General features: G+C 40.0%; 64 protein-coding genes, 1 pseudogene and 1 other annotated feature (1 of these 66 running past the window's edge). Of the genes and pseudogenes, 6 read left to right on the top strand and 59 right to left on the bottom strand.

Features of this window, described 5'->3' with window-relative positions:
• On the top strand, positions 1-300 hold a 300-nt coding region (locus tag AC25Y6_RS12680), incomplete at its 5' end, for an excalibur calcium-binding domain-containing protein (protein ID WP_488143276.1).
• 137 nt (positions 301-437) lie between these two features.
• On the opposite strand, the gene AC25Y6_RS12685 is transcribed toward AC25Y6_RS12680, so the two are convergent.
• The 3 genes from AC25Y6_RS12685 to AC25Y6_RS12695 all read right to left on the bottom strand — a co-directional run bounded on the left by AC25Y6_RS12685 (position 438) and on the right by AC25Y6_RS12695 (position 2135).
• Positions 438-626, bottom strand: a complete 189-nt coding sequence (locus tag AC25Y6_RS12685) for a hypothetical protein (RefSeq protein WP_488143277.1) — start codon at positions 624-626, stop codon at positions 438-440.
• Between the two features lie 368 nt (positions 627-994).
• Positions 995-1768: an Ltp family lipoprotein gene (locus AC25Y6_RS12690; RefSeq protein ID WP_488143278.1), complete on the bottom strand. Its 774-nt coding sequence runs from the start codon at positions 1766-1768 to the stop codon at positions 995-997.
• A 91-nt stretch (positions 1769-1859) separates the two neighbouring features.
• Positions 1860-2135 carry a hypothetical protein gene (locus AC25Y6_RS12695; RefSeq protein WP_488143279.1) on the bottom strand — a complete coding sequence of 92 codons (276 nt, stop codon included), beginning with the start codon at positions 2133-2135 and terminating at the stop codon, positions 1860-1862.
• A 546-nt stretch (positions 2136-2681) separates the two neighbouring features.
• On the opposite strand from AC25Y6_RS12695, the gene AC25Y6_RS12700 reads away from it, so the two are divergent.
• Positions 2682-2873, top strand: coding sequence for a pPIWI-associating nuclease domain-containing protein (locus AC25Y6_RS12700; protein WP_488143280.1), 192 nt, complete (start codon positions 2682-2684; stop codon positions 2871-2873).
• Positions 2874-3511: 638 nt separating this feature from the next.
• Here the strand turns inward: AC25Y6_RS12700 and AC25Y6_RS12705 are convergent.
• Together AC25Y6_RS12705 and AC25Y6_RS12710 are read right to left on the bottom strand one after the other, a co-directional pair.
• A complete protein-coding gene (locus AC25Y6_RS12705; RefSeq protein WP_488143281.1) occupies positions 3512-4114 on the bottom strand; it encodes a recombinase family protein in 603 nt (200 codons plus the stop codon).
• Positions 4115-4761: 647 nt separating this feature from the next.
• On the bottom strand, positions 4762-5313 hold the full coding sequence (locus tag AC25Y6_RS12710) for a tyrosine-type recombinase/integrase (protein ID WP_488143282.1): 552 nt from the start codon (positions 5311-5313) through the stop codon (positions 4762-4764).
• Positions 5314-5720: 407 nt separating this feature from the next.
• Here AC25Y6_RS12710 and AC25Y6_RS12715 point away from each other — a divergent pair, with 407 nt between their 5' ends.
• Positions 5721-5921 (top strand): hypothetical protein, encoded by a 201-nt coding sequence (locus tag AC25Y6_RS12715; protein WP_482104955.1) that lies wholly within the window; start codon positions 5721-5723, stop codon positions 5919-5921.
• Positions 5922-6507: 586 nt separating this feature from the next.
• On the opposite strand, the gene AC25Y6_RS12720 is transcribed toward AC25Y6_RS12715, so the two are convergent.
• Together AC25Y6_RS12720 and AC25Y6_RS12725 are read right to left on the bottom strand one after the other, a co-directional pair.
• Positions 6508-6780, bottom strand: a complete 273-nt coding sequence (locus AC25Y6_RS12720) for a hypothetical protein (RefSeq protein ID WP_488143283.1) — start codon at positions 6778-6780, stop codon at positions 6508-6510.
• 196 nt (positions 6781-6976) lie between these two features.
• Entirely contained in the window at positions 6977-8521 is a 1545-nt protein-coding gene (locus AC25Y6_RS12725; RefSeq protein WP_488143284.1) for a DEAD/DEAH box helicase family protein, read from the bottom strand.
• A gap of 779 nt (positions 8522-9300) precedes the next feature.
• Between AC25Y6_RS12725 and AC25Y6_RS12730 the strand changes: the two genes are divergently transcribed.
• Positions 9301-10419, top strand: a complete 1119-nt coding sequence (locus tag AC25Y6_RS12730; protein WP_488143285.1) for a hypothetical protein — start codon at positions 9301-9303, stop codon at positions 10417-10419.
• Between the two features lie 229 nt (positions 10420-10648).
• Here AC25Y6_RS12730 and AC25Y6_RS12735 read toward each other — a convergent pair whose 3' ends face one another.
• The 47 genes from AC25Y6_RS12735 to AC25Y6_RS12965 form a co-directional block, all read right to left on the bottom strand.
• A complete protein-coding gene (locus tag AC25Y6_RS12735) occupies positions 10649-11185 on the bottom strand; it encodes a hypothetical protein (RefSeq protein WP_488143286.1) in 537 nt (178 codons plus the stop codon).
• A 453-nt stretch (positions 11186-11638) separates the two neighbouring features.
• Positions 11639-11815 carry a hypothetical protein gene (locus tag AC25Y6_RS12740; RefSeq protein WP_488143287.1) on the bottom strand — a complete coding sequence of 59 codons (177 nt, stop codon included), beginning with the start codon at positions 11813-11815 and terminating at the stop codon, positions 11639-11641.
• 301 nt (positions 11816-12116) lie between these two features.
• Positions 12117-12635 (bottom strand): hypothetical protein, encoded by a 519-nt coding sequence (locus AC25Y6_RS12745; RefSeq protein WP_488143288.1) that lies wholly within the window; start codon positions 12633-12635, stop codon positions 12117-12119.
• Positions 12635-13159 carry a YfbU family protein gene (locus tag AC25Y6_RS12750; RefSeq protein WP_488143289.1) on the bottom strand — a complete coding sequence of 175 codons (525 nt, stop codon included), beginning with the start codon at positions 13157-13159 and terminating at the stop codon, positions 12635-12637. Before AC25Y6_RS12750 ends, AC25Y6_RS12745 begins: the two co-directional genes overlap by 1 nt.
• A gap of 172 nt (positions 13160-13331) precedes the next feature.
• Positions 13332-14183 (bottom strand): hypothetical protein, encoded by an 852-nt coding sequence (locus AC25Y6_RS12755; RefSeq protein ID WP_488143290.1) that lies wholly within the window; start codon positions 14181-14183, stop codon positions 13332-13334.
• A 174-nt stretch (positions 14184-14357) separates the two neighbouring features.
• Complete coding sequence (locus AC25Y6_RS12760; protein ID WP_488143291.1) at positions 14358-14480, bottom strand: hypothetical protein; 123 nt, start codon at positions 14478-14480, stop codon at positions 14358-14360.
• Positions 14481-14503: 23 nt separating this feature from the next.
• A complete protein-coding gene (locus AC25Y6_RS12765; protein ID WP_488143292.1) occupies positions 14504-14737 on the bottom strand; it encodes a hypothetical protein in 234 nt (77 codons plus the stop codon).
• 57 nt (positions 14738-14794) lie between these two features.
• On the bottom strand, positions 14795-14941 hold the full coding sequence (locus AC25Y6_RS12770; protein WP_488143293.1) for a hypothetical protein: 147 nt from the start codon (positions 14939-14941) through the stop codon (positions 14795-14797).
• 96 nt (positions 14942-15037) lie between these two features.
• Positions 15038-15658: a hypothetical protein gene (locus tag AC25Y6_RS12775; protein ID WP_488143294.1), complete on the bottom strand. Its 621-nt coding sequence runs from the start codon at positions 15656-15658 to the stop codon at positions 15038-15040.
• Entirely contained in the window at positions 15655-15816 is a 162-nt protein-coding gene (locus AC25Y6_RS12780) for an XtrA/YqaO family protein (RefSeq protein ID WP_488143295.1), read from the bottom strand. The genes AC25Y6_RS12775 and AC25Y6_RS12780 overlap by 4 nt, the downstream gene beginning before the upstream one ends.
• Before the next feature lie 710 nt (positions 15817-16526).
• Entirely contained in the window at positions 16527-17453 is a 927-nt protein-coding gene (locus tag AC25Y6_RS12785) for a tyrosine-type recombinase/integrase (protein WP_488143296.1), read from the bottom strand.
• 178 nt (positions 17454-17631) lie between these two features.
• A complete protein-coding gene (locus tag AC25Y6_RS12790; RefSeq protein ID WP_488143297.1) occupies positions 17632-18360 on the bottom strand; it encodes a YebC/PmpR family DNA-binding transcriptional regulator in 729 nt (242 codons plus the stop codon).
• 13 nt (positions 18361-18373) lie between these two features.
• Positions 18374-19264: a phosphotransferase gene (locus AC25Y6_RS12795; protein WP_488143298.1), complete on the bottom strand. Its 891-nt coding sequence runs from the start codon at positions 19262-19264 to the stop codon at positions 18374-18376.
• Entirely contained in the window at positions 19251-20612 is a 1362-nt protein-coding gene (locus AC25Y6_RS12800) for a LysM peptidoglycan-binding domain-containing protein (RefSeq protein ID WP_488143299.1), read from the bottom strand. The genes AC25Y6_RS12795 and AC25Y6_RS12800 overlap by 14 nt, the downstream gene beginning before the upstream one ends.
• A gap of 180 nt (positions 20613-20792) precedes the next feature.
• Complete coding sequence (gene pheA / locus AC25Y6_RS12805; RefSeq protein WP_488140350.1) at positions 20793-21683, bottom strand: prephenate dehydratase; 891 nt, start codon at positions 21681-21683, stop codon at positions 20793-20795.
• 15 nt (positions 21684-21698) lie between these two features.
• Positions 21699-22154 carry an ACT domain-containing protein gene (locus AC25Y6_RS12810; protein ID WP_482100844.1) on the bottom strand — a complete coding sequence of 152 codons (456 nt, stop codon included), beginning with the start codon at positions 22152-22154 and terminating at the stop codon, positions 21699-21701.
• A 62-nt stretch (positions 22155-22216) separates the two neighbouring features.
• Entirely contained in the window at positions 22217-23509 is a 1293-nt protein-coding gene (gene obgE / locus AC25Y6_RS12815; protein ID WP_488143300.1) for a GTPase ObgE, read from the bottom strand.
• An 11-nt stretch (positions 23510-23520) separates the two neighbouring features.
• Positions 23521-24039: a Spo0B domain-containing protein gene (locus AC25Y6_RS12820; protein ID WP_488143301.1), complete on the bottom strand. Its 519-nt coding sequence runs from the start codon at positions 24037-24039 to the stop codon at positions 23521-23523.
• Positions 24040-24210: 171 nt separating this feature from the next.
• Complete coding sequence (rpmA, locus tag AC25Y6_RS12825) at positions 24211-24501, bottom strand: 50S ribosomal protein L27 (RefSeq protein WP_482100847.1); 291 nt, start codon at positions 24499-24501, stop codon at positions 24211-24213.
• A gap of 15 nt (positions 24502-24516) precedes the next feature.
• Positions 24517-24846 (bottom strand): ribosomal-processing cysteine protease Prp, encoded by a 330-nt coding sequence (locus AC25Y6_RS12830; RefSeq protein ID WP_482100848.1) that lies wholly within the window; start codon positions 24844-24846, stop codon positions 24517-24519.
• Positions 24847-24852: 6 nt separating this feature from the next.
• Entirely contained in the window at positions 24853-25161 is a 309-nt protein-coding gene (gene rplU / locus AC25Y6_RS12835) for a 50S ribosomal protein L21 (protein ID WP_488143302.1), read from the bottom strand.
• 14 nt (positions 25162-25175) lie between these two features.
• Positions 25176-25248 (bottom strand) — a sequence feature (ribosomal protein L21 leader region).
• 42 nt (positions 25249-25290) lie between these two features.
• Complete coding sequence (locus tag AC25Y6_RS12840; RefSeq protein WP_482100850.1) at positions 25291-25902, bottom strand: site-2 protease family protein; 612 nt, start codon at positions 25900-25902, stop codon at positions 25291-25293.
• Positions 25899-26450 carry a hypothetical protein gene (locus tag AC25Y6_RS12845; RefSeq protein ID WP_482100851.1) on the bottom strand — a complete coding sequence of 184 codons (552 nt, stop codon included), beginning with the start codon at positions 26448-26450 and terminating at the stop codon, positions 25899-25901. The genes AC25Y6_RS12840 and AC25Y6_RS12845 overlap by 4 nt, the downstream gene beginning before the upstream one ends.
• Positions 26451-26622: 172 nt before the next feature.
• Positions 26623-27420, bottom strand: coding sequence for a septum site-determining protein MinD (minD, locus tag AC25Y6_RS12850; protein WP_482100852.1), 798 nt, complete (start codon positions 27418-27420; stop codon positions 26623-26625).
• A gap of 1 nt (position 27421) precedes the next feature.
• On the bottom strand, positions 27422-28093 hold the full coding sequence (gene minC / locus AC25Y6_RS12855; protein ID WP_482100853.1) for a septum site-determining protein MinC: 672 nt from the start codon (positions 28091-28093) through the stop codon (positions 27422-27424).
• A gap of 43 nt (positions 28094-28136) precedes the next feature.
• Positions 28137-28640, bottom strand: a complete 504-nt coding sequence (gene mreD, locus AC25Y6_RS12860; RefSeq protein ID WP_482105328.1) for a rod shape-determining protein MreD — start codon at positions 28638-28640, stop codon at positions 28137-28139.
• Complete coding sequence (mreC, locus tag AC25Y6_RS12865) at positions 28637-29527, bottom strand: rod shape-determining protein MreC (RefSeq protein ID WP_482100855.1); 891 nt, start codon at positions 29525-29527, stop codon at positions 28637-28639. The genes mreD and mreC overlap by 4 nt, the downstream gene beginning before the upstream one ends.
• A 19-nt stretch (positions 29528-29546) precedes the next feature.
• Positions 29547-30563, bottom strand: coding sequence for a rod shape-determining protein (locus tag AC25Y6_RS12870; protein WP_482100856.1), 1017 nt, complete (start codon positions 30561-30563; stop codon positions 29547-29549).
• Between the two features lie 146 nt (positions 30564-30709).
• Positions 30710-31381: a RadC family protein gene (gene radC / locus AC25Y6_RS12875; protein ID WP_482101010.1), complete on the bottom strand. Its 672-nt coding sequence runs from the start codon at positions 31379-31381 to the stop codon at positions 30710-30712.
• 16 nt (positions 31382-31397) lie between these two features.
• Positions 31398-32012, bottom strand: a complete 615-nt coding sequence (locus AC25Y6_RS12880; RefSeq protein WP_488143303.1) for a Maf family protein — start codon at positions 32010-32012, stop codon at positions 31398-31400.
• A 94-nt stretch (positions 32013-32106) separates the two neighbouring features.
• Complete coding sequence (locus AC25Y6_RS12885; RefSeq protein ID WP_488143304.1) at positions 32107-32754, bottom strand: hypothetical protein; 648 nt, start codon at positions 32752-32754, stop codon at positions 32107-32109.
• 124 nt (positions 32755-32878) lie between these two features.
• Positions 32879-33634, bottom strand: coding sequence for a prepilin peptidase (locus tag AC25Y6_RS12890; protein WP_488143305.1), 756 nt, complete (start codon positions 33632-33634; stop codon positions 32879-32881).
• Between the two features lie 12 nt (positions 33635-33646).
• On the bottom strand, positions 33647-34519 hold the full coding sequence (locus tag AC25Y6_RS12895; RefSeq protein ID WP_488143306.1) for a GGDEF domain-containing protein: 873 nt from the start codon (positions 34517-34519) through the stop codon (positions 33647-33649).
• Between the two features lie 42 nt (positions 34520-34561).
• Positions 34562-34960, bottom strand: coding sequence for a hypothetical protein (locus AC25Y6_RS12900; protein WP_488143307.1), 399 nt, complete (start codon positions 34958-34960; stop codon positions 34562-34564).
• A gap of 389 nt (positions 34961-35349) precedes the next feature.
• A complete protein-coding gene (locus AC25Y6_RS12905; RefSeq protein ID WP_488143331.1) occupies positions 35350-35493 on the bottom strand; it encodes a prepilin peptidase in 144 nt (47 codons plus the stop codon).
• 35 nt (positions 35494-35528) lie between these two features.
• Positions 35529-36212, bottom strand: a complete 684-nt coding sequence (locus tag AC25Y6_RS12910) for a hypothetical protein (protein WP_488143308.1) — start codon at positions 36210-36212, stop codon at positions 35529-35531.
• Positions 36205-36849 carry a PilN domain-containing protein gene (locus tag AC25Y6_RS12915; RefSeq protein ID WP_488143309.1) on the bottom strand — a complete coding sequence of 215 codons (645 nt, stop codon included), beginning with the start codon at positions 36847-36849 and terminating at the stop codon, positions 36205-36207. Before AC25Y6_RS12915 ends, AC25Y6_RS12910 begins: the two co-directional genes overlap by 8 nt.
• Before the next feature lie 2 nt (positions 36850-36851).
• Complete coding sequence (gene pilM, locus AC25Y6_RS12920) at positions 36852-37805, bottom strand: type IV pilus biogenesis protein PilM (protein WP_488143310.1); 954 nt, start codon at positions 37803-37805, stop codon at positions 36852-36854.
• 21 nt (positions 37806-37826) lie between these two features.
• Entirely contained in the window at positions 37827-38288 is a 462-nt protein-coding gene (locus tag AC25Y6_RS12925) for a prepilin-type N-terminal cleavage/methylation domain-containing protein (RefSeq protein ID WP_488143311.1), read from the bottom strand.
• A 123-nt stretch (positions 38289-38411) separates the two neighbouring features.
• Positions 38412-39623, bottom strand: coding sequence for a type II secretion system F family protein (locus tag AC25Y6_RS12930; RefSeq protein WP_488143312.1), 1212 nt, complete (start codon positions 39621-39623; stop codon positions 38412-38414).
• Positions 39624-39625: 2 nt separating this feature from the next.
• Positions 39626-40663, bottom strand: coding sequence for a type IV pilus twitching motility protein PilT (locus AC25Y6_RS12935; protein ID WP_488143313.1), 1038 nt, complete (start codon positions 40661-40663; stop codon positions 39626-39628).
• Positions 40664-40675: 12 nt separating this feature from the next.
• On the bottom strand, positions 40676-42334 hold the full coding sequence (locus AC25Y6_RS12940) for a GspE/PulE family protein (protein WP_488143314.1): 1659 nt from the start codon (positions 42332-42334) through the stop codon (positions 40676-40678).
• Positions 42335-42359: 25 nt separating this feature from the next.
• On the bottom strand, positions 42360-43724 hold the full coding sequence (locus AC25Y6_RS12945; protein ID WP_488143315.1) for a VanW family protein: 1365 nt from the start codon (positions 43722-43724) through the stop codon (positions 42360-42362).
• A gap of 112 nt (positions 43725-43836) precedes the next feature.
• Positions 43837-44178 carry a hypothetical protein gene (locus tag AC25Y6_RS12950; protein WP_488143316.1) on the bottom strand — a complete coding sequence of 114 codons (342 nt, stop codon included), beginning with the start codon at positions 44176-44178 and terminating at the stop codon, positions 43837-43839.
• 417 nt (positions 44179-44595) lie between these two features.
• Positions 44596-46305: a sensor domain-containing diguanylate cyclase gene (locus AC25Y6_RS12955; RefSeq protein WP_488143317.1), complete on the bottom strand. Its 1710-nt coding sequence runs from the start codon at positions 46303-46305 to the stop codon at positions 44596-44598.
• A gap of 24 nt (positions 46306-46329) precedes the next feature.
• Positions 46330-48033, bottom strand: a complete 1704-nt coding sequence (locus AC25Y6_RS12960; protein WP_488143318.1) for a sensor domain-containing diguanylate cyclase — start codon at positions 48031-48033, stop codon at positions 46330-46332.
• 115 nt (positions 48034-48148) lie between these two features.
• A complete protein-coding gene (locus AC25Y6_RS12965) occupies positions 48149-49354 on the bottom strand; it encodes a bifunctional folylpolyglutamate synthase/dihydrofolate synthase (protein WP_488143319.1) in 1206 nt (401 codons plus the stop codon).
• A 61-nt stretch (positions 49355-49415) separates the two neighbouring features.
• On the opposite strand from AC25Y6_RS12965, the gene AC25Y6_RS12970 reads away from it, so the two are divergent.
• The gene (locus AC25Y6_RS12970; RefSeq protein ID WP_482105345.1) at positions 49416-50282 is read left to right on the top strand and encodes an ATP-grasp domain-containing protein; all 867 of its coding nucleotides are present in this window, start codon (positions 49416-49418) and stop codon (positions 50280-50282) included.
• Positions 50279-51073, top strand: coding sequence for an ATP-grasp domain-containing protein (locus AC25Y6_RS12975; RefSeq protein WP_488143320.1), 795 nt, complete (start codon positions 50279-50281; stop codon positions 51071-51073). Before AC25Y6_RS12970 ends, AC25Y6_RS12975 begins: the two co-directional genes overlap by 4 nt.
• Positions 51074-51267: 194 nt before the next feature.
• On the opposite strand, the gene AC25Y6_RS12980 is transcribed toward AC25Y6_RS12975, so the two are convergent.
• From AC25Y6_RS12980 to AC25Y6_RS13000, 5 genes and pseudogenes are all read right to left on the bottom strand, one after another.
• The gene (locus tag AC25Y6_RS12980; RefSeq protein ID WP_488143321.1) at positions 51268-52311 is read right to left on the bottom strand and encodes a hypothetical protein; all 1044 of its coding nucleotides are present in this window, start codon (positions 52309-52311) and stop codon (positions 51268-51270) included.
• A gap of 12 nt (positions 52312-52323) precedes the next feature.
• Complete coding sequence (locus AC25Y6_RS12985; protein ID WP_488143322.1) at positions 52324-52770, bottom strand: PilW family protein; 447 nt, start codon at positions 52768-52770, stop codon at positions 52324-52326.
• Positions 52770-53231 (bottom strand): prepilin-type N-terminal cleavage/methylation domain-containing protein, encoded by a 462-nt coding sequence (locus AC25Y6_RS12990; protein ID WP_488143323.1) that lies wholly within the window; start codon positions 53229-53231, stop codon positions 52770-52772. Before AC25Y6_RS12990 ends, AC25Y6_RS12985 begins: the two co-directional genes overlap by 1 nt.
• Positions 53232-53517: 286 nt before the next feature.
• A pseudogene (locus tag AC25Y6_RS12995) lies at positions 53518-55092 on the bottom strand (IS1182 family transposase).
• A 161-nt stretch (positions 55093-55253) separates the two neighbouring features.
• Positions 55254-57671: the 3' portion of a valine--tRNA ligase gene (locus tag AC25Y6_RS13000; protein ID WP_488143324.1), read on the bottom strand. 228 nt of this gene lie beyond the right edge of the window; only the last 2418 of its 2646 coding nucleotides appear in the window; the start codon falls outside the window, past its right edge; the stop codon is at positions 55254-55256.

Below are 57671 nucleotides of genomic sequence, written 5' to 3' on the forward strand. Positions count from 1 at the left end.
GCTGCCGACAAAGCTGCTGCTGACAAAGCTGCTGCTGACAAAGCCGCTGCTGACAAAGCTGCTGCTGACAAAGCTGCTGCTGACAAAGCCGCTGCTGACAAAGCTGCTGCTGACAAAGCTGCTGCCGACAAAGCTACTGCTGACAAAGCTGCTGCCGACAAAGCTACTGCGGCTCAGAGTGAATCGTTTCAAAATTGTACAGATTTAAGAACAAAATATCCTAGCGGTGTAGCAAAAGACCATCCTGCTTATGAATCGAAAATGGACAGAGATAAGGACGATTGGGCATGTGAGCAATGAAGATAAATAATGGCTTGTAAATAAACACTCCAACATCCTCATATGATGTTGGAGTTTTTTATATCAACTTTTTTTGAGTTTCATTTATAAAATAATTTCCATTTTTGGCCTTATACCCCAAATCATTATTCCATTCTTCAAGTTTTACTATTCATATTATAATTTGATCTAGACCAATGTATGCCTTCTTCATATTTCACCTCAAATATCTTTAAAAACATTCCACTTTCATCCCTCTCAACTCCTGAACCAAACGTCAATTCAATTCCGATCATACCAGACTCATAAACTTCTTTGACCACTGTAATCCGTGCATCCAGTGTCACGCCCCACTCCCATTAGGGGTACTATTTCACTTTGAAATTAACCGAGTGCAATCCGGCACGAGAAGTGTTAATGCTGACGCAAAAAATATGGCATTTAACTTTTAGCCTCGGGTTATTTTGATACTAGATGCGTGATTGGGGGTGGTATTACATTCTACTGTTATTGCGTTGCCCGATAATCGAATTTCACGCCGCCCAATATGTTAACACGCTGTAAAGCCCTGTTTATATGGGTTTGTTGGATGTCGTGAAATGCTATTATCTCGTTAAAATCAACCTTATATCGTGTTACAACCTTCCTGCCATGATAGCAGGAAACGCTCATAGCCTAATGCGATTTATACTCGCTATGACGAGTTTGCATATAATTACAGACCAACTTGAGTAGCTGCATTTTCTGAATCTGCTCGGCTATGACCTTCAAAAGTTAATTGTTCAATCAAACCGCTTCTTGAGAATGCGGAATAGTCCATATAGCTTTCAGCGTGTAAAACAGCTTGCTCCTTCCAGTCAACATCAATGTTTTCAACAGCAACAGTTGCTTCTGCTGTGCTATACCCCTCAAACTCCAATTGAGTAACAAGACCGCTTTTCGAAAAAGCTGAGTAGTTAATATATTGTTCAGCTTGACGAATTGCGTTCGTTTGTGAAACAGAAAACTGGGCTTCAACTTTCGGCGCTGGCTTCGGTTCTACTTTAACTGTCTTTGCTTTCTCCTCTTCGGCTTTCTTTACCGCTAATTTTTCGGCTTCTTCTTCCTCTTTCCGTTTAGCTTCAATAGCTTCTTCTTCCTCTTGACGCTTAGCTTCAATAGCTTCTTCTTCCTCTACCCGTTTAGCTTCAATAGCTTCTTTTTCTTCCTCTGTTAACTCTTCTGGTTCGTTTTCAACTTTTACGACTTCTTGTTTCTTTTCCTCTTCAGCTTCCATCTTAGTGGAGGCTACGTCTGACTCTTCTGTATCAGATGTGATCCCGAATCCAATAAAGGAGACAATGATAACACCCGTTGCTACGGCAAGAGATTTCAGCATCTTCTTCCCTTGCGGCTTATTTTTTCCTATTAAGAATACAATTGCCCGAACCCCAAAGTAAATCATAGCTATAAATGATAAAATTACAATAACCATAAATAAATTAACCATTTTTATTCCCCCAATTTCTTATTTTTATTATTCCGTGACAAGATACAGGTTATATATTTCATGTTTATTGTTACAACATTATTACTGCAAATTATTGCTTATCTCTTTCAGCTTTAAATCTTTCCATCAATTCTTCCTCTTCTTTAAAATACCTTTCTTCTTCAGCATCATATCTTTCCGATAATTCTTTAGATGCCTTCTCATTTATTATAGAAACCATAGCGTCATATCTAACAGCCAACTCCTTATGCTCTGCTCTAATACTATCCGGAATAGGCTCACTTAGTTCGAAGCACCGTTTAATAACCTCATCTAATTTATCAAGTCTCTTTCCTATACGTTTCATTTCTACTTCGTTGATCATCATTTTATCAGCTCCAATTTATTATTTGTGTTATGTATGAGCCGAATTTCATCAGCTCGATTTTGTTTGAACTGTTATAGTTAGTTTAAATTAAACGCACATTCCGCTGATTAATAAATGCAGTGTCAATCAAATTCGGGCCTTTTTTAAGCATTAAACAGACAGTTTCTTTTGCAAGTGTTATTTTTGTCATTGTATTTCAATATCATCCATATTTGTTGACTTTGTCTTCTTCATCCAAAATTCACGCCCCTTTTTACCATTCGACAAAAGAGGTAGATATCCCTTCTTATTACCTACAAATTCCATTAATCAATTTTACCTACCTCGTCTTTCCCATAGCCTTTTGATTGCTGATTTAGATTCCTCTGTTACTGCTTCGCTCACAAAATGAGGATACAAACCTTTATTTGTACACTCAATTGAAATCGCCTATTAATCAGTGGTTTTATAGAAAATGTTTATACAGTAGAAACATCCTTATTCCCGTCTTACCTAACTCGTAAATTTCCTTTACCTCCGTAATCCGCGCATCCAGTGAAATCAACTATGATAAGCTTAAGAACAGACGCAGGGGGTTATCGTATTGATTCAGTATCAAATGCTTTAACTGACAACATAATAAACGAGATTGATATTATCGCAACCTACTATTGGGTTGAAGGGTCTTGGATAAACGGGATTAAAATTACTCGAATTACATCTGGATTCCGCATCAACATGAATGATGTGAAGCTATAAAAAAAACACAGTCACAGCAATGACTTAGAAAGGAATTCAACAGTAATTGAGCGTGTACAGTCACTAACTGTATGCGCTCTTTTTTATGTACAAAGGGTAAGCATATGGGACGCAAAGCAAGCTACTCAGTCTCCATCGGAGCCATATTGATGTTGAACATCTACTGAACATTCATTCGCCAAACGTGATTTCGTGAGCGCCTGTCCCTCCAAGTTTACTTCCTGTTAGTATTCAGCCAACTTTATACGATTGATTAAATCAGCTTCAACATCTTCTACAGGACGAGGAAAATCCGCACCATCTTCACAAGCAGTGACTTTCATTTATTAAATGTGCCAACCAGATAAACAGAAAGAACTCGTTTATATATGGGTTTGTTTAAACATTAATAAACATTAAACAAAGATTGCACTCGTCATCTCAAAATAGAGTGTGTGATTTTAGGTGGTTCTCATCTGTATGGATAACAACACTCGCCATTATTTGTTAATAGCCCCCACTAATCCTTATGCCAACTTTCATTAACACCCTGTACATAGGAGTTTAGAGGGTATTCTTATCAAGATAAAATCATTGTTTTAATGGTTATTAGGCCGAATCATTATAAATCAAAAAAAAGTAGCTGGATGGGCTACCTGTTAGATACTTTGCTCATATTCTTTTATTTTTCGATATAAGGTCGCCTTCGATAATCCTGTATTCTTGCCAAACTGTACGGCTGTTTGATTTCCTTCTTTCCAGTTGTCGTATTGATCTTTCCAATTCTCAGGTAAAGCTATTGTTGGTCTGCCAAACTGAACGCCTTCTTTTTTTGATAGTGCGATACCCTCTTTTTGTCTAATTTTAATGTCTACTCTTTCCTTCTCAGCAAAAGCTGATAATAAAGTTAGGATGATATCTGATATAGCTCTCTGCATAACGTCCGTTGTGTCTTTGGTGTTTAACATCGGTTCATTTATAAATTCTAGGCTGATACCCTCATTGGCAAAGTATGCATATTCGTTTTTAATGTCCTCATAAGAGCGTGACATACGGCTGATCGAATCAAATATGATTGTATCGCCTGTACGTGCTATACCTTTTAACGCTTGATATTGTGGTCTGTTGGTGTCTTTTCCGCTTGCCTGGTCGATAAACATTTCACGTTCGCCGATGCCTTTTTCAATCATCTTTTCAACTTGCCTACCCTCATTCTGATCCTTGCTTGAAATTCGAATATACGCAAATGTTTTTGTGTTCATATTAACCGCCCCTTTCTCTTATTCGTTATATTCATTATATGATAAGTGCATCAAATAGTATGCTTGATTATGATACGCATCAAAAGTTGTTTAAACACTATATGATACACTTATATTTTGAATAAGAAACGCTTAGGTAATGGCTTTCAATTTACGGTCGAAAGTGTTTCAATATGTGTACATTACGATACAGCCAGTTCCATCTCTGGTGATTGCTTAGGGTCACTATTTATCCCCAACTAGACACACATAGGTTATGAAAGAGTTATTCCCTAAGAGAGATACATGCCATAGTAATAGCAGTAGTAGATTATTATCCATTGTTCCTATCCCCACTATAAATCTTCCCCAATTATTGTTTTCAGATCAGGTGTATTCTATCGATAATGGTCTAATAATAATTCGAGAGGATGCAGTAAATACCCCTTAATTGATTATTATTGATTATTTCCCTGTTTGCTTACTTTTGAATGAAGGTGATAGCGGTAAATTACGTCCTAACTGGTGTTGTTTCTGTTTATTAATCACGGGAGTGTTTTTGTCTCGTAGAATGGTTTGTGCGCTGAACTGTTCCTCAACTTGCATCAGATTACAACTCGTCGCTAACTGTAAAGTCCCCAGACGTGCTGTGATCGCCCTGTATGCGGTCAGAACATGCCTAGATCACGGACAGACTCGCGTATCTCTTCATCACGTATACCGATATAACGGCGCGTCATTCGCTGCGATGAATGATTAAGTATTTCCGATAATGTTACGATGTCTTTCGTCTTCTTATAGTAGAAATAACCGAATGTTTTACGTAGAGAATGCGTTCCGATGAAATCCCAGTCAAGCAAATCAGCGGCCTTGGCGAGCGCCCTATAGCCCTGTGTAGTCGTTATATGACCGCCTTTAGCCGATGCGAATAGGTAGCCCTCCGATGGTTGCCCGTCTAGGTAGTCGGCTATCTCCGGCATGATGTCGTCAAGATAGACCTCGCGCAGCTTCTTCGTCGTACCTTCCTTGACGAGAACGCTACTACGCCCCTTAACGTCTTCTATACGAATCTGTACGATATCGCCTATTCGTAGCCCCGTTGATATTCCGAGTTTGAATAGAAGAACGTTGCGATCTGCTGTCAACGGTGACGCTAGAATTATTGCCTTGATAAACTTCTCTATGTCCTCGGTCGTTCTAATCGGCTGTACGTTTTGCATGAATTCCGCTCCCTTTCCGATGTACGGTTATGTCGCCGGAATGACTATACCATACGTCGAAATAGAGCACAACTACTAAATGCGATATCTACGCGATTCCCGATGTATTCTTTAGGTATTATGTTACATTCGCTGGAATGATAAAAAAGACAATTACCCCGAAAAAGGTAATTGCCCTTTGATGTACGCGCTAAAAGAAAATGACAAAGGTGTCGACAACACTCCTTGTAGCATTATTCTATGCTCGAATGTAGATACAAATGTTATGACACTTGAACTAAAATATATTTTAAATCTCCGCAATAGCACTCCTTAAAACGATTAAACTAATAATTCGACATAATTTGCAAAAGCGCTTAACAATAGTCGGAATAGCATGTATACTTACTTAAAAGGAGTAGGTATTGTTGGATGATAAAGGGGTTTCTTTATACGATAGAATGCCAGTTCAAATGTTAGCGGGTTTTTATTACCATATTAACAAAAACATAGATAATGGAATATTATCTAATGCCATGTACCATGAAATAAATCTAATTAAACGGGTAGCTGCAAAAAAAGGGATCTCATTGACTCACCTATATGAACGAGGTTCGCTTATGAAATGATATACATAGGTCTCATTATGATCAATTCTTTACAGGGAACTATCAAATGCCAACACATAAGCAAGTTGGAGGGCACTGTGATAGGTACACGGTGTATCCCCTATCTATAAGTGGCTATCATATAATAGAGGTGTCATATCAGCCACTCAGTAGCCCCGTACATCACACGCAACAGCAGGCGAACGACAACAGTAGGGTAACCGGATTAAAAATCAACCACGATTTGGCAGGATTGTCTTACGGTTAAGGTAATTTATATTACTGTTTTCATTAAAAATAAGTGTTTCCGAAGTCATGACTATAATCAATTGTTTTATTTTTCTTGATTTCGATGGTAGTCCATTGACTCTCGATAACTAAGATTAAATAAGTGGAAAGCATATTCTAATATATAGCTCGTAAAGTTCTCGAATGATGACGAGCAAAGGAGGTATTTCCCCACTATTTGATCATTGTTGACTAATACGGTACTTGCTATACTTTAAGACAAAAAGGCGGCGTTATGGCGGTATTTTTACGTCTTTACGGGTTCTTGTTTGATTTGTCTCGGGAGCTTAATGACTCGCAACATAACAAGAACAAGCGTTCATTTGTGCTTTAAGTCATACATAAAATAGAACGTGTCCAGTTGGTAGCTGGCACGCTCAAATATTAGCAGACGGGCATCTTGTAACTGTTGTAGTTGGATCGCTACTGCATCTACTTTCTTTCTGCTGTACGCTCCAGGGATTAAGTCGTCAAAGTCGATTAGTTCCGCCTTACCTGGTTCCAGTAGCTTTGTAAGCTTATTAACTAGCTTGTTCATATGTGCAGCCTTTCCTCGATGCGACTTGAGTGACAATTCCCATAGTAAAGTCATTGTGTTGTTGAATTTGAGCGTTAAAAATACCGATACTAACGTACGTTGTCCTATAAACAATAGATATAAGTGCCGCCGTCCAACAAGCAAGCTTGTTAGACTACGTGCCATCCCGAGGAGTACACTCAGGATAGCAACATTGTTCTTTAATTTTAAATTAAAATACCACTTTTATGGAGTAAGCTCTATATAAAGCTTACTCCATATTTTTGGTACTTTTACCCAAGTCTACTTCTCTAATAATTTCCCAGTACGAAACCCTTTTCTTCTTGCCATCTTCTTTCGCGTTACTTCTCTCTGAAACAATAGTAAAATTCATATCGTTTTCTTTGAAATATGCGTTTAATAAGCTAATCCCTTTTTGAATTCGGCCACGCGCATCTTTAAGTGATATTTGCTCAATCAATTCTTTCTGATTCTCTTTGAATAACTTTTCACCTACTATCCCATCAAGATAAATTTCTAAATTCCGCTTCTTTTCCTCTACATCATAGACTGAGAAGTGACCTAGTTTGAAGATACTTTCAGTTAAATATCTACAATATGGATGTTCTCCACTGAACTTTTTCACTCTATAAATCTCATTGATGTCAGCACGAATCTTAAAGAACATCAACATATTCAATCTCTTTTCTATTCCATTTTCAATAACCTCGTCATAGATAAGATTGTCATTTAACTTCCTGTAACTTCTGTGTACCAGCTTCCTTTGCCCATGCTCAAGGAAGTATTCTGCCATTTCTATTTTATTTTTCCCATGTGTTTCCATTCCTCCAAGCTGCTGTCGACCCAGTGCTTTCACATAGAGATTAATATAATCATCCTTGTCCCTAAGTCGTTTCCTGCCGATACATTGGACTATTGTTCCTGTATCCTTCATATCTACTACAACATGATTCGAATCATCCATAACAAGATTGACACCTGCGTCTAAAACCGCTGTCGTGAAGAGAATTAATTTCCCTTCAGTTGAATCTGTATTTCCTTCTTTATCAACTTTGTCAAAGCCTTCATTTTTTAGAATATCTTTTATTTGCTGTTCATCTACATATTTATAATACCTATTACTATTGCCACAATTGAATATTGAATAATCCTTATACTTTTCATAAAGCTTATATGCCTCAGTTGCAGATTGTATGAAGAATATAGCTTTCTCATTTCGTTCAATTGCTTGCTTCACATATTCCTCAAGAGTTGCAACATTGTAGAAGAATTGAAGTTTCTTAATGAAATTGAAATCATTAGGCAGCTCATAATCATTGGTAGTTAATCCTTTATACTTCTCGTCCTTTAGATAATATTTCATTCGATCATCTGTTGCACTCATGAAAATTCGGATAGCATTAGTTTGTTCTAAGATAGCATTGAGAGATAAATCCGTATAATGGTTAAATTCCGCATCCGACATGAAGAAATGCCACTCATCACACACAATAAAATCATAGTGTCCAAGTTCATATGTGTTTCCACTTTTTTTAACCGCTTCAATGGATTGATAAGTTCTAATGTCAATCACATCTGTCTTATTTGCCTCTTTAATCTCATCTAAAAACTGATCCGTACAATTACGCCGATGAATCAGCATTAGAATCCTTTTGTTATCACGTTTAGCAATTGCATACAGAATATTTTTGATGAAATACGATTTACCTGCCCCCGTACCTGCTGCAATTGTGATAATGTCGCCTTGCTTCCACTTGTTAATTTCTTCAATCGTGACTACCTCTGATACCCTCATAGTAATGATACCTCTCCCTTAGCTCTAGTATTTTATTTTCAATGTACATATGTTAATAATCTTCTTTATATCGCTTCAATAAAGGAGTGCTTCTTGCTCTTGACATCTCACATAAAACTCCGAGAAGAAAGAACTTCCAATTTAGGGATTTCCTTTTATACTAGTTATTATCTTGGCAGATAGCGGAAACGTCAATAAGGTATTGAAAATTCTTTTTATTTTATTTTCATCACTAAGTGTTGCTGCCCAAAATTGATATAATGATCACATATCTTTAGGCATCTTGTCAGAGAATAAAAAAGAACCCAATCTAATAAAAGACTGGATTCCTTAAATTTAAGCGTTGTACTATGCATTAGGAACCTAATATAGATACTTTATCAATCTTGACATGAATGCTATTCCAAAACTTCTCCTTAATCCACATTGTCAGTTCCCTGCAATCCTCATTTGCTGAAATACTGTATCAAGAGCTGCCTCGATTAACATTCCTTCTCGTTCTAATACTTTAACCTTCGCTCTCGCTGCATGACCACGAAAGGAAAACGATTTAACTAATATTTTCAGTTTGAGTCACATAAAAATACAATAGTCAATAATTATTTAATTTCTTCGTTGACGATTTCTGATCTTGCCTCGATAATAGTAGTATAGAGGTTAAACCATAATTTGGAAGTTGCATCTTCGCGGAGTTTTATGTGAGATGTCAGTTGGAAAATATAACAAGAAGCACTCCGAAGAGTTACATATTGTAGAATTTATTTAATGGGGGGATAAATATGGAGATTACTATTGAATTAATTAGAGATAATTTACTTGAAACATTTAAAGAGAAAAATATAGCATACTTAGCACTTACAAGTAGAAGTGAAGGGACTTTCAGAGATTTATTTGCTGATCATATGCAAATAAAGTATTTAAGAGATCACATACTTGTGTCCAGAGAGTTTAAAATTGATAATCCTATTCCAATAAATCAATTAGCATTCTATGCTAATATAAATGACTTTTCAGTAGAACCTGGGGAGCCAAAATTGGCCTTTTCAAAAACTTCAGTTGATTTACTAATTTTTAAAATGACTTCCAATTTAGAAAAGTTAGCCTTTTTGGAATTTGGTTGGAACTATTCTACTGAGTATCTTAAGAGATCGCAACAGATTCGTAATAAAATCCAAAATGATTTCGGTAAGAATATATCCGCCTTATATGCAGAAAGTAAGAAGACAAAGGGTACTTTACATAAAAACCCTAAGTTCTTTCAAATCATGTTTATTGTGGATTTCAAGGTGAAAAACGGCTTAAAAGAAGAGGAGGCACACAGAAAGTATAATAAAATTATTAAACATTTATTCGAACATAGGCCTGATAGTAATGGTCTTTTTAGAGAGATGACATCGCTTGATAAATTACAAATTACCAAAGATTATAAATTATTTTTAGATACAATGCGGAAGAAGGCATATATAGAAGAAAATAATCCTAAATTCAATTTTAAATTTAAAAGTATAGAAAGTGGAAAATTAGGTAAATCATGGAACTTTATGGACTTCGAGGTACAAATGTACTATATCATCATTGAGAAAGAATGGTGTACTTGTGATTCCCCTTCTAATTACATCAGATGGAAACCTATATGTATTAATTGTAATAAAGAATCGTTAGAAAGTTTGTACCAAGACTTGAAATCCGTTTCGAAAATCAAACCTGAAAAGCGAATTGAAACATTGATATCGAGTAATAAAGGACTTTCAAAATACGATATTTTTCTATACTTTAAAGATGATAACAAAGTTACTGAAGTTATTATTGAAAAGACCCTGAAATCTTTAATAAACAAAAAATTATTAAAAACAGTAGTTAGAGATTCAGAAATTTTCTATACTTATTCTGCTCGCTAATTACACTGGCGTGGATTTAGTTTTTAAATTTCAAAACTACTTCGTCAATTATCGTTTCAGATATTTCACTTCATAACTGATATCATTACCAGTTATGAAGGTATTTGAAAGACTGTTTCTCTATTCGGCTATCGTATATTGTTTATGCAATACAAAAAAGCAGACTTATAAATTAGATTTGCTTGATTTTTTGTACCCTGTTATTTTGAATATTATATGCTACAAGACTTTACAGTCCAAGGGAGTTTTTTAATAACTCCTTATGTTCCTCATTGCCTCCCAACCAAAGAACGTTTTGATGACCATCCTTTCCAAACCATAAACATAAATCTATATGCTCAATATCATTTTTGACTCTTCCCACCTGACGGAGAGGGATTACTTTCCCATCCTCTGTTAGCCCCGTTCCCGTTAAACTGATGTAAAGATCGTGCATATTAACCATGTCATTTAGATTTACAAAAGCTAAAACATTTGGTTTTGAATGATCTTCATTTACACTCTTGAATTGCTTAACAGCTTGTCTAAATTTAGTTTCAAGAGCATTTTCTGATGGATCATTTCCATCAATAATTATCCCGGGCTCCACATTATCCAAGAAATTATCTGGGTTAATAGTTTTTTCTTCCAGATAAAATAATAGTTCATTGCGCATGTTATCGACTTCAAAATCGGGTGTTTTTTCATCACCTTCTTGAATTTTTTTAGGTTTAAGTCCTAACTGACTTAAATATTTTGATACAAGCGTTTCTCCAAACGTTGCCATAGTAGCCTCCTAATATATATTTCCTCATGGAATACTATACCATTAACATTGAGAGTTTTTATAGTCTATTCTACCGATTAGTAAAGTAGTAAGCGTAACTGAATTTTCTAATACAAGCCATTAATTGAACGAAATAAATGAATGTTGCATAAGTCCTCTAACTGGTAATCTCCAAATCCCTTCGATTCATCGCCCTAGCAACCTTAGAAAGACTTGCCCCGTCTTTACTTAGGAATCATAATAAAGGAAAAACTCATATATATTTTTAAAAATAAAATTACAAACGCTATGCTTTGTATCATATAGAGGCAAATAGATATGTTATTAGAATTCTATAGTTTAAATCATCTGCCTTGCACCCTAGGTTATCGCTACGTTAAACGCTTTTTTCTAACAACAATTCAATATATTTTTTTAATTCATGATTTATATGATCTTTAGTTATATTTATCATCACACTTTATATAATTGACGGTATTCGTCAAATGCTTCTAACTTCTCATTCTTTGTATAAAGGGTAAATATCATCCCATTTCTGTTGGCTTTGAAGATATATGAGATACCTTTATCTCGTAAAAAGTGACTCATAGCGACTGTACAGAAAAAAAGAAATGTTGGTTGAGTAGTCATGCGGACTCTCCTTTTCTTAGTGATAGCATCACTTTTGATTGACTGAACGCTTCTGAAGACTTCTTTCGGTTGCATCCTTTGGGAAATGGTTGTTGTATCTTTCTTCTATGGGCCTCTTACCCAAGCTTCACGACTTTTCCTACTCTTAAATGTACCAAGTTTCACATCATACTTTTCAGCTAATGTAGCAAGGATTATTTTTATTGTTTCCCACTCTTTCTTAATCTCTTCCCAGGCACATCACATCACCGTCCACCTCCGATATTTTAAGTATGAAAAAAACACCCACAATTCGGGTGTCTCAATTGATAATATTCTGGTTCGACATTTTGCTTAGCACAGACTTAAAATGCTCCAATTTCACCTTTAATGAATATGATATGCTTCTCATTTGAGTAGCATCTACTTCCATCCCTATTTCATTATAAATTCCACTCAATTCTTCATAAAGTCTATCCGATAAATTAATTCCTCTATTCTCAAAAATCCAGTTTTTGTCTTTTATTTCAGCCATGTATTTATCTAATTCTACTAAATCTCCATTTAAATCGTACCCTACTAAATCATCAACCCTTTGATATTTAGAAAAAACATTTTGAAATACCTCGGTTTTACTCCTTATTTCAACAATAGCAGCTATTCTGTTTTTACTGGTAATATTCCCAATCATTTCACTCTTCATTTTCTCAATATTATCTTCGATTTTCTTAGCGTTATTTTCGGACTTTTTAGAGCTATTTGCATAATAAACCGAAACTAACGCAGCTAATAAAGTAAATCCAGCGCCCACAAACTCTATAGTGGATGTTACATTTCCCATTAATAAACTCCAAGCAATTCGATGAGCTGACGCTTAGTAAGGTTATGATCATCAAAACTATTATATAATTCCAACATACTTCTGTATCTTCCCAGCATCGGGCAATGACTATTGAAATCGGGGTATTCTTTGTCATTTACCAATTCAGGGAATCTATCTTTATCTATTATAAAGTAGCGAGTGTACATCAACAACTTTATCTCTTCAAAATCATTGGCGTCAAAACCTTTAAATTTAATATCAAATTTACTGTCAATTTCATCTTTTTCATGAGTACTTAAGTTTTTATGGGAAAATGTGATTGATCTGTACATACTTAGAATATCAAGTACTTCTCTTGATTTTTCTTCGGGTAGCTCATCTTTGTTAACGAATCTTTCAAATATCTCATCATAATGTATTTCATAACCTTCTTCTATAGCCTTTCTGTCCACTTCGTAGTACTCTTTTTCATCAGGGTATAAACTTTCTAAGATTTTAAATTGATTTGAAAGCATAAGTCTTTCAACTATAGTCAATTTCATTTTTACCCACTCCTTCATGACAACATTCGCCATATAAGGTGTAAATCCTCTAAACATCATTAATATCGACCCTATGTATCGGGGCTGGTAAGAGGGGTTATGTCGCACGCTCGCACGCACCCCACAAGGCATTCGCCTTTTACGACATAAAAAAACATCTCCGAAGTGATACTTAGCTAGTTAATTTAGATACACTTTCCAATAGATGCAAAGGAAGATGCTCGATTCGAACCTTACCTCCTTCCGGTTGCATGTTATCGAAATTAATAATGCAAGGAGTTCCAGGTTGTCCTTTTAAAGGCTCTATCATTTCTTCTAGAAAACCAACGCTTTCGGTTAATTCAGGAAGTCTAATTTCTATCAAAACTAGGTGTATTCTATTGATAGATTGCTGCAATTCCTCAAAATATGGGTTTACCACAAAGTAATGAGGCAGCTGGATAATTTCACTTTCCACAAGTAAACTCCACGAATCGTAGTTACTAAGTAAGGAATCCCTGTTAAATTGAACTTTAAACTCTTTAACGCTACCTCCGTTTGCCTTATCCTCCCTATCAGTTATCGTGAAATTCCCAACCGGCATACCGCAATGTTGAGAGTAATTCCTTAATTTATAAAGAAATCTATAGGAGAAATGAGAGTCATACTCATTCGAACATGCAGATTTAAATATTTTAACTTGGTCAGCATTTTTTCCGTATGTTCTCTTTAAAAGAGCTTCTGTGTGATCCAAGTAAGTTCTGAATGAAGATAGATAATTAAGAATACATCTATTGATTTTCAACATTATTATTTCAAGGTTCATCCCACCATTATCTAGCCTTCGAACATGATCGCTCATGCATTTTTCTATTGTTAGAAAAATATCATCAAAATTCAAATTAACAATGGTGTGTAATTGTTGGTCTATCTGGAACTCTGCAATTTTTCCTGTGTGCTTTTTATACTGAGTGTACATTTCATCAGTCAATTCATCTAACCCAGTGAGATTACTCTTTCCCATCAATCCTATACTCCAAGCCACGTCCTCGCCCCCTGTTACTATTATTAACTTCTGCACTAATAACAAAAATCCTCTATTATGTGGCAGATTGAGGCGCATAAAGCAAATGACTCACGCTCACAAAAAGAAGAGTTGGACGCACTTCCAACTCCCCGACCTACCTTCCATAGTATCACCGAATTTTATTTCATGAAATTATGGAACATCTGGCACATTTGGCACTTCTGGAACATTTACCATCTTCCGGATAACGGTCTCTTGGATTCTTTGAATATTCGTGTTAGAAACCCCATGTGTCGCCCGATCAAACGTAATCATATAAATCTGATCCTGCACTATTTTTATCTTCGGCTCATAATCACTAATCTTCTTCCACCGCTTCTCCCTTCTCGAAAACTCTGATAAATAGGATCGCTATGACCATGACCACCTACCGCTTTCGGCATGGCCGCTTCTAATCCATACTGTGCTGTCAAATTCCCGCCGATTTCATTTAGACCTTCCCGCATCACTTTCACCGAATTTATCATCCAGTGATAATCCTTCAACAACTGCTCAATCTGCTTCTCCGTCATAAGCCCGCCCCCTATTTATCGTCTACGGATTGCCCCATTTTCCCGATTGTACATCTGTCAATTAGTACCCATCAATTCAGCCCATTCCCTATCTGTCAGCTGTTCCGACGACGCGCCCCTTGTCCTAGTATTCTTTTCTTCTACATCTCCTGTACGAGCATCAGAAATCCCTCTTTCAACCAGTTCCGTTTGGGACGATTTCACTTCTCTCACTCCTTATTTTTGAAATAAAAAAAGAGGACAACAAATGACACAGCGCAATACTGTAATCAATCGTTGTCCTCTGGTTGGCCAGGGGGACTATTTTAATTTAATTTTTATTTGTCGAAGTTCACTTTCCGCTTCAGAAATAAATACTTTAACATTTTCATGGGCATGTTTTATCGTAGATAAATTTATTTTAAATTCATCATAATGACTGCTCCAATGTATATAATCAGTCCTAGTAGGCTTCATTAAATCGTCAATCAAAAATTCCACATCGAACTGCAGAACCTTAACCGCTTCTTTTGCAACTATATAAGTATGATAATGCTCATATGGTAAGGCGTGGTAGTTGAGTATTGATATTTCTCTAGAAATTATTTCAATATTTTTCAAGTAGCCTTTCGCAAAGTCAATAGTCCCTCTTTGAAAAGCACCCTCCCTTAGATCGTCGTGCGATATTTTCGACTCTAATTTTTCACCGAGTTCTATAATGGCGTTTGTCCTAGCAACGAAATCTGCGCCTATTTTCAAGTGGGCATTAATATCTTGTCTCTGCTTATATAAACTATCATGCCTTAATTGCTTTTTAACTGACAAAATTGTAAACATCCCTGCTAGAAATGCTCCTAAAAATGCCCCAATTAACGTTCCCGTACCAGTTAACCACGCATCTGGCGTAACACAAGACCAAAAACCTATACAGGATTCTTTCAAAATTCCTCCCCCTCTTCCCTCCGCATCCGTCTCACTTTTCCCTGATGCGTCACAATCCTATATTCACCATGCTCCGGAAGCTCCCTAACTTTCGCAATACCCTCCGAAATCACTACCACACAGTTCATTGGTAGTTCCATTATACCAATTCCTAACAATAATGCATCCTGACAGATGTTCCAACCTGAGGATTCTTATGATGGCTGACATTAATTGTCGGCTTTTTAATTTGTCCAATTTTAATAAACGCATAGCTTAACTGGGACAACATAATCCATAAAAGCATCAGCAAATATAGACTTATCAATCAGTTCCTTTAAAACACCTGAATAATAGCCTACAATATTGCGTATCATCTTCTTTTTCGTTTCTTGTGTCGTTATGTTTAACGCTCGTAGCTAACTGTGAGAACATATCGCCTTTATTTTCATGAATACTGAATCTCATTATTCAAGTTGACTGTGATTTGTACACTCCATAGAGCTCTCTAGCAAGTTTTGCGTCATTCCCTACTGTTGGTTTCAATAGAGATTTCAAACGCTCTTAAAGAGTCCTAGACGGCTCTGGGCGGTACGCATCATGTAATGATAGATTTTTATTCTCTTTAGTTACTAAAAATTTTAGAGATAACGTATCGCTTTCGGATTTGGACGCTTGGTGACTTGGCGTATCTACCCTCTTATTAAAGGAGCACCCACTTGTTTATAGGCGTAGTTAAACAAGCCTTGTCTAATCATATTTTTTTCGATATAAGTAGGCAATACAAAATGAGTGCTCTTTTTAGTTATAGTTGAGTGCTTCATTATGTTGTGAGAACTGAAACGGTTTTACAAGAGAAGGTGCTTCCAACACCTCTAGGCTCTTTTTTTCATTTATCCCGTTTATTCAAATTCATTAATGGACTGTGCATCCTTCCCATCTCTACAATTTTCTCATCTTGAATTGAGTCCAAATAAATTTTTGTTATATCCATAGTCGAATGACCTAAAAGTCGGCTAAGCGTATAAACGTCCAACTTCATTCTCAGCTGTTTTTGTGCAAAATAATGGCGCATAGTATGAGGTGAACATCTAATACTCTTCCTAACGTTTGCACGCTCTCCTGCAATCCTTACAACCCGTTCCAACGCTTCAACGGTCAATGGTAGACTTCGATAAGAAACAAAGTAGTTACTGTGAGTGAGAAGCTTGTCCTTGAAATAAAAGTCTTTCATACGTTCGTACTTAATCATGTTTTTCTTCAAAATCGGACTAATTGGAACATATCTTTCTTTTCTTCCTTTTCCTTTAATTTTTATATTCGTATCTAAAATGTCTATATGCTCAATACCAATTAATTCTGATGCCCGTATGCCCAAATCAGCGAAAAACATTAAAATCATTTTATTCCTCATATGCATCCATGAAGTAGGTTTGTAGACTTGAATCATTCTTCCTATTTCAGCATCATCAAATGTGTGAATAACTGTTTTCTCTTGCTTTAACCAACCCACTTTAAGACATGGGTTATTTTCTTTTGTAATGTAATTCTCATCCATACAATAATTAAATAATGTTCTAATATTTCTCAGGATCCCATTTATATAAGTTGCCTTTCTATCTATCTTCTTCAAATACATGAAATACGATTTAATATGCTGTGCTTTAACTTTTTCTAATTCAGTAATGTTGAAATCGGCTTCTATAAATCTAAAAAAAGCCAAATTGTTGTTTTTATACCCTTTAATCGTTCGAGGTGAATAATTCTTAACTTCGATATCATATAAATATTCTTCTAAAATATCCTCCAACAACAAAAAAGACACCTCCTAATAAGATTGTTTTTCAACAATACTTGTAGGAAATGTCTTTAATTGAATGTCATAAGTTAAAAGGCTAATTTTCAGCGTGTATATCGTAACAAAATGAGATTACATGCTGAAAATTAAAACTAAAAACCTTTTAAAATCCTTGGTACATCAACGTTTTGCAGATTTAATCTTTCAATTCTGCATTATGGTAAACGTCTTGAACGTCGTCGTTATCTTCAAGGACTTCTAGCATTTTTTCAAACTGCTCTTCATCTTCTCCGCTTAAAGCGGTATACATAGAAGGGATCATCTCAATTTCTGCAGAAATAAAATTGATTCCTTCCGATTCAAGTGTTTCTTTTACTGTTAAAAAATCTGATGGTTGTGTGATGATCTCAAAGCCATCTTCCGTTGAATCGATATCATCAGCCCCAGCTTCAAGCGCAGCCATCATGACGGCATCTTCATCAGTGTTGTTCGTCCGTTCAATGAAAAGACGTCCCTTGCGAACAAACAGGTAACCTACTGAACCCGCTTCTCCAAGATTACCGCCATTTTTACTGAAACCCACCCGAACATTCGGAGCAGTCCGATTACGATTTTCTGTTAAACAGTAAACGAGAACAGCCACTCCACCGGGGCCGTATCCCTCATAGATGACTTCTTCATAGTTTTCGTCTGCACCCGACCCACTTGCTTTATAGACCGCACGTTTAATGACATCATTCGGAACATTGACGCTTTTTGCTTTTTCAATAGCCAGGCGAAGAGCTGCGTTCGAATCCACATCCGGACCACCTGTTTTTGCCGCCACAAAAATCTCTTTCGACATCTTTTGAAACACCTTACCGCGTTTTGCATCTTGTGCACCTTTACGATTTTGTATGTTTTTCCACTTCGAATGCCCTGCCACCTGACATTACCCCCTATATGTTAATCCGCTCTATATCATACCATAATTTCGGCCAATGAGAGAGTGCGGATTTTGTAAAAGGGATTAGCTGTTTCGCTTGCCTCTCCCTAGCTGACGGTGTCAGGGAAAAGAAGTGTAGCCATTCGCGGAGCAGTTCATTTGGAAAAAGAAGCAACGTCTTTGATGCATGATCGAGCTTTTGCAGTGAAGGTTGTTCATCAAATAAAAAATCAATATCATATCCGATTTGGGGAAGCACACGATGTATCCAAAGGGCAATTTCAGTACCCGCTGGACCAGTGCTTGCCAAATCGAAATCGATAAAACGAATACTCCCTTTTCTATCGCGAAGAATATTATGATGGACGACATCCCCATGTAGCAACGTTCCATCCAAGTTGTCTTTATAGGTTTTCTTTACTGAGCTAATCGCGTTTAATGCATAAAACAAGATTTCATCGACATAGCCTTTTCCAATATACGCCTCACATGCTCCGCCAATTTCGCGGAATCGACTTATCCGATCTTCCCACTTCGCGATGAGTGGGTACGGATGTAAATAAGGTGAGGCATGCCAGTCGAGTTGTGCATTCGTTTCATGAAGAGCATGAAGAGCAGCAAGCGAATCTGTACGATCTGCTCTTTTTTTAAAATTAACTGCTTTAGCGCCATCCAACCAAGGTTGAACAAACGTCAGCTGATTTTCTTGCTTAATAACATCTACAACATGTGGAAACGATACAGATCGGAGTGCCTGATGTATACGATGTACTTTCATGGCAGTGGAGCTGGAATGGTAACGTTTCACCGAAAATCGATTTCCGTCTTTCTCCAACTTCCACACATTATCTTTTATTTTTTCTAATTTCCCGTCCGGCCCCATAGGCCTTTCAATACGCTCCATACCAGTTCGGTCCGTTATAAGGCTGAGCCATTCCGCTATGCGGTGCTTGTTGCATGCATGTAGGGCATCCACATGGCTGCCCGTAATATAGCGGAAGCATCATTGGCTGGTGACATGGTTGTTGTTGGTGGTGATGATGGTGCTGTTGCTGTTCGTTACATCCTGGGCACCCACATCCGCATCCAGGCGGTGGACTCGGCTGTTGCATGGGATAACCGAATTGTGCAGGATTCCATTGTGTTTCAGCCGCTGGTGAAATTAACTGCGGTATATAGCTTTGCTCAGGAGGACACGGAACAGGTGGCTGTAGGTCAAATTCTGGTGATTCGTCAAACATTAATGCGGGTGCAACTGGCTGCTCATCTGGGCACATAGCAGCGTGCGGCATGACAAAACCAGGTGATTCTGTGGTCATAAACTCTGGTGATTCCATTAATTTCCATTCCTCAATAAGAGGACTTTCTTCTAACTCCATTATAGGTTGCTGAACGGGGAGGATTGGTGATTCCAGTTCAGGCATCGGAAACTGTGTTGATGGTAATGGCATTTGCATTGGCGGAGTAGCATGGTGCATTGGTACCTCCGGACATTGCATCGCTTGAATTTGACCTGAATGCATGAACGGATAACAATCCGCATCATGAATTGGCATCCAGCCACACGGAATCCCTATAATTGGCTGTACGAATGTAGGCATCTGACACGGCTGTACAGGCATTGGCATTGGCATTGGCATTGGCATCGGCATCGGCATTTGCGTTTGCGTTTGCGTTTGCGTTTGCATTTGCGTTTGCGTTTGCGTTGGTGCTGGCATCGGCATCGGCATTGGTGCTGGCATCGGCATCGGCATTGGCATTGGTGCTGGCATCGGCATCGGCATTTGCATTTGCGTTTGCGTTTGCATTTGCGTTTGCGTTGGTGCTGGCATTGGCATTGGTGCTGGCATTTGAGCTGGAGGTGCTGGTATCGGCGGCTCCATTTGCGTTGGAGGCAATGTTATCGGTATAGGTACTGGAGTCGGCGCTTTCGGCAACGGCACTGGAGCCGGTGGTTTCGGCATCGATACCGGAGTCGGCGCTTTCGGTGTCGGTTTTACTTCCGTTTTTGGATGTGGAGGCACATGCCCCTTCCCTTTTTCAGGTTGCTTAACGTGTTCTTTTTTTTCACCTTTCATTTCTTGCTGTCCTACATTATGGTGTTTTTTGGGTAGGAATATTTTCATTCCAGGTACAATATAATCCGGATTGGCAAGATGCGCATTCACCCGCTTTAAATCTTCGAATGGGATACCGTACTGACGCGCAATCTTCCACAGCGTATCCCCTTTTACCACAATATGGACTTCCACTTAAAAAATTCCCCCTTCCATCAACTCATCGTATGAACGGACGCCCGTCTGTGTGACGCTAATTTTAGACGAGATGTCCTCTCTAACCATGTATATGCTGGAATGAGTGGTTTATTCAAAAGGAAAGCGGAAACGACCGGGTAGATGCGACAGGCATAAGAACAGAAAAAACCGGCACTGTCATTTTAAATGACGTGTCGGCAGTTGGTCATATGTATAATAAGATCCGAACGAATTGACAGAACAGTTTAGTGCAGCGAGTTCTTCCAGTGCACCCTTCATCATCGGATGTTCATCAGATTCCATTACATCAATGATAAAGAAATAGTTTCCAAGCCCTGTCTTCATCGGCCTCGATTCAATTTTACTCAAATTGAGCCTGCGCCATGCAAAAACGGATAGTACCTGATGCAGTACCCCTGAACGATCATCTTCAGGCAGTTTCACCATTAATGTTGTTTTAATTTTTTCGGAATGGCCTTCCATTTCCAATAAACCTTTTCGCAATGACACTATGACAAACCGTGTATGATTAAAATGAAAATCATGTATATTTTCTTCTGCGATATGTAGACCGTATTTTTCAGCTGATAACTCGTTTCCGATTGCAGCAATCTTTTCTCCCGGATTCTCGGAAATATATTTGGCGGCAGCTGCTGTTGACGTTGTCTGAATCAACGGGACACGGCGGTAATGATATTGTAAGTACTTATGACATTGAGCAAGAGCATGAGGGTGGGAATTAATGGATTCTAGTTCATTAATAAAGGGAACTTGAGCTTTATTGACCATGAGATGCTGTTTAACTGGAATTGATGTTTCGGCATTGATGAATAGATCTTTGCCATGAAACAAATAGTCAATCGTCATCGGTACGGATCCTTCCAATGCGTTTTCAAGCGGGACAAGCGCATAGGCAACACGCCCTTCCACCACTGCTTCAATGCAATCCGGTATCGTCGGAAACGGAATCAGTCCCGACGATCCAAATAGATTGTTTGCTGCAACATGTGTGAATGATGCTTCTGGCCCTAAATAGGCAACACTTGGTGTATATTTTCCATTTTCCATCCTATGATTCCCCCATCAGAGTGCACCTGAACTGATTAAAATAACTGAATCAACAAAGTCAGGTGATTTCAACCGTTGCAGGAACTCTTCCATTTTTATAGTCATTTCTGTCACGTCCAGCGACAAGGTAATATTAGCCCGAGCCTGGACCGGTATTGTCTGGTGAATTGTCAAGACGTTACATTTCGCCTCCGAGACAATTTGCAATAATGTCGAAAGCGACCCCTTCCGATCTTCGAGCTGAATGAAAATCGTCAGGATACGCTCGCGTGCAATTGATTCAAACGGGTACACAGTATCACGGTATTTGTAAAATGCACTGCGGGACAGGCCTACCTTTTTTGTAGCATCTTGTATCGTTGATTCCTCTCCGCTTGCCAAAAGCCTTTTCGCTTCAAGCATTTTCAGCATCGATTCTGTCAGTACGTCTTCCCGTACAAGGTAAAACTGACCTTCCCCCAACCGCTTCATAGGATGTCCCCCTCCGTGTGCACCACACATTTTGTAATTGCATCGAATCATAAACCAAGTAGTTAATCCATGAATTCAAATTCAAAATCAAGAAGTCGTACGGTATCTCCGTCTTTCGCACCGCGTTCACGAAGTGCATCATCTACACCCATTCCACGCAATTGTCTTGAGAATTTACGGACCGATTGGTCAAAGTTAAAGTCCGTCATTACAAACAGACGTTCAATTGTATAACCAGACAAGATGAATGCTCCATCGTCATCACGTGAAATTTCAAACTCAGGTGCTTCCGCTTCATGTTTATAAAGAACAGAAGTTTCTTTATCTTCATCTTCAATTTCATGCATGGGGAATTCTGAAGTAACTTCAAGTAAATCGACAACAGCATGAAGAAGTTCGTCAAGACCGCTTCTAGTGAGTGCAGAAATCGGGAAAATCATTGCATCTTCATCGTTCAATTTTTGCTTGAATGCTTTGAGATTTTCTTCCGATTCAGGCATGTCCATTTTATTTGCAACAATAATTTGTGGGCGTTCTGTTAATCGCAAGTTATACTGCTCTAGTTCTTCATTGATTGTTAAGAAGTCCTCATATGGGTCGCGTCCTTCAAGCCCGGACATATCGATAACATGGATAATAACTCGTGTCCGTTCAATATGACGAAGGAACTGATGACCTAGACCAACACCTTGGTGTGCCCCCTCAATTAAGCCCGGAAGATCAGCCAATACGAATCCACGGTGATCATCTGTTTCAACCATTCCTAAATTCGGAACAAGTGTAGTAAAATGATAATCCGCAATTTTAGGTTTCGCCGCTGAAACGACAGACAATAACGTCGATTTCCCTACACTCGGGAACCCAACAAGACCCGCGTCCGCAAGAACTTTCAGCTCTAGATTAATCTCGCGATTGACACCAGGTTCTCCTTTTTCAGACAGTTCTGGTGCAGGATTTGAAGATGTAGCAAATCGGCTGTTACCGCGTCCTCCACGACCACCTTTAGCAATGACTGCTGTCTGGCCATGTTCAACAAGGTCAGCGATAATTGTACCGTCTTCAGCATCCGTCACAATCGTGCCAGGCGGAACTTTGACAACTATGTCTTCTGCATTTTTGCCATGCATGTTTTTACTACCACCATGCTCACCGCGTGGCGCCTTGAAATGACGTTGGTAACGGAAATCCATCAGTGTACGCAATCCTTCATCTACGATGAAAACGACGTTAGCACCTTTTCCTCCATCACCACCTGCGGGTCCACCATAGGCGATGTATTTCTCGCGACGAAAGGCAACCATTCCATCACCACCGTCACCGCCTTTAACATAAATCTTAACGTGATCGACAAACATGTATTTTCCTCCTATTGTCCACTGATCGTGAACGTCCATTGATTGTGTAAAATTGTTTCGTGAACAGTAAAGTTTCCAGTCGCTTTTGGTGCTGGAACTTTGTGTTCCATATTCCCCTGGACATTGATTGTAATTGACCAGCTCGTTAAATTGGCTTGGACATCAATTTCCGTCTTATACTCGGAGGTGGGGTCCAGTGTTTTCTCTCCTACACTGAATACGTTTTCCAAATAGGCTACAACTGATTCATCCTCTGCTTCACGTTTGCCAGAAATAATGGTGGACGTCAGTGTAGCGGAATAGGAAACGTAGAGCCAATTGAATTCAGCTAGCCACGTTTCAACAGCAGGCATTCCAAGCCTTTCCAACATCGCTATCTGACGCATCTGTTCTGTTGTATCCATAATTTTTTGTCTTGCTTCGGGTAGTTTATCGAGGTCGATATAGAGCAAGATTAATTGGAGTTCATTTAAAAAATCATGCCTTGCAAATTTTAGCGCTTGCGCCGTGGTTAGCTCTTTGTTCCCCATTTTCATTCACCGCCAACAATTTTCATGTATATAGTATAGCATCTGTTACCTAGAAATGCGCTAGGCGTTCGCTTATACGCAACAGGGCATTAGAGATGAACACTTTTTTTAGCGTTTGAAAAGAGAAAAAGGACTGCACATTTGTATGCAGTCCTTTCTGTCGTACGTATATTATGCTTCCTGAACTTCAGGGTATACGCTAACTTTCTTTTTGTCACGACCATAACGTTCGAAACGAACGACGCCGTCAACTTTTGCGAAAAGAGTATCGTCACCACCGCGACCGACGTTTTCACCTGGATGAATTTTCGTTCCGCGCTGACGATAAAGGATTGAGCCGCCAGAAACAAACTGTCCGTCCGCGCGTTTTGCGCCAAGACGTTTCGAGTGAGAGTCACGACCGTTCCGTGTAGAACCTACCCCTTTTTTCGATGCGAAAAACTGGAGATCTAAACGTAGCATGTATGCCACCTCCTACTATTTAAGGATAATTTTTATATGTTGCCCATAGTCATTCTCAATCGTCTGCAATGAAACAATCATCGCCTTTACAATCAACTGTGTATCGTGATCGTTTTTTTCACTTTCCGGAAAAATGACTTTCAAATAACCGCCGTCCGATCCTTGTAGAATCTCAGGGGTATTGCCTGTTAGTGCAATGATGGCATTAACAGCACCAAACGATACTGCAGATGCTCCCGCACAGACAAGGTCTTTTCCATGTTCCGCGAAATCAGCGTGGCCCGTCATCTCAAAAGAGTTTATACGACCAGTAGATTGGTTCTTGTTTATGATGATTTTGATCATGCCGGCTTACAGGTTGATACCGTCAATGACGATTTTCGTGTATGGCTGACGATGACCTTGTTTTCTGTGGTAGTTCTTTCTTTTCTTGTATTTGAAAACAGTGATTTTTTTAGCACGGCCCTGTTTAATAACAGTTCCTGTAACTGTAGCACCTTCCACGAATGGAATGCCTACTTTCACGTCTTCTCCACCTACGAAAAGAACTTTGTCGAAAGTGACGACTTCGTCAGCTTCACCAGCTACTTTTTCAATGTAGATTTCCTGGCCTTTTTCAACTTTAATTTGTTTTCCACCAGTTTCAATAATTGCGTACATACTTGCACCTCCTCTTATAAATACAGACTCGCCTTCAAAGGTGATCCTACGGATACTTGTACCTTATCAGTGCGGTTGTAGCACGGGTGCTACAAACATTAACATTTGAATATTACCACGTATATTTTTTTATGTCAATCTATTTAATTTAATTTCTGCAAATGCTTTTTCATATTTTCGGAAACGAAAAACGGAGATGTTCTGAATTAGAAGAAATAGCGCGAGAAGAATGTAAGGTAACGTTTTAGGTAATCCTGAAGTTAACAGGATGATTCCCGCGGAAATGAATAGAATGGAATGTAGAAGAAAGATTGACCTAGTACGATAAATTGATCCTTCAGTCTCAAGCAGTGCGCAGATTGCCTGTCCACCGTCAAGAGGAAGAACAGGAAGTAAATTGAGTAAAAGAAGTGCTACCTGAACCTGTATGACCAGGTCGTCACCGGGAAACGGAATCCATATAGCCACTAAAAAAACTACCAGAGTTGCGAGTGGGCCACTGAGCGCGACGATAATACGATCATTTTTAGAAGCTTCATGACGGTTCAAGAAAACGATCTCACCGCCATAAGGCATGATCGTACAAGATCGAATTCGCATGCCTGTAAAATACGCCGCGACCAGATGCCCCGCCTCATGAATAAGCAGTGATATAAAGATAATTGCATATACGGAAATATTACCTGTTATTATTAAAAACAAGAAAAAAGGCAGGAGAACTGGATGAAGCCTGAGTTTCATTTTTTCCCGCCCGAAAGATATGCAGGTAAGAGGGAAGCTTCGATTCTCACACCATCTTGCTTCACCTTAAGGTAAATTGCACCCTCATCCATCAGAGCCAGCGTGTCCCCTTTTTTCACGGCAGTATACGGCAGTTTATAAAATTCCCCGACGAACCCATACGTCACTTCATCTCCGCCTTCATACAGCACTGTGACGGTCTTACCTGATTCGCGGGTGAAGCCAGTGAATATGACAAGTCCATTATCAATTGCGTCAATCGCCATTGGTTGTGTATAGGACACAATCACTCCATCTTTATAGGGCTGCATTGATTCGTAAGCAGATAAAGGGTCTAGCTGTTGCGGATCTCCCATAACTGCAATTTTGTCTGGCCCCGAATCTTTAATGATCGTTGCCACCCATTTCTTCATCGCCACAAAATCTTTCCCTGACGTGACAAATTGCGTTACAGGTTGTTTGATAACACCAGTATCTTCAAGCTTCGCCACACCCAAAACGCCTAGCGTCAGGACAATTGCTACCATCCATTTCGTTTTCCATTTCAAAAGGTCACACCACCCGTTTTTTTTAGTATATGACGCCTGCGCTGTGAATATTTTGGGTGTGGTAAGAATCCCATGATTTCAGGTAAATATATGTGACCACAGCACCCCTCATAATTAACCTTAATAACACATGAAACCCCCGACACTCAAAGCGTGTTGGGGGTTTCATGTGTTATTTTGAAAATAGAGCTTTCAGTTTTCCAAAGAATCCAGGTTTTCCGGTGTCGATTGACATGAGCGGAACAGATTCTCCGAGAATACGGCGTGCAATGTTGCGATAGCCGACGGAGGCCGGGTTCGATGGATCCATCACGACAGGTTCTCCTTTGTTCGAAGAGGAGATAACACTTTCGTCATCTAAGATAATACCGAGCAAATCAATCGACAAGTGTGTCGTAATATCATTGACGTCAAGCGCATCTCCGTTGTTCATAAGATGTCTTTTGATACGATTGATGATTAGTTTCGGGGGTTCGATGTCCTCCTGCTCAAGCAGGCCGATGATACGATCAGCGTCCCGTACAGCTGAGATTTCAGGGGTTGTTACGACGATAGCACGGTCTGCACCGGCGATGGCATTTTTGAACCCTTGTTCAATCCCAGCCGGGCAATCTATTAATATATAATCATAATCTCGTTTTAGTTCTGTGATTAACGTTTTCATCTGTTCGGGGTTGACCGCGTTTTTATCAACAGTCTGTGCAGCCGGTAATAAAAAGAGTCCGTTTTCAAAGCGTTTGTCTTTCACAAGTGCCTGTTGTACTTTACAACGGCCTTCGATGACATCCACAAGATCATAGATTATACGATTTTCAAGGCCAAGAATGACGTCAAGGTTTCGGAGACCGATGTCGGTGTCAATGAGACATACTTTTTTTCCTTGAAGGGCCAATGCGGTTCCAAGGTTTGCCGATGTGGTCGTTTTACCGACGCCGCCTTTACCAGATGTTATTACGATTGCTTCTCCCACACTAGCTTCCTCCTTTGAATGATGACAGACCAGGCCGAAGAATTCGGAGTTCCTGCAGACGATCAATGGCGATGAAGCCGTTCGGATGCAAATAAGCACATTCCATTTCGGGCTGTTCCGACAATATCGTCAATTCATCAGTCATCGTTTCCATTTTGTCCGCAATCATGAGATGCGTCGCCTCGAGCCATGATGCCGCGATGACAGCATTTGAATTGCCAGTTGAACCTGCGTGAGCGATTCCTTTCAACCTGCCTAGAATATAAATACTGCCAGCAGCAACAACTCGACCATTGGGATTCACATCACCAATGACAACTAAATCCCCTTCAGCTGTAACGACCTGACCTGACCGTACAATGCCGACATAGGTTTCGGATTGGTTTTCAAGCACTTTTCTGTTACATTCATCCATCGTAATAACATCACTTTGGATTTTCGATACACGTAAATTCGGTGAGCCATGAATGGTGTTCATGATTTCTTTCAATTCTTCTTCATCGCAATAGCGCCTGCCTGTATGGACCTGAACTTCAGCAAGCCCTTCCAATCCGTCTTCATCTACTTTTCTACGGAGCTCGGCAATCATGTCCGAATAAGCACATTTGTCGTCTAGCCGAAGAACAAGACCGTCTTTTGTCCCTTTTATCGTTACATATTGCTGTTTCGTCAATTGCGTCACCCCGCATTTTCTTTTACAAAGTTTCGCCACGTAGCTAAACTACCCTTTTGTAAATAAGATTTTTGAATAACCAACCAAACATACCAACGAAAAATGAATTAGCGATAATTGTCGGTATAAGCCTGCCTGATATGAATTCATCCAGTCCAATAGTTGTTAGTGAAAGTAGACTGGCATAAAAGTATGATAATAGTTCGAGAATCATAATTAGGAATAACGAGAGGAACATCACCGTAACAATATGACGGTGGATTTGACGAATAATCAAGCTTGCGATGTAACAAATTAATGGATATAAAAATGCGTATAGTCCAATAATATCAATATGGTACATATCATACAAGAGTCCAAGTATAAATCCGTAAATCAGCCCACGCTTACGGCCGTAATAGACTGCTATAAAGACTAGATAAACGATGACAAATCGCGGGACAAGCGTGTATGTTTCGCCTCCAATTTCAACTGGGGAAAACAGCGTAAATACAGGCTCAAGAAAAAACAACAGCACGGCAATTAGAGGGATGACGGACCGGATCATGATCCTTCCTCCCCCTCAATATCTGCAGTGCCATCGCCATCCGTTCCCTCAACCGTAATTGAAGAACGCTTCGCAATGATTACGTGATCCAACATTGAAAAGTCTGCCGCAGGTCGGATATATGCCAACTTCGTTAATCCATAATCATCTGTCGATACTTCCGTAACTTCCCCAATTAAAAGACCTTTCGGAAAAATACCGCCAAGTCCTGAGGAGATGACTTTTTGTCCGATTTTAACTTCAATACTCGAGTCAATTCGTTTCATGATAAGTTCACTTCGTTCCCGGTCATACCCTTCGATAAGTCCAAAAATACTTTCGCCTGAAATGACAGCAGCAACACGAAAATTGCGATTTTCTGTCGACAATAGTTCCACCGTTGAAGTGAAATCTGTTACTAGAATAACTTTGCCGATCAGACCGTCAGCTGTAATGACAGCCATATTCTTTTCAATGCCGTTTCTTTCGCCTTTATCAATGATAATTTTTTCTTCCCACTGATCAGGATTCCGGGAAATGACTGTTGCATGTATCGATTCAAAGTCATGCAAATCATCTTTTTGATCAATAATATCGAGCAGGCGTTTGTTTTCAGTCTTAATATCCATAAGACCTGCTTGTTCAGAAGCGTATTCACTCAATCTAACTTTTAAATGCTTGTTTTCTTCATATGTATTCAAAATCCCATCAATATTCCCAATTACGTTCGTTATGTAGTGCGCCGGTTTGGAGAATAAAGATTGCCCAAAACCGACGACGTCTTTCACAACTTGTTCTGGAAGGGAGGCGTTCTGCCGGTCTTTGAGGGAGAATGAAATTAATGCAACTAGGACGATAATGCCCACGAGCAATAAAATCAATCGTTTATTTGAAAAAAATCGCGGCATTGCCGATGTCCTCCCTCACTTATCTTCCTTGCATTTTTTTGATCAGTTCAAAATTATCGAGTGCTTTACCCGTCCCGATTGCAACACAATCAAGTGGATCTTCAGCTATGAATACAGGCATTTGTGTTTCATCAGAAATGACTTTATCAAGATTCTGAAGCAACGCACCACCACCTGTTAAGACAATTCCACGTTCCATAACATCGGAAGATAATTCTGGAGGCGTCGTTTCAAGCGTTTTCTTCACACCATCAATGATTTGTGAAATTGATTCACGCAGTGCTTCTGCGATTTCATCTGAAGAGATATCAATCGTTTTCGGAAGACCCGTCAGTAGGTCACGTCCGCGTATTTCCATCTTTTGTGTTTCTTCTGTTACTTTTGCAGAGCCGATTTCAATTTTAATGGCTTCCGCAGTACGTTCACCGATTGTAAGATTATATGTTTTGCGAATATAGCTAATGATCGCGCCATCCATAGTGTCGCCACCGACACGAATTGATTCGCTCGTTACGATGCCGCCAAGAGAAATTACAGCGACTTCAGTTGTTCCGCCACCTATATCGACGACCATACTACCAGTAGGTTCCCAAACCGGAAGATTTGCACCGATTGCAGCTGCAAATGGTTCTTCAATTGTGAATGCTTCTTTTGCACCAGCTTGACGTGAAGCATCTATAACTGCGCGTTGTTCAACGGAAGTAATCCCGTAAGGCACACAAATTAGGACATTAGGCTTCTTCCATGCTCCGCCTGCTGTCTTCGTTGCTTCTTTCATATAATGTTCAATCATCGCTGTCGTTATTTCAAAATCAGCGATGACGCCGTCTTTCATAGGACGCGTTGCCACGATAGATCCAGGCGTACGACCGATCATGTTTCTTGCGGCGCTACCGACTGCGACAATTTCACCTGTATGTGTATTTTTCGCTACTACTGAAGGCTCTCTAAGGACAATACCTTTTCCTTTAATGAAAACTAATGTATTTGCTGTGCCGAGGTCAATCCCGACATCTCTTGATCCAAATCCAAACAATTGTGTTCTTCCTTTCTGCTAAACCGTGTATTACGGCATTCATGAAATCATACACCATAGTATAACGGATAGAAGAACAAATTCACAGCGTAACATGTATCCTCATTTGAATATCGTGCCATTCGACCGATAATTTCAGAATATATTCACATATACCCCTTCTCTTTTAAACTTAAAAACTGGTGGTCTCCGATGATGACGTGATCGAGCATTTCTATGCCCATAATGGAGCCTGCCTCTATTAATCTCTTGGTCACTTCGATGTCTTCTGGAGAGGGCGAAGGGTTACCACTTGGATGATTATGCGCCACAATTATCGAGGCAGCAGAACGTTTTACGGCTTCACGAAATATTTCGCGTGGATGTACTATCGATGAGTTCAAGCTTCCTATGAATATAGTTTGCTTATGAAGGACTTCATTTTTGACATTTAAAAAAAGCACTACGAAATGCTCTTGGTTGAGCGAAGACATATCTGTCATTAAATAAGCGGCTGCGTCTTCTGGTGAAGTTATTGTGTAGCGCCCCTCTGAATGCTTGCGGTATAGACGCTTACCAATTTCCGCTGCAGCAAGAAGCTGGACGGCCTTTGCTTGGCCGACCCCTTTCACTTGCATCATTTCTTCAATTGTTGCGTATTTCAAGTCTTGGATTTTATCGAATGAGGAGAGGATTCTATTTGCAAGAACCAAGACAGATTCTTCCTTAGTTCCCGTACGGAGTAGAATGGCAATCAGCTCTTGGTTGGATAAACTTTCAGCACCTTGTCTGATTAGACGTTCACGTGGCCTGTCCGCGATGTGTACATCTCGAATCATCATTTTTGGTTCCAGATCAATTGTCACTGGATAGGTCACCATCCTTTAAAGCGATTAAAGCAAACTTCCGCATCGTTTCCGTCAATTTTGAAATGGGTAAACCCATCACATTATAGTAATCGCCTTCAATTTTTTCGACGAGCAAAGCCCCCGCGGTTTGGATGCCGTATCCACCAGCCTTGTCCATTGGATCACCTGATTCTACATAAGCATCAATCAATGGATTATCGAGTTCACGAAAAGTAACTTTCGTCTCAACAGCGAACGTCCGGATAGCACCATCCATACATAAACCGACACCCGTGATAACTGTATGCGTATTACCGGAAAACGATTTTAAAAATGCTTTCGCCTGCTCTTTACTCTCAGGCTTTGGATAAACCTTTCCTTCATGTACTACGATTGTATCCGCCCCGATAACAATGGAATCGGGTTCATGATCAGCAACAGCCCATGCTTTCTTTGCCGCAAGCTTTTGTGCATATTCCTGAAAGTCACTGTTTTCCAGTTCCAGATCTTCAGAAACATTGCTAGGTATTATTGTGAAAGGAAAGCCAAGTAATTCAAGGATTTCCTTCCTGCGCGGTGACGCTGAAGCTAGAATGACCGGCTTAACAGATTCAAATCTCATCTTTTTTCCCCCTTTTGTCAATCATACGGGAATTATAGAGATCTGAAAATTTTCTTATAATCCTAATAACTTAAATTCGGGTTCATTTCGGCCATTAAAACGTAATTTTGACACACTTGTTTGCCTGCGTATATTCAGAAAGAAGGTGGAGTCTCATAATGCGTAAATCATTCGTAAACGTTGTAATAGTGGTTATATTCTTATAAAAGTCTTTTGTTTTTGTGTCCTGATTTCCATCGCCCTGCCCTTCCTCCAATTTTTTAATTTTGGCCATTTCTGTTTGTGTAAGAACTTCGCGTAATTTACCCGCTCCAATGGCGCCGCAAGCTGATGTCTCCGCCGTAAAAGCTTTCTTGAACGTGCCTTCAGCTGCATTTGAATCGATTTCATCTTCCGTCAATCCGACCGCCGTCCAGACGAAATAAGAATCGCTCCCTTTTATAACCACTGCTTTAGAGAGTGCTGGGTCTTCCGCCATAAAGAGGTTCGCGGACTCTGCTGAAGAGAAAGCGCCATGCTGCTTTGCGAATAATTGCAACGGCTTTTCCGAAGGAGACGCGGAATTTTCAACAGGCGGAGGTCCGGATGCAGGCACTTCCTTTTCTAGCGCGTTGCTGACATCCTTCCCTTTAGTCCCCATTAGCAGTAAACCAATTACAGCAACAGCTACAACACCTATGAGAACGCCGTGAATCATCGCCATAAAAATTGTCACTTTCGAATAGCGTTTACCGAATTTCATTGCTGACCACCCCGTTTTCATCTAGCGTAAACGACTTGGCGCTTACCCTTTTAATACAACGGTATCAGAATGGACGTGAAAAAGAACAAGACGCTTGTCGCCTTGCTCCAATAAACTTATCGACTTAACTAAACAGACTTCCATACCAATTGACAAAATCGGCTCCCCAGAAATAGGAGATGATTGCCGCGATCGCAATCGAAGGTCCAAATGGAATAGGTGTCTTTCGTCCTTTTCCAGTTATCTTTAAAAGTATAATTCCAACGATAGAACCAATAAGGGCAGCGAGAAATAGCGTCACAAGTGTATTTACCGTACCGAGAACGAGACCAAGAACGAAGAATAACTTGATATCTCCACCACCCATACCCCCTTTCGACACAACCGCGATAAGATAGAGGACTCCGAAGCCCACTAGCGCTCCTAACAAGCTATCCCACCAGGGCTCTAAAGGAATGAACAGCCGAGCCCCAAACAATACGACAGCGAATGGCAACAGCACCTTATCGGGGATGAGCATATAGGCGATGTCCGATACCGTAATAATGACAAGAAGCGACATGAACATAATGGCGATGATTAATTCACCACTAAATCCGAGCATTGCGTAACTTAACACAAATAAAATCCCAGTCACCAGCTCTATGAGTGGATAAATCTGGCTGATTTTCGTACCGCATCCGCTACATTTCCCTTTTAGAAATAGATAAGAAAAGACTGGAATCAGATCCAGAACACCTAATTTCCTTTTACAGACGGTGCAATGTGAAGGAGGCGAAACAATCGACTCTTTTTTTGGCACACGTAATCCAACAACATTGAAAAATGATCCTAATACAATACCGTATAGGAAAAAGAAAATACCAATTACAATTCCCATGCAATTCTCCTTCTACCGTTTATCTACTGGGTCTATTTGGGATATCCTTCGCGCCCTTCTAGATTTCTCCTTATCTTCATACATTCTTACATCAGCCAATTGAAATAGTTCATCGAATTGACTATCCTCAATTGAATAAAAAGCAACTCCGATACTTGGCTCGATTTCCAACACCAAATCATTTCCAACAAACGGATTGGCTGCGAATTCCTCCCGTAAAACTTCCACCCAATCATCCACCGCTTGACTCGTAGGGTATTCCTCCAGGAAAATGACGAACTCATCACCACCAAAACGTGCGACAATATCACTTTCCCGTGTTGTTTTCATCAAAATGAATGCTGTATGCTTTAACACTTGATCACCAACGACATGTCCATATGTATCATTGATCACTTTGAATCGATTTAAGTCAATGAGCACAACCGCCGTCCCATTCGTTGACTGAACAGGCAAGGATTTTAATCTTTCCTTTACTTCAGTAACAAAATACGCTCGGTTGGAAATATTAATTAGTGCATCATGATAGGCTAAGTGCTGAACCAGCTGCTTACTTTCCAATTCCTCGGTCACATTACGCCAAATTAAATAATAAAAGACATCCTCATCCACTCTCACAATCGATGCATCCAGCGAAAAATAGAGGTATTTATCCTCGGCTTTGTTCATAATTTTAATGGAGTAATCTCTGACTGTTACTTCTTTTTCCAACTGCTCGCTGAGTCGAAGAAGTTGCTGTTTATGCGCTGTCGCTCTAAAATAATCGATTAAAATGAAACCTACTTTAATTAGAGAACCAAGCTCAATAGCCGCATTGTCATTGAACTCCAATACTTCCCACTGATCATTCGTAATGATGATGGATACCGGACTTATGTTGAACAATTCTTTATATCTTCTCGAGACGGAAGGTAGTAACTGAAAACGTTAAACGGAAATAGATAGGAAAACGGAAAACACAATACCAGATAGTAGATAAGTATGCGGGGGTAAGAATCTACCATAATTCGGATAACCCAAAATCACTGTCAAAATGAGCATACTTATCATTCCAACCAGTAAAAACTGAATGGATTTACGTTTTCTGAACGAAGTCGCGTGGTTCATCCCACTCCATAAAGTGACTATCATAAGAACAATTATTACAATTGAAAGGATCAGTTTCATATAATAGGTTTCACTAAAAATCGGTGAGTACCAAATGCCAGTTTGGATAAATTCAGTAGTACCCACGACATCGACATTCATCAACGTTAAAATAACGATGATTGCGACAGGAACGTAAAAAAGATATGGGTAGAATGGAATGCGATAACGCTCGTACATTTTCGTCGTATGTATAAAAAAGTGGAATAAAATAGTGGTCGTCAATAACCTAATTTGGTAAAAAACATACCAACCATCCAAACACTAGAAGACAATGGTAATAAATGACGAATAAATTCTTCAAGATACAGCAGACAATAAGTAAAACTAAATGCCACCATTAACTTATGTTCCAATCGTCGAGGACTTTGCGCTAACACCATACAGCCTATTCCAAAAATTATAAAGGCAGGAACCATATACACTAATAGATAGATAACGAGTTGTTGAGTGGGCAATTGTTCCACCTCTTTCAGCTTAGAAAACCTAAAAGGAGAAATCGTTTTGATTTCCCCCAGACTGTTGTGATACTTCGCAATGCCACACACCAACTACTTAAAATTATACTCCTATCCTAGAAGAGAAAAAACCGGCACAAGGTCAAGAAACCCCAGTTCGCGGTCACACGTCGTGCTATAGGAACGCGGTGATACAATTGATTGTTTTCTAGGAACTCTTAGGCCCATAACGTTAAAAAACGAGCCAATGACGATGCCCTAGACAAAGAACAGGATTGTATCTAGGTTACTCATTCAGGTTCCCCTGCTTCCGTTCCATCATTGAAAGGTGTCGGATCTATTTTTTCACTTGGTGGCGGCGCATTCGTTTTTGGTGCCTCGATTTGCAAATCTATCAAATCGGGACGATAAAACGCAGAAAACGACACCGTCATTTCAATAAACTCTTTTTCTATTACTTCATTGCGAATCTCCTCTGGTACATTGAAGTTAATTATATCTATGATGAAAATACGATCCATTTTCTCTATCTCATCGACAAATTTTTCTATTCCTATGTATGAGTCCGATTGGAGAACAACTTCAGTTAACAGTTGGCTAACATTTTCAACCAGTTCAGGTGGATTCTCAATAACGAATTCTCCTTGCGTAAACGTTATCCCTTGTACTGAAGTGCCTGACTTTGTTTCTGCTTTGCCGATTTGAAGGACCACAGCATCTTCCAATGGCTTCGTAGGCACTTTCCGTTGCAATGGCTGAGAACTGGCGGTATCCGTCCCGCCTGCGGATGCCGACTGCTTAAGGAGCGCAAATAATACATCCCGTTCATTGGAAGTCGTCAACTTTACTTGATCATTGGTTTCTTTTGCAGGTGCATAGACTATGAAATAGGAATAAGCACAAAGTGATAGGAAGAAAATTACGGATAGGACGACCAATGCCATCTCTTTTTGACGTTTGGTCAAATTAGTCATTCGATTCATCCCCCTCATCCATAATCGGCTCTTCCTCAAGCCCTTCAGTTGTTTCAGCTGTCCCTTCAGCCACAATGCGATTATCAACGAACTGAACGGAATACGTCGCTAGGTAACGTGGTAGGACTTCTGTAGAGTCAGCAGTTTCTTCATCAGATACCTCATCAACGATCACTGAATCCAGATGGATTTCTGAAACAGTCGGTGACGCTTTCAAGCGGGTGTAATAATAAGCACTATCCGGTTTGGTGTCAAACTGGACAGTAACCAGCGCCAAATTGGGACCTGTAAAGTCAAACGTTTGAAAAAAACCGCGTTTCGGCAATAAATCGATAAGCTCATGAAGAAGTGGAACGGTATCAAACTGATATTCCTCCGCCCAGCCCACAGTAGTGGCAAGTACTTTTTTCGCATCGCCCGATTCGGATTGTTGAAGTTCAGCACGAATTTCTTCTTGACTCGCTTGAAGCGCAACAAGCTGATTTTCAAGCATTGCACTCTCCTTATCGAGACTATTCGCCATCATCAGTGCGACGAGCCACACTAAAACAGCTGCACCAAGGATTGCCAGGGCTCCGACTAGAAGCTGCGACCGCTCTGTCTCTTTTTCAGGTAACAGATTTATATCGACTAACATGTCTACACCTCTTTCAATGCCAACCCAATGACTCGGTTGAAACGCGCTGGGATTTCTTCACCGTTCGCCAGCCGCAAAGGTTGCTTAACCAATAAATCTGCTTTGATGGCAAGACGTTCTCTAATCGTGGAGAGTAACTCTTCCATCCGGCTGTACTCACCGTTGACCAGAAGATGTGTGATGGAAGCTGTACTGTTCCACATATTATAACGGTAAAAATTGATGAGTTTTTCCAGTTCCATCACGATGGTTGTCGGTGTGACGATGCTCGTATCAACAGTAAGTTCTCTTTCATCAGACAAATCCGTTGAGTTTACCAAATCGACAGGTCGCATGAAAAGTGGATAATGTTCATGGAAAATAGAAACGGTCAATTTACCATTTTTTAAATCAGCCATCAAAATATGCTCTTTTCCCGAGAATGAGTGCTGTCTGTAGGCAAGCCGATACAAGGCAAGAGGTGTAATATCAGCTTTCATGGGATCGAGTTTCACTTCTTTTAAGACAGCTTCATAGCGTTCTAAAACGGCTTCTTTTGACGCAATGAGTATCGCTTCGTTCGTTTCGGTGTTCGGTATGTATGGAACGACGTCAAAGACAGGATCATCGAAAGGTAGATAAAGCGTAGAACCAATTTCAATGAAGAAATGGCCTTTTAGCTCGTCAGTCATGACTTCCAAGGGGTAAGGAACTTTGCGGATAATAACATATTGATCCGGGGCGAGGAATTGGACGGATCGTTTGGAGATTCCCCACTGTCCGACAGCCCCGTCCAAAATCGTCGCAAGCGTTTCCGAATCGACAATCTTCCCCTCGACAACGACATTCGGAGGAAGCAGGACTTCCTCTGCTATATCAATGACGAGCGGTTCAATGGATTTCAGCCGGACAAACCGGACCGCATCTTCTTCAATTGTCATGGACTCGGTGCGCTTGCGACGGGTGAATATGGACATGGGAACAGCTCCTTATTTAAATTAGCGAGATACAGTTAAAGTATCTACTGCACCTTTTGTATTATTAGGAAGGTCAATTATTTGTTTCTTTGTTGTACCGGCAGTAGCTGTAAGACTTACATTCCCGCTTGCAGCTTTAGCAGCTATAGTTTTAGAAGCGTACGTATAAGTGAATTCAGATAACCCACCTTTGTCTTCAAGATACTTCTCACTAACAGTACCACCAGTCCCGCCTTGTAAATCTTCGAGTGTAATAGTAGTCTTCGAAGTAGTTGAAGGATTATCAATTGCGTATAATTCTGCCGCGTTAATAGCATTTAACATGTCGGATTTTAACGCTCCGACTTTGGAGTTACTGATAATCCCACCAATCGAAGGTATCGCAATCGCCGCAATAATCCCCAAAATAACAATAACCGCCAATAGCTCGACAAGCGTCAACCCTTTTTCATTGTTCAATCTTTTCTGCAAAAACTTCTTCATGTGTTATTCCTCCCTTTTCATCATCTCGTTCACTTCGTCTTAATTATACCTTATTTAACACAATAGGAAACTAGTAAATCATAAAAAGACTACGTCCTTTTTACTAATTTACGAAAATAACCCCTACATTCCATCTATGTTATTAAACATCTCGAACATCGGCATCATAATCGCAAGGACTATAGTCCCGACTAATCCGGCTAATAAAACGATCATCAAGGGTTCAATCAACGCTTTCAACCGATCTGTTGCAGCTTCCACTTCTTTCTCATAGAAATCCGCCACTTTCGACAACATCGCATCCAACGAACCGGTTTGCTCACCTATCGCAATCATATGCGGAATTAAAGGTGGAAATGCCCAGTGTCCGTTCATCGGTTCTGTTAACGACCCGCCCCGCTCTAGGGACTCTCTCGATTTCGCAATCACCCTCGAAATAACTTCATTTTCAACAATCTTTTCTGTCATGGACATCGCCTGTAAAATCGGAACGGAGCTTGCAAACAACGAACTCAACGTCCGTGTCATTGTTGCAAGGACGGATTTTTTCATGATGTCACCGAAAATCGGTAGCCTTAATAGAAATGTGTCCAGTATCAGTTTTCCTTCTTTATTGTTCTTCATCATCCAAATGCCACCCACCACAATCACCGCAAATAAAACGAGCAAGTACCAGAACGAGGTCACAAATGTACTTGCATTCATAACGAAACGTGTTATCCACGGTAATTCGCCTCCGAAACTAGCAAACATGTCCACAAACATAGGAACGATTGTCGTCAGCAAGAAGATAACAACTCCGATTGCCAGCACCGCTACGATGAGAGGATAAGACATGGCGGAGACAACTTTTTGCCTTAACTGATGTGATTTCTCATAGTGGTCAGCAAGGCGGTCAAGTGAATCATCGATTGTCCCTGACATCTCTCCAGCCCGCACCATATTAACGACGATTGGCTCGAATGCTTTTGGATGTTTTAGAAACGCCCCGGATAAGGAACCGCCTCCACGTAAATCATCATTTACCGAAATGAGAATCTTTTGGAATGGTTTTGAATCTACTTGTAATGCAAGAATTCTTATTGCATCTATAATTGTTACGCCTGCCCGAAGAAGCGTTGAAAATTGGCGGAGGAACATGATCAAATGCTCCCGTTTAACCGGTTTTCCAATGACAATGTCCTTTGTCAGTGCTGTTTCCGCCTGAACAGTCATGTTCGTTACTCGAATTCCCTGGCTTTTCAGCTTAATTGCAGCTTCACGTTTATCTGCTGCAACAATTACACCCGAACGAATTGATTTGGCATCGCGGCCTTCATACTTAAAACGAGCCATTGTTACTCATCACCTTCCAGGTATGGCACGGCGGTATCATAGGAAATGATCTCTTTGTCAAGAAACGTACGAACAGAAGATGCCATCATATGCATACCCGCCGCGCGGTTTGTTTGAATGATGGATGGAATCTGATGGACCTTCTCAGTACGTATTAGGTTGGCGATCGCCGGATTATTGATCATCACTTCCGTTGCCGCCCTTCTCCCTTTTCGGTCAGCCGTCTGGAGTAAGCGCTGTGAAATGACAGCTGTAAGCACACCAGCGAGCTGCACGCGTATTTGAGACTGTTGTCCATGTGGAAATACGTCAATAATCCGGTCGATTGTAGATGCCGCGCTCCATGTGTGCAGCGTTGCAAGAACTAAATGGCCCGTTTCTGCAGCAGTTATTGCTGTAGAAATGGTTTCCAGGTCACGCATCTCTCCAACCAGAATGACATCCGGATCTTGTCGCAATGCCGCTCTGACACCTGAAGTAAATGATTGCGTATCGAAGCCGACCTCTCGCTGATCAATGATCGACAAACCGTGCGAATGCATATACTCAATTGGATCTTCCAGTGTAATGATGTGTTTTCGCATCGTTTCATTCATATATTTAATCATTGCCGCGAGTGTCGTCGATTTACCTGATCCCGTAGGCCCTGTCACTAGAATTAATCCTTGATGAGTCTCTGCCAATTTCTTCAATGTATCGGGAAGTTGCAAGTCTTCGATTGAAGGTATTTTCGTAGGAATTGTTCGGAAAGCGAGCGATACGGAACCGCGCTGCTGAAATGCATTGACACGAAACCGAGCAACTTCCGGTACTTCATACGAATAATCGATTTGACCTTGTTCCATAAAATCCGCATACATCTTATGTGGAATCGTCAATTGTGCAACCGTTTCAGTAAAATGATTATCAATCATCAAATCGCCGTACCGCTTTAAATCACCATGAACCCTGAATACTGGTGGCACGCCGACTGTAAGATGGACATCAGATGCATTAAAACCAAACGCGATCTTCAACAGCTCATCTATCTTTTTTTTCATTAACAGGGCCCCCTATTCAATCAACGCGACACGCAACACTTCTTCTGTCGTCGTAATCCCTTGTTTTACCTTCAACAAACCATCATCCAATAAAAACACTGTCTTATTCCGGGTTGCAATTTCTCGCAGTCTCGCCGAGGAACCGCCATTATTGATTATTTCCCGCATCTCATCGTCCATGACAAGTACTTCATGAATCGCAATTCGCCCACGATACCCAGTCATATTACAGACTCCACAGCCCGCACCCCTCATCACTTTTTCTATTCCAAGTCCACGCTTCGCAAAAATTTCTACTTCACGACTTGTCGCTTCCATTTCTTTTCCGCAGTCTCGGCACACACGGCGAATCAGTCGTTGGGCGATCACCGCATTCAGCGATGAAGTCACAAGAAACGGTTCAACGCCCATATCTAGCATTCTTGTAATTGTAGCAATTGAATCATTCGTATGAATGGTACTGAGCACTAAGTGTCCAGTTAACGAAGCACGAATCGCTATTTCAACCGTTTCTCGGTCACGAATTTCCCCTACCATGACGATATCTGGATCTTGCCTTAATATCGATCTAAGTCCAGCGGCGAATGTTAATCCGACGTTCGGGTTTACCTGTATTTGGTTTACCCCTTCAAGCTGGTACTCGACCGGATCTTCAACCGTAATGATATTCACTTCTTCTGTGTTCAATTTATTGAGCGCAGCATAGAGTGTCGATGATTTACCCGATCCGGTTGGTCCTGATATAAGAACGATGCCACTCGGTTTTTCAATTTGTTTCAGAAAGCGTTCTAGATTCAGTCGATTGAAGCCAAGTTTCGTCAAATCGTTTAACGAACTGCTGAGATCGAGGATACGCATAACGATTTTCTCACCATAAATCGTCGGTAACGTCGAAACCCGAAGATCGATCGGACGGAAATCCACATTCGTCTTAATGCGGCCATCTTGTGGTATCCGATGCTCCGTTATATCGAGATTCGCCATGATTTTAATACGCGCACTAACCATTGCCTGCATATGCTTCGGTAAAAAACGTTCTGATTTCAACATGCCATCTATTCGGAAACGGATCGCAACCTGATGTTCCTGTGGGTCGAAATGGATATCACTTGCCTTTTGAGTAATAGCTGACGACATTAGCTGATTTACAAGCCTAACAATCGGCGAATCCAAATCCGTCAACTCATCTTGCTGTTCTCTTTGCTCGGGCGTCTGTTCCATGAAAAGCTCATCAAAAGACTCTTCATCGTAATACTTGGAAATTGTACGCATAATATCATCTTTTGAAGCAATCGCCGTTTCAATATAAAAACCCGTGGACAAGCGCAAATCATCTAACGTAATGTAATCCATTGGATCAGACATCGCCACGAAAAGCTTATCTTCTTCAGCTTTCAATGGGACAATTAAATTTCGTTTTGCAAAATCTTTCGGAACGACATTAAATAGTTTCGGATCAAACGGATACCTATATAGATTAACGTGCGGAATTCCAAGCTGAAACTCCAATACTTCAATAAGTTGCTGCTCGGTAATAAAACCATGTTGAAGCAACGCATCCCCCAGTTTCTGATCGCCGGGTTTTTCATCCAATGTCGTTTGCAGTTGTTGATCTGTAATTAGACCAGACTCGACAAGCAAGTCACCAAGTCTTTTGCGCGCAGTTTTCATGCTGTCCCCCCATTCGTACGAACGCTTATTTAATGATATTTCCACCTTTATCATACTGAATGTCAGTATCCGTTTGACTATCACTCTCGTCCTGTTCTTGCTTAGATTCTAGATGGGACGGAGATTTTGATTGTTCTTCGGAATCTTGCGTATTAGAAGGAGTAGATGGGATAAGATTCCCTTGCGAATCAACTGTTCCACCATTAGGAGTTCCATCCTCTGAATCTTGGTTGCCAGTTCCTGAAGACTGTGTTGTCTCCTTTACTAATGGATGGATTTCAATTTTAGGCAGCGGCGCATAAAAGTCAGATGAAATTTCCTCATCCACGAGTACTGCTCCTTCATATGAAATGGTTCGATGGACGTTTACTTCCATCCCTTTTTGACCTTCATCCGCTATTTGGATTGCCCCACTCGACACGAATGCGCTGTATTGCTTAACTGTTTTCGGCTCATACGATTCACTATTTCCGATATATGGCTGATAAGAATAGAGGAAAGGCATGCCTGTAATGGATGAATGAATCGTGTCGCTAGCGGATGTCATATTTAGCGTAAAAGTCGTTTTATTTGGATTCGTGAAAATGAAATTCAAACCAAGTTGCTTGTTAATGGCTGCTTCGAAACCCGGGTCTGTAGATGACGGAAATGTTGTGCTGATATTCCGTTCATCCACTACAAAATTCGTTTGTAAAATCGTCATATAAAGTGCAGTTGCTAGTGTAGATAATTCCTCATCCGAAACGGGTCCTGTTTCATTCGTTTGAATAAAATCGAGTAAAGAAAAGGTAGAAAAAGGTGCAATTTCTATACCGTTCAGTGTAGCGACTAGATTTCTGAAGGAAGTCGATTGCTCTAAAGCAGACATAGAAGCTGTTGCTACTTCAGTTTCCGTAAAATCGGAGTAATCCGTAATATGAACAGTCAGCGGCATAATGCCTGTCCCAAGTTCTCGTTCAATACCTGTTGCGATTGACTGTATACTATCATCCGTAAAGTTAATAGCTGTAAATTGTTGTCTAAGCACCGTCTCTAATCCTTCAACCGATACGGTCGCAATAATCGGGTTCTCTTTACCAGAACTCGATTGTTGAATCGTTTTTTCTATATCAAAAACAACCACTTCTTGTGGCAGTTCTATAGTGACATCCTGATAAGTCAAATTGACCGCAAATTCTTCTTGAAGTGCAGCATAATCGGCTAACAGTTCTACTCTGACAGCCTTTTCTTTTTGTCTCGAAACATCGAAAGGTCCAATATAGGTTTGATCACCAAAGTTTTTTGAAGAGGTATTGATAATTGCGAGCGCACCAATAGAAGATAATCCATAAAAAATGAGCGTCGCTGCTATGACTACGATAAACGTATTTAAAAACCCTTTATTCCCCACCTGAACCCCCCTTTCTGTCGTGAATTTCATTTTTCCGAATCTCGCTTTCCCCCGGGTCCGCTGTCGTCCATCTACTCAAGTCATCCTCAATTGGTTGTATGGTGAATAGATCCTAATCTTCCAATGAAGCCGATTCACTATTCCTACCGTCTCTGTTCGATTTAACAGTCACGGGTAAATTATCTTTTTCTGGTTGTTGTTTTAATTTGACTGCTCCATCCTGTTTAAATCGCTTGTCCAACAAAACGGATAGCGCAAACGCAAGACCAAACATTGCAAGCAACACATAAAGCGGATTAAATGTCTCTTGCATGATGAGCCCTATTATGGATATTAATAATCCAGCAAAAGTGCTAGGAATGATCCAATTGCCAAGACTTTTCCGCCGAACAATATAAATTAATACAGGAAAGACAATTAGTGCACCTATAAGTAGAATGATATACTTTACCATTAGTTCTCTCCTAACTCATTACTAATTCAAGTCTCTTTTAAAATTTGAAGAAGGTTGATGTACACTTCAGGCGGACGCTTTCCGCCTGGGAATAGTCAACTTCTTTCTCTTCCTGGCCGTTCCCTCTGGAGTCGCCGCCTTCCGTTAAAATCAACGGAACAAACGAATGATAGATTAAGAAATTTCGTTAATGTTAGGGTCTTCCTTTAAATAAGCAATTATGAAATTGATTCAGTTGATTAAAAAATTCGACTATTATTGTATTTAGTGATTCCTATACTACTATTATCATAGACTCGACATGATTTGTCACGGAAAAATTATACAGACAGGAAAAAAGTCCGTTAAAATAAAAGAAGAAGCTTTTTCGCTTCTTCTCTCTGCTAATTTTCGCATTTAGTATTCTATTATTTAGATCTATTCCCTACCGTAAACCCCAACCTTATTCCTACCAGCCTGCTTGCCTCCAATATAAAGTGCTCGATCCGCATGACGCAGAAGTTCTTTTGCATCCCCCGAATCTTCCGGTACAGAGGCAACGCCGAGGCTGACTGTCATTTGTACATCAATTGGTTCACGTTTTTCCAACAAATCAGGAATGATCCGAAACACGGACAGCTCCACTTCATTTCGAATCCTTTCCGCAAGCTCAATTGTCTGATTTTTGTTGAAATTCGGAAGTGCAAAAACGAATTCTTCACCGCCGAAACGCGCTAGGGTAACCCCTTCAGTTACATAGGATTTAAGCAAATCCGCAAGCGCAATGAGCAGGTCATTCCCACACTGATGACCATATGTATCATTGATAGATTTGAAATGATCGATATCCAACATGATCAAGGACAATGTACTACTTTCCCCAATGTGGAAACGTATCATCTCTTCGTCCAACTTTTCTTCCAGGTAGCGGTAGTTATACAATTTGGTTAATCCGCAACGTTCGCTTTGCTCGATTGTTTTCTCATAATAACGTGCTTTGACTAACGAGATTGCAAAATAACCCGTTAACACATCAATAATTTTCATTTCAAGTGCTTGGAACATATTCTTCTTTTTTGACGTTAAGATCAGAAATCCTTCCGTCTTCATTTGCCGTTTGATTGGAGCAGTCATAATACTTCCCACATCTTTGGAAAACTTGAAGTTTTTAAGTACCATTGCTTCTTTTTTATTGGAGTATATTTTCGGATTATCCATTTCCAATCCATCATCACTTGATTTTTCAGATGTAAATTCAAGTTCATAAACGTTTTTTGAAATGAGGCCGTCTTCAGAACCCATCAGTGTAATTAGCTGTTTTCCTGCTCTTAAGTCAATGACATATGCACTTTCATACGGAACAATATCTTTCAGTTTGCTGATGAACGTCCTGATCACATCTTCGAAACCAAGTTGTTGGGCTAGTTCGTGACCGATGATACTTGCTGAAGAAAGTTTATCATTCAAGTTATCGGATTGATTGTACTTTTTTGCTATAAATAAAACGAGAATAAAAGGGACGCCAATCAGGAGAACAGCTTTATTTCCAAAATGGTCACTTAAAAAGTATAGTCCAATACTAAAAGGGAGTACCAGCATTGTTGAAACAAAATCCCATGCAATATACTTTTCTATAATTGAAAACGTTCCGGTTTCAAAAGCTAAATACACTTGCATAATTATGCTATTCAAAACAGAATAACTCACAGCATATAAAAGCCCCAAGAAACAAATAATCATGAAATCCAGCGAACCAATTATGCCTCCCGCATAATGAAAAATCGTTGCACTTAGTAATGAAACAGGTGTAAAGATCAACGAATTCACGAGAAATCGATAAATAGGAGGTAAATCTGACTTTCTAGTAAATAGTAGTAGAAACATCGCGATTTGTGTAAATAATAATTCCGCAAATACACCGTATTGGAAAAAAACAGTGAATGTAATCCACCGCTCCAATGAAACTGACATTTTATTCAACTTCAAAGGTACCATCATCGTTATTACTAATAGTGCGAATAATATCAACAGATTCAACCAGTTGACTTCATTTGAATTATAAAAATTGCGCGCCAGGAAAAAGCCTAATGGAACAACGATTAACCAAAGAATAAATATTATAGAATATTGCTTTTTTGTTATCGTCATTCTACTTAATCCTCCTCAATCTACTCATTTGACATATTCCGCAACCCGATTACGACCTGCATGCTTCGCTCCCAAATATAGTGCACGGTCAGCATTTCGCAACAGCGTCATTGCGTCGTCTGTATCTACTGGGGCAGAAGAAACACCGATACTGGATGTGATATTCACTTTCATTGGGTTCTTATCTTCGGCTAAGTCCTGGATAATCATAAATCCATAACCACCAATTGCAGTACGTAGATTTTCTGCGAATTCGAGCGCTTCTGCTTTCTTCATGCCAGGTAAAATGAAAACGAATTCCTCTCCCCCGTAGCGTCCTACAGTCCCACCTGTGGGTAGCGAGTCCTCTAGTTTTCTGGCCAACATCGTTAGAATATCATTACCGCTCTGATGTCCATACGTATCATTCACTTTTTTAAAGTGATCGATATCGAGCATAACTACAGAAAGGTCATCGATTTTCTTATCATTTAACCTGTCCATTTCATAGCCTAACCTATCTTCTAAATACTTATAGTTATAAAGTTTGGTGAGCGCACAGCGTTCACTCTTTGAGAGCGCTTCCTGCAAATACCGTACTTTCTCCACTGAAACAGTAAAATAAGAACAGAGTAAGTCGAGAATGTTTAGTTGATATTCATTAAATGAAGATTTTTTCTCTGAAGATAATAGTAATACCGCTTCAATTACCTGATTCCGCGAAATAGGGACACATAGAACACTTTGCATATCATCAGGAACATAGTCTTTCGAAATTGTTTCCCATTCCTTCCGCTGCGAATAGATAACAGCTTTGTTAAGCTGGAGAACCGACCCAGCAATCCCTTGTCCCGAGGATAACAGTGCAAAATCTAGCGTTACAAACTTATTATTTTCGTAGGAACGGATCAGTTCAAGCCAACCTTCTTTATTATCAAAAAGATATACCTGATCCGCATCGAACATGTCTGAAACTTTCCTTACGAACTGGTCAATGACGTCTTTTTCCGTTACTAAGTCCGATAATCCATGACCGATATCTCCCACTTGTTGTAAATTACTGTTGACTTTTTCGGAATTATTGTAAAGACGTATCACGAGCGTTATAAAGAAAAAGGGTACCGCCAGTAAGACGAATGCACCCATTCCGACTAACTGCAATAAATAATATAACGTAAGCGACAATGGAAGTATGACCAGAATTAAAGCGTAATTGAACCATATATCTTTTGAATAGAACGGTGATTTAATTCTTTTGAATGTCGCATATATTTTAAGCAAGATATCGTTAACGATTGTATGTACTAATTGATAGACGAAGACAGCCAAAATAATTGGCCAAAACTCAACAGAACCTATCTTCCCACCAAAGAAGTGAAACACCGAGGACGCAATGATTGATAAAATAAAAAAGAGTACCGAATTAAAATAAAAACGCTGGATCACAGACAATTTACTAGGTAATGTTAGGATAATTGCTATGATTGAAATTTGCATAAGGATTATTTCAACAAAGAGTCCGTACATTAAGAACGCAGGCACCGTCACCCACATAACCAGAAATACAGGGGTGCCATTTCTCAAAATCGGATAATACACCGTGAAAAATCCCAGTACAGTGAACGTTGCTACAATTGACCACTCTACCTGGTTTGGCGGGTAATTCCATAAAATATAGACCAAGCCCGGTGGAACGATAACTAACCAAAGAACGAAATAACGTATGGTGGAACTATTAATAACCTTCATTACAGTACACACCCCTACAGTCAATTAGTTAGAAAAGAAAGAATCAATTGAAATTTCAACATTTTTTCATATTTGTCACTACCGTCCAAGTTGAATGCAATGTCAAATCCAAAAACTAGTTCATTAGGCTTGTTATCAAATAAAGCGATCCTGTGACTATTAGCTTCTCACTGTTTCTCGATAATGGTATTATAGTATCACTACCGCTATTTGTCACCTTTTTAACTTTGTGATGGCAATATTCCATTAACTCTTCACCGGTTGCCGCCTGCGGATGGGGGAAAGTCAGAAATGTGAAAGAGGCCGCCACAGGAATTAGCTCATCAAGCGTCTTCTCGATATCTTTGCCTTTTAGCATTCCGATGACAAAATCTACTTTTTCTCCCGGAAATTCAGAGCGAATCGTATCCGTTAGAACTTTTGCGGCAGCTGGGTTATGCGCACCATCCATGAATACACCAGGAACGACTTCTTGAAATCGGTATGCAAGTTGAGCTGTTGCAACCGCTTTAGCCACCAATTTCTCCGTAAGTGAAATACCCGCAACTAACAGTGATTCAATCGCAACTGCCGCATTGACGCCTTGATGTGCTCCTTTCATCTTCCGCCCAGCCAATTGAAATCTATTGATCCCACTAAATTTATCTTGATCCATCGCAAACTGTTTTCCATAATAGAATGAAAGACTTCCTACCTTTTTCGAGATATCTTGTACTACACTTAGCGCCTCGTCAGGCAAAGGCCCTAGTACAACTGGAACACCTTCTTTAATAATGCCGCCTTTATGGCTTGCTACTTCCGCAAGAGTCGCCCCTAGAAATGCAGTATGATCGAGCGCAATAGATGTAATGACAGAAACACGTGGCGTCACAACATTAGTACTGTCTAGTAAGCCCCCCATCCCCGTTTCTAGCAGAATATAATCAGGTGATAATCGACTAAATGTGACAAATGCAGCGACAGTAAGTAATTCAAAGTCAGTCAAAAGTCCGCTTAATCCCGCTTTTTTCATTGCGCGAAATGATATATCCAGTTCTTCTTCAGAAATCGATTTACCATTCATTCGTATTTGATCATGTAGATCGATAATCGCAGGCGATGAAAACACACCCACCGACAAACCATGTTCCCTTAAAATTGCTTCCATAAAAGCAATCGTCGAACCCTTGCCATTCGTACCCGCTACATGAATGATTTGTAATTGTTTTTCTGGATTGCCCATTTTTGCAAGCGCATCTTGCATCGCCATTAATCCAGGTTTAATAGAATCTTCGCTGTCAATTGCCCATCGATTTTTATATACATTCATCTTTGGAATCAAAACTATCCCTCCGTATGTTAGAATCTAGATAGAAAAAGTATATCATTTCCGGAGGTACATCATGCTAAGTTGTTGGGTAATTTATAATGGTAGTTTGACAAGTGAAAAATTTATAGATCAGGCTGAACTGCTGAAAGAAGCGGCTGAACGCGCGGGTGTAAGTACTGAAATTAAGAAGAATTATGAAGTGATGATGAATTTAGATACAAATCTGGCCAATCGGCCGGATTTTGTTGTTTTTTTGGATAAAGATATTCTGCTCGCAACGTTTCTCAAATACGCCGGGATTCCTGTTTTTAACGATCCGGATGTGATTGAAACGTGTGATAACAAAGCGAAACAATACCTTAAACTATCGAAACAAGGTGTTCCAATGCCAGTGACGATTATTGCACCAAAAGTATATCCAAATTTCACAATCATAGATTCAGGTTACTATGAACAAGTGTTGAAAACGCTTGGCTTACCGATGATTATTAAAGAAGGCCATGGTTCATTTGGCATGAAGGTGTATTTGATTGAAACGGAGGAGCAGTTTTATGACAAGACAGATGAATTGCGTGGCATCGACTATATATTTCAGCAGTTCATCGCAAACAGCAGAGGACGGGATATTCGCGTGAATATTGTTGGCGGTGAGATTGTCGCAGCCATGTACCGCCATTCCGAAACTGATTTCCGGGCGAATATTACAAACGGTGGTGTTGCAACAGTCATCGAACTTACAGACCAACAAAAAGCGTTAGCGTTACAAGCTGCCCACGCAGTCGGAGCGGAGTTTGCAGGTGTCGACTTATTGTTCGGTGACAACGAAGAGCCGCTTGTCTGTGAAGTGAATGCAGCCGCCCACATACGTAATATCTACAACGTCACGGGCATTAATGTTGCAGATGCGATGATTGCGTACATATTGAGGAAACTTGCATGAAGGGCTATGTGTATTACACAGAGGCCGAATCGGTTAGGAACCATGCGTTCATTGATGATTTAATGAATGAGTCGAAAAAAATCGGAATCGAACTGCTCTTACTAATCGGAGATGAACAACCTGATACCGATGCAAAATTCATCCTTTTTCGAGATCGTAATACCGAGCTGGCCACAAAGTTCGAAGCAGCAGGTTTCCGGTTGTTCAACCGCGCAGCAGTGAACCGAATTGCGAACGATAAATTACAGACATTTGAACTAGCTACTCTGCTCGGAATACCTTCAGTCCCAACATTAAGGATTCGTTCCATTGATGAAATCGAGAAGTATCCATGTGTGTTGAAAACCGTTGATGGACATGGAGGTAATGAAGTATTTCTATGTACGTCAGAAGCTGATGCTGAATCGTTTTTCCTTCAGTTCCCTAACCGTAAATTAATTGTACAACCATTCATCGAATCTGGAGCGCGAGATGTACGGGTATTTATGATTGGCAAAGAAGTGGTCGGTGCTGTAAAACGAACTGGAAACGAATCATTTAAATCGAATTATACGCTTGGTGGCTCTGTCGAAAAATACACACTTTCTAGTTGGCAGGAAAAAGACGCTACAACAATTGCAAATGCGATAAAAAGTGATTATGTGGGGATAGATTTTTTGTTGTTGCCAGATGGTAGATGGATGTTGAATGAGATTGAGGATCCTGTTGGGGCGAGGTCGTTGTATGTGACGCATGATTTTTCGGTTGCTGGGAAGTTGACGAGGTATATCAATGATATAGTTTTTGATTAAAAGCTTAAAAAGATCAGCCAGGAATCGTGATTCCTGTGCTGAACTTTTTTTATAAATTCCGTTATAAGTTATTACGACGGGCTCTGCATCCCACTTTACAAAACAAGCATTAAATCAAACTGTACAATTGAATTTTATTTTCTTCTCAGAAAACGGAATAAGTTTTTTGTTTGTTTTTTTACAAGTACTTAAGATTAATTGTAAATGGGATGCAACTCATTTTCCAACTTCCATTGATAAACGTTTTGCGTAGAGTCTCCTGGTTCATATGGGTTCTGAAAATCATTTGGCTTATCACAATCTTTAAATGACGGAATTGCCTTATACTTATTTGTTTTTACGGGAGGATTTCCGACAAATGTATTTCCCGCAACATAAATTCCCGAGTTACCATTTTGCAAGGTGGGTTCTTTTTCAAAATAAGCATTTCCATATACAAAAATTATACTTTTATTCCCTAAATAACTAGTTCCAAGTATGGTCAAGTCCCCTTTAACTGTCATGCAGGAATGGTTTTGGGAATCAAAATTCCCGCCAATATAGAAATTCTTTGCAACTGTAAGCTTGTATCCATTACCGCCATCAACTCTAAATGTGATTTGATTATTAGGTGCCTTAGTAATAACTAGAGTCCCATATGACTGTGTTTCCTTTTTTGTAACAACAGGACCATTTACCTCTACATACGACGGCGTATCTTCCGGAAGTTCCGATTTTGGATTATAACCGCCCGGTCGCTCAGGTTTTTGAAACTGATTATTCTCTTCCTTAGAGATGATGGGTGGAGTAATAATAGCTGTCCCAATTACCTCCTTTATTGTTTCTTTAGAAGTGCCTTTACTATAAACTTCTAATAGTAACTTTCCATCTTCTCCAATTTCGCAATCTATCACTTCGTTAGTTATATATCCCCGGCTATTTTCCGATATAGATGGAGGAGCGATTGTCTTTAAATTACGACAAAGTTCAGTCTGATTTTTTTCCAAGGTCTCTATTTCAGTTTCACCTACACTTTTCACAAAAGGACTGCTCTTTAATTCTTCATTTATTTCTGCGGCATAGTGTATAAGACCCATCTCCGCTTGATGCCTAGCCTGAACCTGTTCTCCTTTTTTACTAAACTGTTTTGTAGCAGAGATATTCATAATAAGCAAACTCATCCCAAGGACGGTGAAAACGACTATAAGCATTAAAACCATTGCTAGTGCGCCGCCATGTTCATTGTTTCTAACTCTCATCCTCATCACCCCTTAGTGTAGTTTGCTAAACTTTGTTTCAACTATATAATCCAGTTCTTTCTTTGAAACTTTTAAATGAAACTTACTGGTGGCTTCAGAATCAATAATAAGTGAATCTCCCCATTTATCTTCTTCCTTACATTCATCTTCATTTACCTCTTCACATTCATAATAAAATTCATATTTATATCCTTCAGAAATAGTCGTATCACTTACCTTTAAATTCCCATTAAGATTATCAGCGATAATTGTAAATGAACCAGATCCTTGCTTTAAATATTCTTTCCTTACGACTTCAGTTATATTATTCGCTTCCTGTTGAAGCTGTTGTATGGCCGTGGTACGATTAGAAGCTTTTATACCATTTATTAAAACGGATCCAATCAGTGCCATGATGATACCGGCAATGGCAAGAACAGCGAGTAGTTCAACGAGAGTCAGGCCACGTTCGTTTTTCATTAGCTCCCCCCACCAAAATACATTTCAGTTGTGAATGTTGAATTCTTAATTCCTTTTTCAAAGGAGGATGTAACTCTAATTTCAGCTTTTTTCAAAGGTAACTCATTTGGTCCATCAATTATTTCAATTTCAACGTTATATCCATCATAATTGCTATTTGAAATTATGCCTTTTTTCTTATCACCTTCGCTGTCATTTTTACATTTCCATTTTTCATCAACTCTCAAACCTTTCAAATCCTTATCACATTCCCAATTTCCGATTATATTCCAATCCCTTACTGTCGCAACAACATCCTCAGCCACCTCAACAGCGGTTAACTTTTCTTTATTGTATTGTGTGAACTTTGCAGATTGAGTAAAGAAACTAAAAAAAGCTAAAAGTACAATAGATAAAAGAACGAGCGCCGCTAGTAATTCAACCAATGTCATTCCACTTTCACTTTGAAATTGCTTTTTCACAGACACTCACCCCCATTTATTATTAGTTAATCTGTTAGTTCATACTTGCATAAAACGAACTCTACTAATCCCTTAAACCTATATGATTAGAAAAATACAACTATACTACTCTCTCATATACATCTATTTTACCACATTCTGTTATTAGCAACCAAAGTTAACCTCACAAAAAACGAGGCTGGGACATAACTAGCCGATAAAAGTGCAAAAAGGGAACGGTCATCATTTTTTGATGACCGTTCCCTTTTTTAAATTAGCTTTTTTATCGTTTTAGATCCTTGATCGTTCAATTGTTAGAGTTGGCGATGTATTTTCTCAAGTTTACTGCCATAAACGCGAAGCCCATTTCATTTTTCACCTTCTCATTTCCCCTCACGGAGAAACGTGTGAAATGCAAATTAGCCTTCAGGAATCCAAAAACTGGCTCTACGTCAATTTTACGTCTCCCGTAGATTTCTCCAGTTTTTTCGTTTGAAAGCTTTTTTCTAATGTATTCTTTTTGTGATTCCCACTTTTCGTTACGGTACAGTTTTCGGTTGTTCTCTTCCTTCGCTTTTGTACAAAGGGAGCGCAGAGGACAGGCCGAACAGTCTTCACATTCATACACTTTAAATGTACGAACAAACCCTTATCTATCAGTTCTTTTAGCTGGATGGATGAATACAAGACTTTGTCCATTTGGACAAGTAAAAGTGTCGTTTTCCTCGTCATATGCCCAATTGGCCGTATTAAAAGGGTCGTTTTTAAACTTCTTTTTCTTCTCTTTCCGGTATTGGTTATAAGTAATCAACGGAATACGTTTTCGGTTTTTGAGGATGTCGTCATAATTCTGTTCGCTCCCGTAACCAGCATCCGCAACAATATGATCTGGCAGTTCGAAAAAGTCCTTTTCTATCGTATCCAGAAAGGGGATGAAAGTGCGTGTATCTGTTGGGTTTGGGAAGATATCAAAAGCAAGCGCATACTGACCTTCGGTCGCAACCTGTACATTATATCCAGCCTTCAATTGGCCATTTTGCATATAGTCATCTTTCATTCGCATGAATGTCGCGTCATGATCTGTCTTAGAATAGCTATTCCGTTGACCAAAGGTTTCCATATCGTTTTGATATTTTTGTTTGCGCGCTAAAAAATCAGCAAATTTTTTACGGTATTGTTTAGGGTCCTTTCGCATCGAACGTAATCGTTTGCGCTCCTCCGTATCTTCACTGTTTTCGATTTTTTGAGTATAGGTCTGAATCGTTTCATCAAGTTTCCCCACTACATGCGCAAGCTCCGTAGTAGAAAGTTCGTCAGAACTTTCGCGATTGATATGAGGGATGATCTCTTTTTCCAAGAGTTCCTCGTACATTTGACTGGATTTTTCTACAAGGCTAGCACTGTACTTTTCGATAGACTTGCGCCAGACGAAAGTAAACTTATTGGCGTTAGCTTCAATTTTAGTGCCGTCAATAAAAATTGCTTCTGAATCAATCTGATTGTTTTGAACGAGTTGGCAGCGGAACTGCACAAAACACTGTCGAAGCAGTTCTTTCACTTCGGGATGAACACGGAAACGATTGAGAGTACGGTAGCTTGGTTCATAGCCTTGAGCAAGCCACATCATTCGGATACTATCCTTCAGCAATCCCTCCATTTTCCTTCCGGAAAAAACAGATTGCGTGTAGGCGCACAGAATTACTTTCATCATCATTCGTGGATGATAGGCGGGACAGCCTGTTTCCCGGAGAAAGCTGACAAATGCCTCTTCTGGAATCGATTCGACTAAGTCATTTACCGCATAGGCAATATCATTTTTCTGCAGGGTAATCTCTAAATCCAACGGTAAAACAACTTGATTCATGGTATAATTTTTGAACATAAGGATACCTCCGATAATTGGTTTGTGGTGAATCTAATTTTATCAGAAGGTGTCCTTATTTTCATTTCCAAAACAACAAAAGAACGATACCCGACATTATTTTGTCAGGTAACGTTCTTTTCTATTTCACCGTGTTTTGTCCCAGCCTCGTTTCACGTTTATCAGATTTCCTTCAATTCCTGCATACGACGTTCAACTGCCGCGTACTTTTCTAGATAGTCACTTTCCTTAGCTCTCTCTTCTTCCACAACCGCTTCAGGCGCTTTGGACATGAAACGTTCGTTGGAGAGTTTGCCTTGGACGCGTTTTACTTCGCTTTGCCATTTCGCAAGCTCTTTTGTTAGACGCGCAAGTTCTTCGTCGATGTTGAGCAACCCTTCAAGTGGCAAGAACATTTCTGCTCCTGTTACTACCGCTGACATCGATTTACCTGGCGCTGTGATGCCGTTTCCGATTGTCAATGTCTCAGGGTTACAGAAGCGTTCGATGTAGCTACGGTTTGCTTCTAACACGGCTACAGTTGCATCGTCTTTAGCTGAAATATAGAGTGGAACCTTTTTGCTGAGTGGCGTGTTTACTTCTGCACGGATATTACGTACAGCACGGATAATGTCCATCAACAGTTTCATATCCGTTGCACGCACTTTATCAGTTAGAGCTTCATCCGCAACCGGCCATGCGGCGATTGTAATTGATTCACCTTCATGGGGTAGGTTCTGCCAAATTTCTTCTGTGATGAAAGGCATGAACGGATGTAACAAACGCATCGTGTTATCGAGCACATAAGCAAGAATCGAGCGCGTCATTTTCTTCGCTGCTTCGTTTTCACCGTATAATGGCAGTTTCGCCATTTCGATGTACCAGTCACAGAAATCATCCCAGATGAAGTTATAGAGTGCGCGGCCGACTTCACCGAACTCATAGCGGTCTGCTAACTTCGTCACTTGGTCGATTGTTTCATTCAACCGTGTCAAGATCCATGCGTCCGCTACAGATTTTTCACCCGTTATATCAATTTCATCGTATGTCATGCCATCCATATTCATGAGTGCGAATCGGGATGCATTCCAGATTTTATTGGCAAAGTTCCAGACGGATTCAACTTTTTCAGTTGAGTAGCGTAGATCCTGACCTGGTGATGAACCTGTCGATAAGAAGTAGCGCAATGCATCCGCACCGTATTTATCGATAACATCCATTGGGTCAACGCCATTGCCAAGCGATTTAGACATTTTACGACCATCTTCAGCGCGAACGAGCCCGTGAATTAAGACATCTTTAAATGGACGCTGTTCTGTAAACTCGATTCCTTGGAAAATCATCCGTGATACCCAGAAGAAAATGATGTCGTAGCCTGTTACGAGTGCATCTGTTGGGTAATAACGTTTAAATTCTTCGTTGTCGAGATCCGGCCAACCCATTGTTGAGAACGGCCAAAGCGCAGATGAGAACCATGTATCGAGTACATCATTGTCCTGGCTCCAATTTTCACTGTCAGCGGGCGCTTCCTGACCGACATATATTTCGCCAGTGTCATTGTGGTACCAAGCTGGAATGCGGTGACCCCACCATAATTGACGGGAAATACACCAGTCATGGACATTTTCCATCCATGTTAAATACGTTTTTTCGAAACGGTCCGGTACAAAGTTTACTTTGCCTTCCGTATCTTGTAGCTTGATGGCTTCATCAGAAAGTGGCTGCATTTTAACGAACCATTGTGTCGATAAATACGGTTCAACGACTGCACCACTACGCTCGGAATGACCGACAGAATGATTATGTTCTTCAATGTTAAATAGAACACCCATCTCCTGCAAGTCTTTGACGATTTCTTTACGACATTCGAAGCGATCCATTCCTTCATATTTGCCGGCAAGCTTATTCATCGAACCATCTTCATGCATCACAAGAACACGTGGGAGATTGTGTCGGTTACCGATTTCAAAGTCATTCGGGTCATGTGCAGGTGTAATTTTAACCGCGCCACTTCCGAATTCCATATCCACGTAATCATCTGCAATAATTGGAATTTCGCGACCGACAATCGGCAGTTTAACCGTTTTACCGATTAAATGTTTATAACGCTCATCTTCAGGATGAACTGCAACCGCAGTATCTCCAAGCATTGTTTCAGGTCGAGTTGTTGCAATTTCTATACTGCCCGTTCCGTCTGCCAATGGGTAACGCATATGATAGAAAGCACCCTGAATGTCTTTGTGGATGACTTCGATATCAGATATAGCCGTTTTCGTAGCGGGATCCCAGTTTATAATATATTCACCGCGGTAAATTAACCCTTTGTTGTAGAGTTTAACGAAAACTTCCTGTACCGCTTTCGAAAGTCCTTCATCCAATGTAAATCGTTCACGTGTATAATCAAGCCCCAAACCAAGTTTCGCCCATTGTTCACGGATATGTCCTGCATATTCGTCTTTCCATTTCCATGTTTCTTCAAGAAATTTCTCACGCCCTAAATCATAGCGTGTCGTTCCCTCTTCACGAAGTTTTGCTTCAACGCGTGCTTGTGTTGCAATTCCAGCATGGTCCATTCCCGGAAGCCATAGAGCATCATAACC

The sequence above is a fragment of the Sporosarcina sp. Y1004 genome, assembly GCF_057669665.1.

Excerpts from the sequence above, each read along its gene's own strand:
- AC25Y6_RS12745 (WP_488143288.1), bottom strand. The coding sequence starts at position 12,635 with ATGGGAAATGTAACATCCACTATAGAGTTTGTGGGCGCTGGATTTACT.
- AC25Y6_RS12910 (WP_488143308.1), bottom strand. The coding sequence starts at position 36,212 with ATGACTAATTTGACCAAACGTCAAAAAGAGATGGCATTGGTCGTCCTA.
- pilM (WP_488143310.1), bottom strand. The coding sequence starts at position 37,805 with ATGTCCATATTCACCCGTCGCAAGCGCACCGAGTCCATGACAATTGAA.
- AC25Y6_RS12695 (WP_488143279.1), bottom strand. The coding sequence starts at position 2,135 with ATGATGATCAACGAAGTAGAAATGAAACGTATAGGAAAGAGACTTGAT.
- AC25Y6_RS12690 (WP_488143278.1), bottom strand. The coding sequence starts at position 1,768 with ATGGTTAATTTATTTATGGTTATTGTAATTTTATCATTTATAGCTATG.
- AC25Y6_RS12940 (WP_488143314.1), bottom strand. The coding sequence starts at position 42,334 with ATGAAAACTGCGCGCAAAAGACTTGGTGACTTGCTTGTCGAGTCTGGT.
- AC25Y6_RS12700 (WP_488143280.1), top strand. The coding sequence starts at position 2,682 with ATGATAAGCTTAAGAACAGACGCAGGGGGTTATCGTATTGATTCAGTA.
- AC25Y6_RS12930 (WP_488143312.1), bottom strand. The coding sequence starts at position 39,623 with ATGGCTCGTTTTAAGTATGAAGGCCGCGATGCCAAATCAATTCGTTCG.
- radC (WP_482101010.1), bottom strand. The coding sequence starts at position 31,381 with ATGATTCGAGATGTACACATCGCGGACAGGCCACGTGAACGTCTAATC.
- AC25Y6_RS12830 (WP_482100848.1), bottom strand. The coding sequence starts at position 24,846 with ATGATCAAAATCATCATAAACAAGAACCAATCTACTGGTCGTATAAAC.
- AC25Y6_RS12880 (WP_488143303.1), bottom strand. The coding sequence starts at position 32,012 with ATGAGATTTGAATCTGTTAAGCCGGTCATTCTAGCTTCAGCGTCACCG.
- AC25Y6_RS12970 (WP_482105345.1), top strand. The coding sequence starts at position 49,416 with ATGCTAAGTTGTTGGGTAATTTATAATGGTAGTTTGACAAGTGAAAAA.
- pheA (WP_488140350.1), bottom strand. The coding sequence starts at position 21,683 with ATGGAAAATGGAAAATATACACCAAGTGTTGCCTATTTAGGGCCAGAA.
- rpmA (WP_482100847.1), bottom strand. The coding sequence starts at position 24,501 with ATGCTACGTTTAGATCTCCAGTTTTTCGCATCGAAAAAAGGGGTAGGT.
- AC25Y6_RS12955 (WP_488143317.1), bottom strand. The coding sequence starts at position 46,305 with ATGACGATAACAAAAAAGCAATATTCTATAATATTTATTCTTTGGTTA.
- AC25Y6_RS12735 (WP_488143286.1), bottom strand. The coding sequence starts at position 11,185 with ATGGCAACGTTTGGAGAAACGCTTGTATCAAAATATTTAAGTCAGTTA.
- AC25Y6_RS12900 (WP_488143307.1), bottom strand. The coding sequence starts at position 34,960 with ATGTACGAGCGTTATCGCATTCCATTCTACCCATATCTTTTTTACGTT.
- AC25Y6_RS12935 (WP_488143313.1), bottom strand. The coding sequence starts at position 40,663 with ATGAAAAAAAAGATAGATGAGCTGTTGAAGATCGCGTTTGGTTTTAAT.
- AC25Y6_RS12960 (WP_488143318.1), bottom strand. The coding sequence starts at position 48,033 with ATGAAGGTTATTAATAGTTCCACCATACGTTATTTCGTTCTTTGGTTA.
- mreC (WP_482100855.1), bottom strand. The coding sequence starts at position 29,527 with ATGCCGCGATTTTTTTCAAATAAACGATTGATTTTATTGCTCGTGGGC.
- AC25Y6_RS12985 (WP_488143322.1), bottom strand. The coding sequence starts at position 52,770 with ATGAAAAACGAACGTGGCCTGACTCTCGTTGAACTACTCGCTGTTCTT.
- AC25Y6_RS12725 (WP_488143284.1), bottom strand. The coding sequence starts at position 8,521 with ATGAGGGTATCAGAGGTAGTCACGATTGAAGAAATTAACAAGTGGAAG.
- AC25Y6_RS12765 (WP_488143292.1), bottom strand. The coding sequence starts at position 14,737 with ATGACGGAGAAGCAGATTGAGCAGTTGTTGAAGGATTATCACTGGATG.
- mreD (WP_482105328.1), bottom strand. The coding sequence starts at position 28,640 with ATGATCCGGTCCGTCATCCCTCTAATTGCCGTGCTGTTGTTTTTTCTT.
- AC25Y6_RS12720 (WP_488143283.1), bottom strand. The coding sequence starts at position 6,780 with ATGACTTTACTATGGGAATTGTCACTCAAGTCGCATCGAGGAAAGGCT.
- AC25Y6_RS12915 (WP_488143309.1), bottom strand. The coding sequence starts at position 36,849 with ATGTTAGTCGATATAAATCTGTTACCTGAAAAAGAGACAGAGCGGTCG.
- obgE (WP_488143300.1), bottom strand. The coding sequence starts at position 23,509 with ATGTTTGTCGATCACGTTAAGATTTATGTTAAAGGCGGTGACGGTGGT.
- AC25Y6_RS12840 (WP_482100850.1), bottom strand. The coding sequence starts at position 25,902 with ATGAAACTCAGGCTTCATCCAGTTCTCCTGCCTTTTTTCTTGTTTTTA.
- AC25Y6_RS12925 (WP_488143311.1), bottom strand. The coding sequence starts at position 38,288 with ATGAAGAAGTTTTTGCAGAAAAGATTGAACAATGAAAAAGGGTTGACG.
- AC25Y6_RS12975 (WP_488143320.1), top strand. The coding sequence starts at position 50,279 with ATGAAGGGCTATGTGTATTACACAGAGGCCGAATCGGTTAGGAACCAT.
- AC25Y6_RS12890 (WP_488143305.1), bottom strand. The coding sequence starts at position 33,634 with ATGGGAATTGTAATTGGTATTTTCTTTTTCCTATACGGTATTGTATTA.
- AC25Y6_RS12705 (WP_488143281.1), bottom strand. The coding sequence starts at position 4,114 with ATGAACACAAAAACATTTGCGTATATTCGAATTTCAAGCAAGGATCAG.
- AC25Y6_RS12750 (WP_488143289.1), bottom strand. The coding sequence starts at position 13,159 with ATGAAATTGACTATAGTTGAAAGACTTATGCTTTCAAATCAATTTAAA.
- AC25Y6_RS12740 (WP_488143287.1), bottom strand. The coding sequence starts at position 11,815 with ATGACTACTCAACCAACATTTCTTTTTTTCTGTACAGTCGCTATGAGT.
- AC25Y6_RS12760 (WP_488143291.1), bottom strand. The coding sequence starts at position 14,480 with ATGATTACGTTTGATCGGGCGACACATGGGGTTTCTAACACGAATATT.
- rplU (WP_488143302.1), bottom strand. The coding sequence starts at position 25,161 with ATGTACGCAATTATTGAAACTGGTGGAAAACAAATTAAAGTTGAAAAA.
- AC25Y6_RS12885 (WP_488143304.1), bottom strand. The coding sequence starts at position 32,754 with ATGAAATTCGGTAAACGCTATTCGAAAGTGACAATTTTTATGGCGATG.
- AC25Y6_RS12795 (WP_488143298.1), bottom strand. The coding sequence starts at position 19,264 with ATGGAGCGTATTGAAAGGCCTATGGGGCCGGACGGGAAATTAGAAAAA.
- AC25Y6_RS12810 (WP_482100844.1), bottom strand. The coding sequence starts at position 22,154 with ATGAAGCGGTTGGGGGAAGGTCAGTTTTACCTTGTACGGGAAGACGTA.
- AC25Y6_RS12980 (WP_488143321.1), bottom strand. The coding sequence starts at position 52,311 with ATGAGAGTTAGAAACAATGAACATGGCGGCGCACTAGCAATGGTTTTA.
- AC25Y6_RS12710 (WP_488143282.1), bottom strand. The coding sequence starts at position 5,313 with ATGCAAAACGTACAGCCGATTAGAACGACCGAGGACATAGAGAAGTTT.
- AC25Y6_RS12950 (WP_488143316.1), bottom strand. The coding sequence starts at position 44,178 with ATGGTAAAGTATATCATTCTACTTATAGGTGCACTAATTGTCTTTCCT.
- AC25Y6_RS12820 (WP_488143301.1), bottom strand. The coding sequence starts at position 24,039 with ATGGGGAACAAAGAGCTAACCACGGCGCAAGCGCTAAAATTTGCAAGG.
- AC25Y6_RS12730 (WP_488143285.1), top strand. The coding sequence starts at position 9,301 with ATGGAGATTACTATTGAATTAATTAGAGATAATTTACTTGAAACATTT.